This window comes from Paeniglutamicibacter sp. ORCA_105 (assembly GCF_045798545.1).
Classification (GTDB): Bacteria; Actinomycetota; Actinomycetes; order Actinomycetales; family Micrococcaceae; genus Paeniglutamicibacter; species Paeniglutamicibacter sulfureus.
This window is the reverse complement of record NZ_JBIXLM010000039.1, coordinates 1-41,667: the sequence shown is the minus strand read 5'-3', so window position 1 is coordinate 41,667 and position 41,667 is coordinate 1. Positions and strand designations below refer to the sequence as shown.

The 41,667-nt window shown below is 64.5% G+C and carries 34 protein-coding genes; 19 read left to right on the top strand and 15 right to left on the bottom strand.

Features of this window, described 5'->3' with window-relative positions; genetic code table 11:
• Positions 1 to 228 precede the first annotated feature (228 nt).
• Positions 229 to 1,257 carry an alcohol dehydrogenase AdhP gene (gene adhP, locus ACIPUB_RS16485; protein WP_407608363.1) on the top strand — a complete coding sequence of 343 codons (1,029 nt, stop codon included), beginning with the start codon at positions 229 to 231 and terminating at the stop codon, positions 1,255 to 1,257.
• Positions 1,258 to 1,409: 152 nt separating this feature from the next.
• Positions 1,410 to 1,820, top strand: a complete 411-nt coding sequence (locus ACIPUB_RS16480; RefSeq protein ID WP_407608362.1) for a DUF779 domain-containing protein — start codon at positions 1,410 to 1,412, stop codon at positions 1,818 to 1,820.
• A 102-nt stretch (positions 1,821 to 1,922) separates the two neighbouring features.
• On the opposite strand, the gene ACIPUB_RS16475 is transcribed toward ACIPUB_RS16480, so the two are convergent.
• Together ACIPUB_RS16475 and ACIPUB_RS16470 are read right to left on the bottom strand one after the other, a co-directional pair.
• Positions 1,923 to 2,564, bottom strand: a complete 642-nt coding sequence (locus ACIPUB_RS16475; protein ID WP_407608361.1) for an NAD(P)-dependent oxidoreductase — start codon at positions 2,562 to 2,564, stop codon at positions 1,923 to 1,925.
• An 88-nt stretch (positions 2,565 to 2,652) separates the two neighbouring features.
• Positions 2,653 to 3,630: an EamA family transporter gene (locus ACIPUB_RS16470; RefSeq protein ID WP_407608360.1), complete on the bottom strand. Its 978-nt coding sequence runs from the start codon at positions 3,628 to 3,630 to the stop codon at positions 2,653 to 2,655.
• 328 nt (positions 3,631 to 3,958) lie between these two features.
• Between ACIPUB_RS16470 and ACIPUB_RS16465 the strand changes: the two genes are divergently transcribed.
• The 5 genes from ACIPUB_RS16465 to thpD all read left to right on the top strand — a co-directional run bounded on the left by ACIPUB_RS16465 (position 3,959) and on the right by thpD (position 8,372).
• Positions 3,959 to 4,474 carry a MarR family winged helix-turn-helix transcriptional regulator gene (locus ACIPUB_RS16465; RefSeq protein WP_407608359.1) on the top strand — a complete coding sequence of 172 codons (516 nt, stop codon included), beginning with the start codon at positions 3,959 to 3,961 and terminating at the stop codon, positions 4,472 to 4,474.
• A 420-nt stretch (positions 4,475 to 4,894) separates the two neighbouring features.
• Positions 4,895 to 5,440 (top strand): diaminobutyrate acetyltransferase, encoded by a 546-nt coding sequence (gene ectA, locus ACIPUB_RS16460; RefSeq protein ID WP_407608358.1) that lies wholly within the window; start codon positions 4,895 to 4,897, stop codon positions 5,438 to 5,440.
• 143 nt (positions 5,441 to 5,583) lie between these two features.
• Positions 5,584 to 6,852 (top strand): diaminobutyrate--2-oxoglutarate transaminase, encoded by a 1,269-nt coding sequence (ectB, locus tag ACIPUB_RS16455; RefSeq protein WP_407608357.1) that lies wholly within the window; start codon positions 5,584 to 5,586, stop codon positions 6,850 to 6,852.
• A 68-nt stretch (positions 6,853 to 6,920) separates the two neighbouring features.
• A complete protein-coding gene (locus tag ACIPUB_RS16450) occupies positions 6,921 to 7,325 on the top strand; it encodes an ectoine synthase (RefSeq protein ID WP_264271322.1) in 405 nt (134 codons plus the stop codon).
• Positions 7,326 to 7,472: 147 nt separating this feature from the next.
• Positions 7,473 to 8,372, top strand: a complete 900-nt coding sequence (gene thpD, locus ACIPUB_RS16445) for an ectoine hydroxylase (protein ID WP_407608356.1) — start codon at positions 7,473 to 7,475, stop codon at positions 8,370 to 8,372.
• Here the strand turns inward: thpD and ACIPUB_RS16440 are convergent.
• Positions 8,369 to 8,824, bottom strand: coding sequence for a pyrimidine dimer DNA glycosylase/endonuclease V (locus ACIPUB_RS16440; RefSeq protein WP_407608355.1), 456 nt, complete (start codon positions 8,822 to 8,824; stop codon positions 8,369 to 8,371). The genes thpD and ACIPUB_RS16440 overlap by 4 nt on opposite strands.
• A 91-nt stretch (positions 8,825 to 8,915) precedes the next feature.
• Between ACIPUB_RS16440 and ACIPUB_RS16435 the strand changes: the two genes are divergently transcribed.
• Positions 8,916 to 9,362 (top strand): acyl-CoA thioesterase, encoded by a 447-nt coding sequence (locus ACIPUB_RS16435; protein ID WP_407608354.1) that lies wholly within the window; start codon positions 8,916 to 8,918, stop codon positions 9,360 to 9,362.
• Between the two features lie 317 nt (positions 9,363 to 9,679).
• Here ACIPUB_RS16435 and ACIPUB_RS16430 read toward each other — a convergent pair whose 3' ends face one another.
• Positions 9,680 to 10,684, bottom strand: coding sequence for a hypothetical protein (locus ACIPUB_RS16430; RefSeq protein WP_407608353.1), 1,005 nt, complete (start codon positions 10,682 to 10,684; stop codon positions 9,680 to 9,682).
• A gap of 473 nt (positions 10,685 to 11,157) precedes the next feature.
• On the opposite strand from ACIPUB_RS16430, the gene ACIPUB_RS16425 reads away from it, so the two are divergent.
• From ACIPUB_RS16425 to ACIPUB_RS16410, 4 genes are all read left to right on the top strand, one after another.
• Positions 11,158 to 11,373, top strand: coding sequence for a hypothetical protein (locus ACIPUB_RS16425; protein ID WP_407608352.1), 216 nt, complete (start codon positions 11,158 to 11,160; stop codon positions 11,371 to 11,373).
• Between the two features lie 634 nt (positions 11,374 to 12,007).
• Positions 12,008 to 12,313, top strand: a complete 306-nt coding sequence (locus ACIPUB_RS16420) for a transcriptional regulator (protein WP_407608351.1) — start codon at positions 12,008 to 12,010, stop codon at positions 12,311 to 12,313.
• A gap of 160 nt (positions 12,314 to 12,473) precedes the next feature.
• Complete coding sequence (locus ACIPUB_RS16415; protein WP_407608350.1) at positions 12,474 to 13,001, top strand: DUF3253 domain-containing protein; 528 nt, start codon at positions 12,474 to 12,476, stop codon at positions 12,999 to 13,001.
• 597 nt (positions 13,002 to 13,598) lie between these two features.
• Positions 13,599 to 13,916 (top strand): DUF6457 domain-containing protein, encoded by a 318-nt coding sequence (locus tag ACIPUB_RS16410; protein WP_407608349.1) that lies wholly within the window; start codon positions 13,599 to 13,601, stop codon positions 13,914 to 13,916.
• Positions 13,917 to 13,974: 58 nt separating this feature from the next.
• Here ACIPUB_RS16410 and ACIPUB_RS16405 read toward each other — a convergent pair whose 3' ends face one another.
• The 7 genes from ACIPUB_RS16405 to ACIPUB_RS16375 form a co-directional block, all read right to left on the bottom strand.
• Positions 13,975 to 16,305, bottom strand: a complete 2,331-nt coding sequence (locus tag ACIPUB_RS16405; protein WP_407608348.1) for an FdhF/YdeP family oxidoreductase — start codon at positions 16,303 to 16,305, stop codon at positions 13,975 to 13,977.
• Between the two features lie 570 nt (positions 16,306 to 16,875).
• The gene (locus tag ACIPUB_RS16400) at positions 16,876 to 17,562 is read right to left on the bottom strand and encodes a hypothetical protein (RefSeq protein WP_407608347.1); all 687 of its coding nucleotides are present in this window, start codon (positions 17,560 to 17,562) and stop codon (positions 16,876 to 16,878) included.
• A gap of 602 nt (positions 17,563 to 18,164) precedes the next feature.
• A complete protein-coding gene (locus tag ACIPUB_RS16395; protein ID WP_407608346.1) occupies positions 18,165 to 18,653 on the bottom strand; it encodes a hypothetical protein in 489 nt (162 codons plus the stop codon).
• Positions 18,654 to 19,074: 421 nt separating this feature from the next.
• Complete coding sequence (locus ACIPUB_RS16390) at positions 19,075 to 20,325, bottom strand: phospholipase D-like domain-containing protein (RefSeq protein ID WP_407608345.1); 1,251 nt, start codon at positions 20,323 to 20,325, stop codon at positions 19,075 to 19,077.
• 143 nt (positions 20,326 to 20,468) lie between these two features.
• Complete coding sequence (locus ACIPUB_RS16385; protein WP_407608344.1) at positions 20,469 to 22,088, bottom strand: aldehyde dehydrogenase; 1,620 nt, start codon at positions 22,086 to 22,088, stop codon at positions 20,469 to 20,471.
• A gap of 595 nt (positions 22,089 to 22,683) precedes the next feature.
• Positions 22,684 to 23,502, bottom strand: a complete 819-nt coding sequence (locus ACIPUB_RS16380) for a type II CAAX prenyl endopeptidase Rce1 family protein (RefSeq protein WP_407608343.1) — start codon at positions 23,500 to 23,502, stop codon at positions 22,684 to 22,686.
• Between the two features lie 213 nt (positions 23,503 to 23,715).
• Positions 23,716 to 25,224, bottom strand: coding sequence for a SulP family inorganic anion transporter (locus ACIPUB_RS16375; RefSeq protein ID WP_407608342.1), 1,509 nt, complete (start codon positions 25,222 to 25,224; stop codon positions 23,716 to 23,718).
• A 437-nt stretch (positions 25,225 to 25,661) separates the two neighbouring features.
• Between ACIPUB_RS16375 and ACIPUB_RS16370 the strand changes: the two genes are divergently transcribed.
• Complete coding sequence (locus tag ACIPUB_RS16370; RefSeq protein WP_407608341.1) at positions 25,662 to 27,980, top strand: LuxR C-terminal-related transcriptional regulator; 2,319 nt, start codon at positions 25,662 to 25,664, stop codon at positions 27,978 to 27,980.
• A 16-nt stretch (positions 27,981 to 27,996) separates the two neighbouring features.
• Here ACIPUB_RS16370 and ACIPUB_RS16365 read toward each other — a convergent pair whose 3' ends face one another.
• Complete coding sequence (locus tag ACIPUB_RS16365) at positions 27,997 to 28,653, bottom strand: IclR family transcriptional regulator (RefSeq protein ID WP_407608340.1); 657 nt, start codon at positions 28,651 to 28,653, stop codon at positions 27,997 to 27,999.
• A 256-nt stretch (positions 28,654 to 28,909) separates the two neighbouring features.
• On the opposite strand from ACIPUB_RS16365, the gene ACIPUB_RS16360 reads away from it, so the two are divergent.
• The 3 genes from ACIPUB_RS16360 (at position 28,910) to ACIPUB_RS16350 (ending at position 32,511) form a co-directional block, all read left to right on the top strand.
• Positions 28,910 to 30,145 carry a CaiB/BaiF CoA transferase family protein gene (locus ACIPUB_RS16360; protein ID WP_407608339.1) on the top strand — a complete coding sequence of 412 codons (1,236 nt, stop codon included), beginning with the start codon at positions 28,910 to 28,912 and terminating at the stop codon, positions 30,143 to 30,145.
• A 1-nt stretch (position 30,146) separates the two neighbouring features.
• Positions 30,147 to 31,025 carry a hydroxymethylglutaryl-CoA lyase gene (locus ACIPUB_RS16355; protein WP_407608338.1) on the top strand — a complete coding sequence of 293 codons (879 nt, stop codon included), beginning with the start codon at positions 30,147 to 30,149 and terminating at the stop codon, positions 31,023 to 31,025.
• A gap of 76 nt (positions 31,026 to 31,101) precedes the next feature.
• Entirely contained in the window at positions 31,102 to 32,511 is a 1,410-nt protein-coding gene (locus ACIPUB_RS16350) for a 2-hydroxycarboxylate transporter family protein (protein WP_407608337.1), read from the top strand.
• Positions 32,512 to 32,640: 129 nt separating this feature from the next.
• Here the strand turns inward: ACIPUB_RS16350 and ACIPUB_RS16345 are convergent, their stop codons facing one another.
• Together ACIPUB_RS16345 and ACIPUB_RS16340 are read right to left on the bottom strand one after the other, a co-directional pair.
• Positions 32,641 to 33,354 (bottom strand): IclR family transcriptional regulator, encoded by a 714-nt coding sequence (locus ACIPUB_RS16345; protein ID WP_407608336.1) that lies wholly within the window; start codon positions 33,352 to 33,354, stop codon positions 32,641 to 32,643.
• A gap of 53 nt (positions 33,355 to 33,407) precedes the next feature.
• Positions 33,408 to 35,321 (bottom strand): FAD-binding monooxygenase, encoded by a 1,914-nt coding sequence (locus ACIPUB_RS16340; protein ID WP_407608335.1) that lies wholly within the window; start codon positions 35,319 to 35,321, stop codon positions 33,408 to 33,410.
• A 170-nt stretch (positions 35,322 to 35,491) separates the two neighbouring features.
• Between ACIPUB_RS16340 and ACIPUB_RS16335 the strand changes: the two genes are divergently transcribed.
• Entirely contained in the window at positions 35,492 to 36,094 is a 603-nt protein-coding gene (locus tag ACIPUB_RS16335) for a TetR/AcrR family transcriptional regulator (RefSeq protein ID WP_407608334.1), read from the top strand.
• A 411-nt stretch (positions 36,095 to 36,505) separates the two neighbouring features.
• Positions 36,506 to 38,113: an MFS transporter gene (locus ACIPUB_RS16330; protein WP_407608333.1), complete on the top strand. Its 1,608-nt coding sequence runs from the start codon at positions 36,506 to 36,508 to the stop codon at positions 38,111 to 38,113.
• Positions 38,114 to 38,489: 376 nt separating this feature from the next.
• On the opposite strand, the gene ACIPUB_RS16325 is transcribed toward ACIPUB_RS16330, so the two are convergent.
• A complete protein-coding gene (locus ACIPUB_RS16325) occupies positions 38,490 to 40,229 on the bottom strand; it encodes a CocE/NonD family hydrolase (RefSeq protein ID WP_407608332.1) in 1,740 nt (579 codons plus the stop codon).
• A gap of 229 nt (positions 40,230 to 40,458) precedes the next feature.
• Here ACIPUB_RS16325 and ACIPUB_RS16320 point away from each other — a divergent pair, with 229 nt between their 5' ends.
• Positions 40,459 to 41,400, top strand: coding sequence for an MBL fold metallo-hydrolase (locus ACIPUB_RS16320; RefSeq protein WP_407608331.1), 942 nt, complete (start codon positions 40,459 to 40,461; stop codon positions 41,398 to 41,400).
• Positions 41,401 to 41,667 lie beyond the last annotated feature (267 nt).

Genomic DNA, 41,667 nt, shown 5'->3' with positions numbered 1-41,667 from the left:
CAGACCAAGAACCTGCTGGTGTCCTACTCGCAGGACAAGCCCGGCTTCTACAAAACCGCCGTGGGGGCGGCGGCCGCAACCCCGCCCACCCCTCCAACGCGCACCACCCCCGCACGTGAGCACTACCCGCTTTCCGCCCTGCTTCGGTGGTGCGTGATCAGGGGCCAGTCACCTTCCGGTGCACGAACCCCTGTCCCCGCGCCATCGACCAATGACAAGGAAATACTGATGAGCACCATGCGCGCAGCCATAGTCGAGAACTTCGGCGACGAACTCACCGTTGGAACCACCGAGATCCCCGAGCCGGGCCCTGGCCAGGCGCTGGTCAAGGTCATCGCCTCCGGTGTTTGCCACACCGACCTCCACGCCGCCCAGGGCGACTGGCCCATCAAGCCGAACCTCCCGTTGGTCCCCGGACACGAGGGCGTCGGCAACGTCGTGAAGATCGGCGAAGGCGTCACCGAGGTCATGGTCGGAGACCTGGTCGGCAACGCCTGGCTCGCCAGCGCCTGCGGGAGCTGCGAGTACTGCGGCACCGGCTGGGAAACCCTCTGCGAGTCGCAGCAGAACGGCGGATACTCGGTCAACGGATCCTTCGGCGAATACATGCTGGTGGATGCGAAGTTCGCCGCACACATCCCCGAGGGCTCGGACCCCTACGAGATCGCCCCGGTGCTCTGCGCCGGCGTGACCGTCTACAAGGGCCTGAAGCAGACGGAAGTGAAGCCCGGCCAGTGGGTCGTCATCTCCGGCATCGGCGGGCTCGGGCACATCGCGGTGCAGTACGCGGTCGCCATGGGCATGCGGGTCGCCGCGGTGGACGTCGCCGAGGAAAAGCTGGCCTTGGCCCGCAGCCACGGCGCCGAGGTCACCGTCAACGCGTTCGCGCAAGACCCGGCCGAGGCCATCCAGGCAGCCACCGGCGGCGTCCATGGGGTGCTCGTCACCGCGGTGCACCCGGCGGCATTCGGCCAGGCCATCGGCATGGCCCGGCGCGGCGGAACCATCGTGTTCAATGGACTGCCGCCGGGGGACTTCCCGGCACCGATCTTCGACATCGTGCTCAAGGGCCTGACCATCCGCGGTTCAATCGTCGGAACCCGGCAGGACATGGACGAGGCGCTGGACTTCTACGCCCGCGGCAAGATCAAGCCGACCTTCCACACCCGTCCGCTTGAGGACGTCAACGCGGTCTTCGACGAGATGAAGCACGCCAAGATCGATGGCCGCGTGGTCATCGACTACGTCAACAAATAGCACTCGCCACCGACCACCCTGCCCCGTGGAACCAGGGGCAGGGCCAGCGCACGAACCGTTCCACACCTCCCGCCCGGCACCGATCCCCCAAGACGGTGCCGGGCGGTGGTGTCTGCCATTGGAAACACCCACAAGCACAAGGGAGCACGAGCATGGAAAACGTCATCGAGTCGGCGCCGGCGATTGCCGGCGAGGAATTTTCGCGGGTGGCGCTCGGGCAGGAGGCCGCAGACCTGTTGCGCAAGCTCTGGAACCGGCACGGGCCGCTGATGTTCCACCAGTCCGGCGGCTGCTGCGACGGGTCCTCGCCCATGTGCTTCCCGGCAGGGGAGTTCAAGACCGGCGACTCGGACATCCTGCTGGGGACCTTCGCGCTGCCGGACGATGCGGGCAACCCGCTGGGGAGCCTGGACTTCTGGATGAGCCGGGAGCAGTTCGAGTACTGGAAGCACACCAAGCTGACCATCGACGTCGTTCCCGGACGAGGCTCGGGGTTCTCCGTGGAAGCGCCCGAGGGCAAGAGGTTCCTGATCCGCAGCGAGATCATCGAGTTTCCTGGCTGACGGCTGCTCCCACCACGGGAAAAGCGCCGGAGCGTACCGTCCGGCATGCCCGAACCCCCAGCCGTGGCCCAGCACGGTCCCGACCTGCCGGGACCGTACGCATCAGTAGGCGGCGGTGAGTCGCCTGGCCCCGGAAGGCCGTTCGATCTCGTCCACAACCACAACGGCAAAATCGCTCCAGGACAGCTCCGATGTTCCGTCGGGGCGGGTGACCAGCGCCTTGGTCGAGCTGCGGTAGGTGCCTCGGCGTGGCCCGTCGCCGAGCATGGCGGGGGCGGCAATGTAGGTCCAGTCGAGGTTGCCCCCGGCTTCGAGCATGCCGTTGTACTGGGCCGTGGAGGCGGTCGCGATCGCGCGCCAGGGATCCTGCACGTATTCGGTCTCGATGACCTGCGGTGCATCGGGCTCCTCGGAGACGGGCATGCTGCCGGCTCCGCCACTAACAACCAGCCGGATCCGTGCCTGCCGGCAGGCTTCCATGACGCCGAGGCTGTGTCCGACCAGCTCCTGCTCGCGACCTTCCACCGGTCGGAGGGCATTGACGACGACGTCGGCGCCGCTGATGACAGGGGCGAGGAAATCGGGTGAGCCGGCGTCGCCCTGCCGGTGGAGGGCAGCCCTGTGTCCGAGGTAGTCCGGCTTGCTGCTGCGGGTGACGCCGACAACTTCGTGCCCGCGTTCGAGTGCTTCCTGTCCCACTGCGGCGCCGACCTGGCCGTTTGCGCCGAGGATCACGATTTTCATGTTCTCTCCTTCTGGTTTTGCGGACCCGTGTTCCGGGTCCGGAATCTTGTTTGCTGCCTGCCGCCGGCGATGGGCGTCCGCCGTGTTTTCAGGTGCCCACGGACTGGTTGTGGTCCTGGTGTCCTGCTGGCTGCCGGTCCTGGATGCGTCCCGCACTACGCGGGCCCGGGCCCACGGAACGGCGAAGTGCGCGGAACGGGGCAGGAAGTTGCGCGCCGCAGATGGCGGCCAGGCACAGGCAGAATCCGACCCACTGCACCGGCAGGAGCTGCTGGCCTAGCAGGGCGATGCCCAGCAGCGTGGCAACGACCGGAGAGAGGAGCGGCAGGAACGACGCGGCCGAGGTTGGCAGGCGGCTGAGGCCCGCAAACCAGGCCCAGTACGTCAGCAGCCCGCCGACAATGGACAGCCAGGCGTACCCTGCCACGGCGCCGCCGTCCAACGCCGGCATCGGCCCCTCGGCGACGAGCGCGGCGGGGACCAATAGCAGACCAGACCAGGCCAGCAGCCAGGATGTCCATGTCAGGGCGCCGACCGGGCGCCCCCAGCGCTTGGACAGGACGATGCCCGCGCCCATGCTTCCGGTGCCGACGAGACCGGCGACGACGCCCCAGAAGTCGATGGCAGCGTCGGCGTCCAGGACCATCAGTGCGATGCCCACGACTCCCGCGAAACCGCACAACAGTCGCCAGAGGGTCGGTGACTCCCGGAGTAGCACCAGGCCCAGCGCCGCGACGAACAGTGGTTGGCTGGCCGACAACACAGCGGCCAGGCCGCCGGGGAGCCGGTATGCGGAGACGAACAGCAGCGGAAAGAACATGCCCATGTTCAGCATGCCCATGACGAGCGAACGCCACCACCACTGCCCGGAAGGGAGCCGTCGGCAAATGAGCAAGCCGATCAGGCCCGCGGGCAGGGCCCGCAGGACGCTCGACCACAGCGGATGGCCAGGCGGGAGCAACTCCGAGGTGACAACGTACGTCGTTCCCCACACTGCCGGGGCGATCGCTGTGATCAATAGCCACTTGGGAAGTGCGGTGCCCGCTGCCCACGTCCGTTGTTCCATGCCTTGCCTCCTGCGTTTCGACTGCCCCGCACACTCCTCGGGGCAAAGGGCCCTGACGGATTTGATGTTCTCATGTAAAACTGTTCGACGTCAAAATGTTTGTGTTCATAACAGAGGCCTCGCCAGGGCAAGCTACCGGGTCCTTGGCATCGCATTGGCTGATGTCGTCCTTGTCCGATGGGCAGGGGGGCCGAGGCCGTGGAATCCTGCGACCTGAATCACGTGATCGGTCGTTGGTATGCTCCTTACATGTAGTTTCAACATTAATAGTTCGACTTCGAACTGTTTCGAGACTAGGTAGGGCACGAGAAGGAAGCGTGAAGCGAAGATGACGACGGGCGAAACGATGGACCACGCACAATTGTTCATGGCGCAGTGGGCGAGGGAGCGGCCGAAAACGGACACCAGCGGCATGTTGACCGTCGCGCGGCTGACCAGGCTCAGCGTGCTTATTGGCAAAGAAATCGGCCAGGTTCATTCCGATGTTTCGCTGGGTTCCTGGGAATTCGACGTCTTGGCGACGCTGCGTCGCCAGCCGCCTCCCCATCGGTCCACGATCAAGGGCCTGCTCGGGATGGTGATGGTGTCCTCAGCCGCCATGACCCACCGAATCGACCGTCTCGTGGCGCGGGGCCTGGTACGCCGGTTCGAGAACCCGGAGAGCAGGCGTGAGACCTTCATCGAGCTCACGTCGGAGGGTCTCGACAGCGTGGAGGGCGTCATTGACGCCCACACCGACAAGTGCAACGAAGTCGTCGCCGGACTCACGCCGCGCGAACACGAGCAGCTCGATCGGCTCCTGCTCAAGGTCCTGGCGTCCAACGGCGACATTGTCGGCCCCTGACACCCACCCCGCCCCCGTCTGGTGAGACTCGCCCTCGGTCGACGCGTCCCGGCCAGCTGGCACTCGACTGCATGCCCGGTGTGGCGTCGATTTCGGGGCTCCGGCGACCGCCCGCAACCGGGGTCGTTGCTCCGGAGGGCGGATTCATTCGGCGACGTTGCAGGTTTAGCGCATGCCAGTCCGCTACTTCGACGTCGACCACTCTGCCCCCTGAACACGCCCGGGGCCATGAGGTCCTCCGTAATATAACAAAATGGTAACGGTATTTCGGGCCTGTTTTGGGTCCCGCCCGACCCCCTCGCTTCCTTAGTCGCCCATGGGATGCCTCCGAATGGGCCGGCAGCCCCGGCGTTGGTCGATTCTTGTCAAATCCCCGGCCGCGGGGTTGAGTTCTGCTGACATATGGCTACGTTGGAATGGATGGTTGAAGAACTCGAAAACACATTGTCCGAGGCAACATTCCGCCAACCAGCAGTATCCGACGGCCGCACCCTCTGGCAGATGGCCAACGACAGCCAAGTGCTGGACGTGAACACTTCTTACGCGTACCTGCTCTGGGCCCGCGACTTCGCCGAGACGTCGCTCATCGCCGAAATCGACGGTGCCCCGGCCGGCTTCGTCACCGGCTACCTGCGCCCCGAGGACCCGGGAACGCTCATGGTGTGGCAGGTCGCCGTGGGTGCCGCCTTCCAGCAGCGCGGCCTGGCCGCGGCCATGCTCGACGAACTGGCAACACGCAGCGGCGCCGAACTGCTCGAGACCACGGTCACCGATGACAACGCGCCCTCCAACCGGCTGTTCACCCGCTTCGCCGAACGGCACGGTGCCGAGCTGACCCGGACGGCGTTGTTTACCCCCGAGCTCTACCCGGATGACCACGACACCGAGTACCTGTACCGAATCGGCCCGCTGGGGCGCGGCACCAATTCACTGGTGCCCGAACTGGCTGCCGCCGGAAGCCGCTAGCGGCACCATTTCCTGACCCCGCCGTATCCATTGCGGCCAGCGGGCGGCCCGACCTGCCCGCACCACCACGATCGTCTCCGCACCGAGGCCAGGTCCTTCGAGGACCGGCCGCAGCTTTGTCATACCTATTGAAGGGAAAGACCATGAGCAATATTTTTGAAACCCTGGAATCCGAAGTCCGCAGCTACTGCCGCAGCTGGCCCGTCGTGTTCACGCACGCCAAAGGCGCCACGCAGACTTCCGAGGACGGGACCGAGTACCTGGACTTCTTCTCCGGCGCCGGCGCCCTGAACTACGGGCACAACAACCCCGCGCTGACCAAGCCGTTGCTGGACTACCTGTCCAGCGGCGCGGTCGTCCACTCGATGGACATGATGACCCCGGCCAAGCGAGAGTTCCTTGAGACGTTCCAGGAACTGATCCTCAAGCCGCGCCACCTTGACTACAAGGTCATGTTCCCCGGCCCGACCGGCACCAACACGGTGGAGGCCGCCCTGAAGCTGGCCCGCAAGGTCACCGGGCGCCAGCACATCCTCTCCTTCACCAACGCGTTCCACGGCATGACCCTGGGTTCGCTGTCGGTCACCGGCAACTCGCTCAAGCGCAAGGGCGCCGGCATCCCGCTGACCAACAGCTCCAAGATTCCGTACGACGACTACTTCGACGGCACCACCGCCGACTTCATGTGGCTCGAGCGGGTCCTGGAGGATTCGGGCTCCGGCGTGGACAAGCCGGCCGCCGTGATCGTCGAAACGGTGCAGGGCGAAGGCGGCCTGCGTGCCGCCCGCATCGAGTGGCTGCGCAGCCTCGCAGCGCTGCTCAAGCGCCACGACATCCTGCTGATCGTCGACGATGTCCAGGCCGGCTGCGGCCGCACCGGCACCTTCTTCAGCTTCGAGGAAGCCGGCCTCGAGCCGGACATCGTATGCATCTCCAAGTCGATCTCCGGCTATGGGCTGCCGATGGCGTTGACGCTGTTCCGTCCGGAACTGGATGTCTGGGAGCCGGGCGAGCACAACGGAACCTTCCGCGGCCACAACCCGGCCTTCGTCACCGCCACCGCCGCGCTGCGCACCTACTGGGCCGACGACAAGTTCCAGCAGCAGCTGGCGGGCACCATCGAGACGCTGCACCGCGGACTCGAGGAAATCGCCGGCACCGTCGAGGGCGCGGGCCTGCGCGGCCGCGGCCTGCTCGTGGGCATCATCTTCCCGGATCTGGAGACGGCCTCCAAGGTCGCCGCCGAGGCCTTTGCGAACGGACTGCTGGTCGAGACCTCTGGTCCCGAGGACGAGGTCGTCAAGCTCATGCCGCCGCTGACCGTCACCGACGAGGAACTGGGCCGCGGCCTGGCGATTCTCGCCGCGGCAGTGCGCACCGCTGCCGGCACCCCGGCGCTGGCCTCGGCCTAATCACCCCCCCCGACTTCCATGGCCGGCAACGGCCGCCGAGTACAACTATCGATCCCCTTGGAGGACACATGCTGGTTACCAACCTGAACGACCTGAACGACACCGACCGCGACGTCAAGTCGGAGACCTGGCGCAGCCGCCGCATGGTGCTTGCGGGGGAGGGCGTCGGCTTCTCCTTCCACGACACCGTGATCTACGCCGGTACCACCTCGACGTTCCACTATGCCAACCACATCGAGGCCGTGTACTGCGTGCAGGGCGAGGGGACGCTGACCAACGAGGAGACCGGCGAGGTGCACCAGTTGGGCGACGGCACCATGTACCTGCTCAACGGCAACGAGAAGCACACCGTGCGCGCCACCACCGAGCTGCGCATGGCCTGCGTGTTCAACCCGCCGGTGACGGGCCGCGAGATCCACGACGAGAACGGCGTCTACCCGCTGATCGTCGAAGAGGCGGTTTCGGCTTCCTGACCCGTATCGGGGGGGGCCGTCCGCCCCCCCGTGGACTTGCCTGCCCCACGGGGCAGGGCAGTGCGATGTGCCGGCCCCGAAGGGTCCGGCACATCGGTGTCTGTGCGGTACGGCGCAGACAAGTTAAAAAACCGAGGAGGAACGGACATGACAGAGACATTGCGTCGCCACCACGATGCGTATCCAACACGAACAGGCAGCGACTACACGGTGCTTGATCGCCCGGGCCCGGTGGCCTGGGGAACCGCGGCCGATGGACCCATTGACGCGCAAACCCTGCAGGGTTTCGAGTCCAAGGGCTATCTGGCCATCGACCAGCTGGTGGACCCCGAGGAGTTGGAGGTTCTCCGGGTCGAGCTGCGCCGGATGTCGGAAGACCCGTCGGTGAGGGCCGACGAGCGGACCATCATCGAGGCGAAGTCCCAAGAGGTGCGCTCGATCTTCGACGTGCACCGGACCAGCGAGGTCTTCAAGAAGATCGCCAACGACCCCCGCGTGGTGGACCGGGCCCGGCAGATCCTGGGCTCGGAGGTCTATATCCACCAGTCCCGGGTGAACTTCAAGCCCGGCTTCGAGGGCAAGGAATTCTCCTGGCACTCGGACTTCGAGACCTGGCACGCCGAGGACGGCATGCCGGATCCGCGCGCGGTGAGCATCTCGATCTCGCTGACGGACAACTACTCGTTCAACGGGCCGTTGATGATCATGCCCGGATCGCACAAGAAGTTCATTTCCTGCGGTGGCGAAACGCCGGAGGACAACTACAAGAAGTCCCTCATCATGCAGGGAGCAGGAACCCCTGACAAGGAGACGCTGACCCGGTTCGCCGATGAATTCGGGATCGACGTGCTCGAGGGCAAGGCCGGCGGGGCCGTGATGTTCGATTCGAACTGCATGCACGCCTCCAATGGCAACGTGAGCCCGTACCCGCGCTCGAACATCTTCATCGTGTTCAACAGCGTCGAAAACACCCTGGTCGAACCGTTCGGCGCTGACCAGCCGCGCCCGGACTACATCGGAGTCCGGGACTTCACCCCGGCCGGCTAGCTCCGGCGTCCGGCTTCGGGCCGTTCCCAGGACTCGATGTCCCCGGGGACGGCCCCGAAGGCGGGGTGCAGCAGCGGCGGGTCAGTCGCTGCCAACAGGGCCTCGCGATCCGGATCGCGCACCGCCAATTTGCCCAGCAGGTGCTCGCGCTCGTAGGCGACCTGTCCGGCGGTGACCGTCAGCAGGCGGATCGGGCCGCGGGCTGGCGGGTGCAAAACCAACTCGCGGTTGAAGTTGTAGCCGCGCGCATCTGCCTCCAGGGCGATGCCCTCGAGGTAGTTTCCGACCGCGGCGAGTGGATCGTCCGTGGCCCGGAAACGCTGTAGTTGCGGGTGGTTCCGGTAGCCGGTGGTCTTTCCGTCCAACACCTTCTGCGCCAACAGGGTTTCTCGCCAGCAGGCGAGCAGGCCCTTGGTGTCCAGGTACTGGGGGTGCAGGCTCCATAGGCGCATCCACCCATCCTAGCGATGCGCCGGAAACACCGGGCCGCCCGGTGCCGTAAACAACAGCGGACTTTCCGCGCGGCTCTGGTGCAATGGTGGGATGAATGAAGAAAGCTCACGCGAAAATGCAGGCCAGGGGACAGGTGAGCCCTTCGAACTCTCCTTGCAGCTGCGCTGGTCGGACATGGACGCGTTGGGGCACGTCAACAACGCGCGAATCGTGACGCTCATGGAAGAGGCACGGCTGCGTTGGTCACGACCCGATGCGCACACCGGACGGTTCGAATCCGGATTGGTCGTGGCATCGCTGCAGGTGGACTACCTCCGCCCGGTTCTCTATCGGCCGGAGATCCTCATTCGGGTCGGGGCGGTGCGCATCGGCACCAAGTCCTTCACCGTGCGCCACGCCGGGTACGTGGACGGTCAGCCGGTGTTTGACGGGACCACGGTGATGGTTCCATTGGCCGAGGACGGGGTGTCATCGCGAGCGCTGAGCAAGCCGGAGCGCGGCTGGCTTGAGAGTTCGCTGATCCAGGCCCGGACCTGATTTTCAGCACCGAAGGTTTACAGTATTCGGTTCAGCTTGCCGTGGAGTTCTGCTCTTCGCTGGAGTGCCCAGGTCTATCCTGTCGATCGTCGCGTGGAGGGAGGGAGCCCTTTGTTTTGAACTCCGCAGTGAGCGGAAGAACAGGCCACCACCGAACCCCACGAAGGTTCCGGATCCACGGCCGAACCAGCGGGAGCAGCACCGCAGCGGCGATGGGTCTGCCGAAGGGCTGGTCCAGTCGGTTTTTCGGTGTCACCTGCTGCCCTCTATCGGTCAGAAATCGACGGGGGCAGAAGAGTGTTTGTAGGTGCCGTCCGTTAGGGCGTGACGTTCAGCGCGGCAATCTTGTTGGCGTCGAGCATGGTGAACCAGAGGTCACCACCGGCTGTGTTTGTGATGCCGAATGGTGTGCTGTTCTTTATCGTCTTGGACTGCGTCAAGATGACACCGCTGGCATCGATCTGTGCGATGTTCCCCGCCGTGGAGCGGGTGATCCACATGGTTCCGTTTGCGCCCGGCGCGATGTCCTCTGGTCCGCCATCAACGGCGAACAGGGACACTGCAAGTGTCACCGGGTCGATGCGTCCAACCGCTTGCGGCGTGAACCTTTCGGTGAACCACACTGCGCCGTCGTTCGCGATGTTTACCTGCCGGGGAAAGCCGTCCACATCGATGGAGGTAAAGGTACCGGTCGACGGGTCCAGTCGTCCGATGCGGCCTTCTGGAGCAACGTCAGTGAACCACACCATGCCGTCCGGGGCGATGTTAACGTCGAATGGCGTGACGCCGGGATCTGCCGGGAATTCGGTCAGTTGCTCTGTGGGAATGTCGTAGCGCCACAGACTGTTGTGGTTGAAATCGGTGACCCAGATGTCATCCCCGTGCGCCGCCGCCGAACCGCCGTTGAATTGGAACGGTGAACCGATATCGGGCAGAACGTCGCCGCCGGTAGTGATGCGACCCAAAGGCGCATCGTTCTTCGTGAAATAGAGAATTTCGTCGGAGCCCTGCACAATCTCGCCGGGGAAGCAGAAGCTGCAGACCGGGAACTCTGTTATATCGCCCTCGGGAGTGATGCGGGCGACGCTCTGCGGATCCGTGTTTTGGCCGTTGATGAACGATTGGGTGAACCAGAGGTTCCCGTCGACGGTCTGGGTGATGTCGCGTGGGCTGCTATTGGCGGTGGGAATTTTGAACTGGGTGAGCTTGGCGGATGGTGCGGCTTCTGCGACAGCCCCAAGGGAAAGTGCGAGCCCCACGGCGGACAATGCCGCCAACCCATTCAAGATGGTGCGTTTCCTGGATTTTCCGGGCATGGCCATCGCTTCTCCTTACTGATCGGGACTGTGTCCCGTTGGAGCAAAGCCAGACACGCCCATCTCGGAGATAGTTGCTTTGCCAGGTGCGAGCGAGCCTAGGCGCAGGACGTTGCAAAAACCTTGGAAAGCTGATTGCCAAGGGGGGGGCTGCGTCCTCTGGCCGGAAAGGGACGCCCCGGAGAGTCGCGGCGCGGGACCCGGGTCGAGTCAGGGCAATAGGGGAGGCACAGCATTCCGCGGGCCCGGTTCGAGCAGTGAGCTGAATTCGAGCGCTGAGCAAGGCGGGGCGCGGCTGGCTTGAGAGCTCGCCGATCCGAGCCCGGACCTGATTTTCCGCGCCGAAGGTTTACAGCGGCGGACCACCTCTGCCAGAAAATCTCGGGTTCGGTGAAGACGCTTGGGCAGCATCCTCTCCACGCCCTTGGGTTTCGATCGCAACCATTTTCGTTCGGTGGTAGCCGGTGGAGAATTGACACATGTTCAAGGCATCCAACGGCTACCTCTGGGCACTCGTCGTTGCCCTGTATTTTCTGGAGTACGGGGTATGGCAACTTGCCACCGATGAATGGGGAGCCGGAATCATTTTCACGATGATGGCGCTCGTGTGGGTTGCGCTCGCCAGAATGCAGTATCGCAAAACTCGCGCGAAAAAGCCGAATATGAATCCGACGGACCGCAGTTCGGGTCGATGACGTCACGGCACGTGCCGTCCTTCGGTGCCCGGCTGAACCTGCGCGTTGTTGAGATGGCCGATTTTCGAAGTCGACTATACGGAATGATGATCCTTCGGTGGCAACTGCGCGCAAATTTTCCATCCACACTAAGTTCACTTGCCATAGTGGCAAGTGACTATTACTCTTGCCACTATGGAAAGTAACTTAAGGGGTCTGTCGCCAGATGATGCTGCAAATGCCCTGGACATGCTGGCGTCCGATCGGAAGCGCCTCGCAGCGAGCCTTCAGATACCGTGGGTACTCTTGGCCGCTTTCGGAGCCGTAGGCGCGTGGTGGGTCTCAACGGCTGCGACCACCAACCCCGGTGAGAACTATGACCCGCCCTCCAGCAGCTGGCTGGCTCTCGTGGGGGCATTGGTGGTGGCACACCTAATCCGGCGCGAGACCGGTATTCGCTTTCGCACTATGGGCGCGCATGCCAGCTGGGCTCTGGGCGGGATCGTTGCCAGCTGTCTTGCGCTCTTCAGCGTCTCACTCGGCTTGGTCTCGTTCGGTCTGCGGTGGCCGGTCGCACTGACGAGCTTGGCTGCGTTTGCAGCGACAACGTGGTTGGCCGGTGTCGCTTATCGGTCGGCAGTGGAGTTGTTGGCGCGTGAACGAGGCTAGGTTCGATGACGTCATCCACGCCCCCGTGCGGTTGCGCATCTGCGGACTCTTGCGTCGGGTCGACCGTCTCGACTTCGCAGTGCTGCGAGATGCGCTGGAGGTCGCTGACGCCACGCTTTCCAAACACGTGAAGATCCTCGCCTCAGCCGGTTACATCTCTTCTGGCAAAGCCGCATCCTCGGATCGCAGCGACGCTCGCCAGATCACTTGGTTGTCCCTCACGGGAGCGGGGAGGTCCGCCTTCGACGCACACGTGCGGGAACTTCGGAAGATCGCGGGGCCGCCCAGCTGACAGGCGAAGGCCTGGCGTGCGAATCCCGGCACACCGGACCATTTTGGCTCGTTGGTTTTTGAGCGTCAGGCCTGGGACAACGTCAGTATCATGGAGACACTCTCGATGAGTTGAGGACGCCAAGGCGAAGACACATGAGCCAGCAGGGGAGAGCCTGATCGTGACAAACGACAAAACACCGGACACCACCCCGGACGGACACCACCTCATCATCAATGGGAGAAAGTGGAGAGCGAGCGATCCCTCCATTCCTCCGAAACTTCGCCAGGAACTCGTCGATGAACTGATGGCCGCCCGACGGGCCGTCAGGGCCCATGAAGACGGCGCTCGGGCACGAGTCAATGATGCAAAGATCGCGCTGGGTGAGCGCGGCCAACCTTGGTGGGAGGCGCCCGAGTCCAAGGCCTTCGATGAAAGAATTTCTGCGACCATTCGAGCACTTCTGCGCAAGCGCATTGACTCGTCGATTTGCCCGAGCGAAGTCGCCCGAATCGTGAGTGGTGAGGGAGAAGCTTGGCGTGACCACATGAGCGATGTCCGTCGTGTCGCGTCCGAGATGGCTAGCCGCGGCGAGATCGTTGCAACCCAGAAGGGTGTCCCGGTGGAAGCTGACAACGTTCGAGGTCCTATTCGCCTCAAGCGCGGTTCCTCGGAAAGGGATGTGCCCTCTGGCAACCGATCCGAGTAGCCGAAATCCATGCCCGGATTCAGCACCTGATGGCCGTCAGCGTCGATCAAAAATTCTGTCTGCATGCGTATTGATGGATCCCTCACGGATCGGCTTGTTGGACAGCTAGAGGCTTAGTTTCAAAGAGGCGATTTGTAGAGATCGCACGGTTGTGAAATGACGAGAAGTTCACCTCCTGCACGATGCTGGCGAGCCAGTCTGGAAAATGTCGATGCAGCGTGAAGGTTGAGCAGACGAAGAATGGTGCATGGCGTATGGGACGTGAGGAAAGCCAAGTCTCATCGTTGTTATACGATCTGCGACGTATCTTTTTAGCCCCCCATCGACGGATGCAGGCTGCGTGCGGAGGATCGAGATCCGGGGTGGCCCTGCGTCGCGACTGCCGGGGGTGCCCCGCCAACGTTGTCGTTGTTGCCTAGCCTTGACAGCGGCCCCAGTCGTGGCCGCTGGAGCGTGCCGCTCCTTCTGGAAATTGAACGATGCTAGCAGGGCGAAAACGTTGCCACGGGCCGACGCAACTGCTAAGCGTTGAGGGTTGGCGGATTGCCGGTCGGTTCCCCGGCCCGGGATCCACCTCCCGTAATAAAAGGAGCAGCCATGCGCGAACATGAGGATGAAAAGCGTGCCCTGGATCGTTGGAGCCACCGGCTTTCAAATGCCTTTAATATCCTGGACCTGCAGTCAGACAATGAATTGATCCTGGAATTGGCCGCGAAGTCGGCTCGCTCGGTGAGCCCGTCCGCCGGTCCGATCAGTGCGTTCTATGTCGGCTATGCCGCGGCCCTGGCGGCCACCAGCGGACACGTTGATGCGCAATCGGCGATGCGCTCCGCCGTGGAAAAGGCCATGAAGCTGTGCGAAGACGGCAAGGAGGCAGGTCCCGGCAATGGTGGTTGGTCGGAGACCGCCCAATAGCCCCGCAGGCGATCGGCATGCATTGTGGTTGCGCCCGGCTCTCCTTGGACGACGTTGACTAGTTGGTGGCTGGGGTTCCGGCCCTCGCGCCGTCACGGGCCGGTTCGAGGCGAACTACGGCATGCTTGGACACCGGGGTGTTGCTTCCCTCCGCCACGGATTCCAGCGGGATCAGCACGTTCGCCTCCGGGTAATACGCCGCAGCGCAGCCTCGGGCACTGGGGTAGGCCACCGCCCGGTAATTGCGCAGCACGCGTTCCTTGCCATCGGCATGCTCCCCGTGGATGTCCACGTACTGGCCGTCGGCCAGCCCCAGTGCGGCCAGGTCCTCCGGGTTCACGAAGACCACTTGGCGGCCCTTCTTGATCCCGCGGTAGCGGTCGTTGTACCCGTAGATCGTGGTGTTGAACTGGTCATGGGACCGCAAGGTCTGCAGGATCAACCGCCCCGGCGGGCACTGGACGTGCTCCAGGTCGTTGACGGTGAACATGGCCTTGCCGGTGGCTGTGTGGAAGCTGCGTGAATCTCGCGGGCCGTTGGCCATCACAAAGCCGCCTTCCTGGCGTATGCGTTGGTTGTAATCCTCGCAGCCTTCCACCACGCGGGAAATGTGGTCGCGGATGGTGTCGTAGTCACTCTCGAAACCGGGCCAGTCGACGTTGACTTTCTCACGGAGGGTGGCCTGGGCCAGCCGCGACACGATGGCCACCTCGGAGAGGAGATTCGCACCCACCGGCTCGACCTTGCCCCAGGACGGATGCACGGCACAGACAGTGTCTTCCACCGAGACGAATTGGACACCGCTGGCCTGCCTGTCGATTTCCGTACGGCCCATGGTGGGCAGGATCAGGGCTTCCTCGCCCACCACGGTGTGGGATCGGTTCAGCTTGGTGGAGATCTGGACTGACATCTCCAGCTTCTCCATCGCGGCCTCGGCCGCGTGTGTGTCCGAGATCGCCGCCACCAGGTTACCGCCCATCGCCACGAACACCTTCAGTTCGCCGTCGCGCATTTTCTCGATGGTTTGCACCGCATCGGTACCGTGCTCGCGGGGCGGATTGAAGCCGAATTCCTTCTCTATCGCATCCAGGAAGGCCGGTGGCATCTGCTCCCAGATCCCCATGGTGCGATCCCCTTGGACATTGGAGTGTCCGCGAATCGGGGATGCGCCGGCACCGGGCTTGCCGATATTGCCGCGCAGCAGCAGCAGGTTGATGATCTCCTTGATGGCTGCCACGCCCTTCTTCTGCTGCGTCAGACCCATGGCCCAGGTAATGATGACCTTCTCCGCCCTGAGGTAGCGTGCCGCCAACTCGTCGATCTCGTCGATGCGCAGGCCCGTGGCCTCGAGCACTTCGTCCCAATCGAGGTGGGACAGGTGAGCCTTGAGTTCCTCCAACCCCTCGCAGTGCTCTTGGATGAACTGTGTATCCAGCACCGTTCCCGGATGCGCTTCCTCGGCGTCCAGGACTCGTTTGCTCACGGCCTGGAGCAGCGCCATGTCCCCGCCGAGTCGGATCTGCATGTATTGGTCGGCGATCTCGGTGCCGCGCCCGATGATGCCCTTGACCTCCTGAGGGTTCTTGTAGCGTCGCAGTCCGGCCTCTGGCAACGGATTGACCGCGACAATCTCGGCGCCGTTGTTCTTGGCTTCCTCAAGGGCGGTGAGCATCCGGGGGTGGTTGGTGCCCGGGTTCTGGCCCATGATGATGATCAGGTCGGATTTGCCGAAGTCGTCGTACGCGATGGTGCTCTTGCCGATGCCCAGGGTCTGTCCCATGGCCCAGCCGGTGGACTCGTGGCACATATTGGAGCAGTCCGGCAGGTTGTTGGTCCCGAACGCGCGGACAAACAGCTGGTAGATGAAGGCAGCTTCGTTGGAGGTGCGTCCGCTGGTGTAGAAGGCCGCCTCGTCCGGGGTCGCCAGGCTGTTGAGCTTCTCCGCGATGATTGAGAACGCCTTGCCCCAGCGCACGGGACGATAGTGGTCTTCTCCGGCGGCCTTGTACACCGGCTCGGTCAGCCTGCCCTGCTGGCCCAGCCAGTACTCGGATCGCTGGCGCAAATCACTGACGGAGTGTTCCGCCCAGAAACCCGATTCAACGGTGATTGGAGTGGCCTCCCAATTCACGGCCTTTGCCCCGTTCTCGCAGTACTCAAAGGCCTTGCGATGATCTGGGTCCGGCCAAGCACAGCTCATGCAATCGAAGCCGTCCTTGTGGTTCATGGCCAACAACGTCTTCCGGCTCCTGTTCACGCCCATGTCCCGAAGGGCAGGAGCCATGGAGTGCACGACGCCGGGAATCCCAGCCGCCCAGGACTTCGGTTTGCCGACCTCGATGTCTCCCTGGCCTGGCTCTTCCACGTCGGGAGGATTCTTGCGTGCCATGATGGGCTGCCCTTCGTTCGTCATTTTTGGGCACCGGCCATGAGGCGCTATCGCTCACGTCGCGGGCCTGTCTTAGGACTAACAGGTATTCTCTGCCTCCGCAAGCAAAACGTGTGGCCCAACCGATCCCTGAGTTGCATTCACGGACAGTACGCAGTGATCGGCTTACGGGTCTGGCTCGACATTCAGCACTTCAAAGGCGGCCACTCATCGGGTTCCGGTACGAATTTCGTGAACAGCGATGCATCACCGCTCGGCGGTCTCCTCTGCAGGGGCAAGTCAACGGTGTTGCAGGAGCGCCATGTAAAAGGGACTTCGCGCGCTGGTTCGGTCCCGTACGAACGGTGCATTCCCGTGCTCGGACGACAGGTGGCTGTCACGGCGGGCGGACAGCCGCTATCGAGGCCCGATCGCAGATACCGATAGCCTTCCGCGCGACCCGATTCATGACGTAACGACGCTGTCATTTCCCAGTCTGGCCGGGCCGGAGATGGTGCTCGACTGATTGACCAGGCATAGGGCCAACGGGAGTCTCCTCCTGTACGGGGACGAGCAATGGGGCGGGTTCCTCTACGCCAGGGAGCCGGCTAGCTGGGGGAGTGATTGGTCCACTGTGCCGACGGGGATGGTTCTTTGCGCGATGAGCTTCCGTAGCTTTTGCGGGGCAAGAAGCTTCCCCGGTTTCAGCAACTTGCCCAGCGGAACGCCGTCGATCCGGTCGTGTATCGACACGCGGATCAGGCCGATTCCCTCGGTCTGCAGCGCCACTGCATCCCGCACGGCATCGTAGAGTGCGCGCTGCTTCCACCTTGGTCCGCCGTTGCCCGTGAAGTCGCGCCTCGCCGCGGCAGGACCGAATTGCCTTTCGGCCGCGTCGCTGGTCCAGTATCCCCCGAAGACTCGTGCCTTGGATTCGAAATCGACGCAATACCCCTGGTAGTCATCTGTCCAGGGGAGTTGCGCTGACCAGGGAAGGGACAGCGTTTGGCCCCGGTATCGATGGAAATGTGCATCCTCGTCGAATTCAAGATACATGCCGTGGTCATCGGCCAGGTCCCAGTCTCCGGCGGTGAAGACCCCGTTGGATTCCTCCAGGCCGCCAAGGTCCCTGAACAGTTGGGAGAAGACCTCTTGCCGGGCATTGTCCAGTCCGGCGGTCGTTGCCCTTTTGAATCCCCGCTTCGAGGTGTTGCGAAGCCCAATGCCTGCGTTGAGCAGGGATAATTCAAGCAGTTTTGCCTTTGAGATTTTTCCCATGGGAACATCCTAGGACGATAGTGCGCGCCGGATCCGCACCCCATGACATCCGGCGGTGGATTGCGGTAATGAGACGTCACAGGTGCCATACTCTTTAGCCGGTTCGGCACGGGCTGCGGCGTTTTTGCAGTGGGTGTGCACCGAGGGTATCGCGGGGTATTCGTCCTGAAGCGCCGTCCCCCAAATGGCCACCGGACGGGATATGAGCCCTCCGCGTCCGTGCCTACCTCAAGGTGTACGGCCGTGGGTTTTCTCGTTTCGGTTGGGTTGGTGGGCACCGTCGCCCGGCTGGAGATTCCCATCTTCCGTGGACCGCGAGCGACTCCTCCGCGGGCCACCGGGCGACTTGGCGGAGCGCGGGTCGCTCAATGCTGGCCCGTGCCCCCAAGGCTGACCGATCGATCTTGGCGTTCAGGCTAATTTCCCGAGATTGACCGACACAGGTCCATCTAGGGTTCACAAGGTGTGCAGGCCGGCGATTGGGAAACTCGGGAGGTCATTTCCAAGGCGACATCCTGCAGCTTATGGTTCCGGTGATTCGATGCGTTGCGAAGGAACTCTAAGGCTTCGGTCGCCGTGCAACGACTCTAAACGACGCTGTTCTAGATTTCGCGAGAATCGCCGGGAGACAGACGCTTTAGGAAAACCTCGTCATACTCCATAACGGTCAACGCGGCAATCTGGACTGCTTCAACCAGTGCCAATTCCGCTGCGCGGACATACGTGCTTTGGTGATCGCTTTGCTCGTCAACGAGGCGCACATATCCATCGAGATAGGGAAGCACTTCAACGGCGTCGATCCCTGACTCGCGAAACCCATTGCAGACTATTCCCATTATTGAGGAAGCGTCTACGCTGCGCAGGGCAGAGGACCACAGAAAAGCGGCGACAGCCTCAAGCGCCGCACGCGGATGCTCGGTTTTTTCAACATCCCCTGACGGTTCACGCACCAGGACCGCCCGGTCATCGAGCAACTGGCGAATTACCCCTGGACGATAGAACTCGTTGGATGGTCCGATAAGACTGCCAAACCGGGCAGCCAGCATGTGAGCTGTAGAAAAATTTTCCGGATCTAATTGGTCAGGCAGCATTCGAATCTCCTGATTTCGCGTCGGAATTTTCGTTATGCCCCAGAACATCAGCTAACGCATCCGAACTCAAGGTCTCGGAAGTCTTTTCGTAGAAATGAAGCTCAACTGCCGCGCAATTCCGCAGGGAACGGGCGTGCCCCCGGGCTGGCCTTCAGCGCAGGGCGTGCTCCTTTCCTTTCTTCTGCTCGCGGCACCTTCCACGAGGTTGCCGAGGACGACATAGGACTGTCAGTCTCCTTTGTTCCTGCGTGGATTCTTGGTTGGGGCTGTTGCCGCACCTGCTAGACCGACGGGTGGCAGGAGCGCGTCGGTTGGCGCAAAGCAGCGGCACTCAGCCGCGTTTGTTCCCCATGTATCCAGAGGTCGGCGAGGAGGATTGGTGGAACAGGGTTTTCAGTTTCCCGTGAGCCTGGGCCGCTGGTCAGAGGAATGGGCGCAGAGGGATGAGGATGGTTTCGCTGATCGGCGCGGCAAAGTTCCGTTCCTTCCACTCAGTCAAAGTCAGTTCCCTGCAGTTTGTGCTGTCGATTTCGAAGATCTTTTCCATGTCGGCTGCGAATGCCCGGTCGTGGATCTCCAGGTTCGTTTCGTAGTTCCCGGTCAGGCTCAACCGGTCGATGTTGGCGGTGCCGATCGTGGACCAGTGGCCGTCGATGGTGGCGGTCTTGGCGTGGATCATCGCGTTGCGGTAGAGCAGGACGGTCACTCCTTCGCGTAGCAAGGATGTGTAGAACCCCCGGGAGAGCCAGTCCGCAAGGACGTGGTTTGAGTCCTCCGGCTGGATGAGCCTGACGTCGACGCCCCTCTTGCTGGCAGCGATCAGGGCGCGGAGGATTTGCTTGTCCGGGATGAAGTAAGCGGTGGTGATGTAGATGTGGCTCTGCGCGCGGTTGATCGCTTCCAAGTAGATGCCCCGGATCGGGTACACCAGGTGCGCCGGGATGTTGTTCACCGTCCGGATGTGCGGGTCCCACGAGAGCGGGGGGTGGTGCGGGATCTCCGGCTCTGCGCACACGGTATTCCAGACGCCAACAAAGGCCTGGCGCAGGTCCCACACCGAGGGACCGGTGATTCGCAGATGGGTGTCGCGCCATTCGGTGGCGTACAGGTCCCCGATGTTGTATCCGCCCACGAAGCCGGTCTCGTCGTCCACGACCAACAGCTTGCGGTGGTCCAGCCCGGTGCTGCGCAGCGGGGTGAACAACCTGGACGGGCGCAGGACCGGGAATCGGTAGACGTGGATTTTCGGGTGGAACCGGTAGAAAGACTGCGGAACGACGAGGTTGGCGAATCCGTCGTAGATGACGAAGACCTCCACGCCGCGCTCGGCGGCTTCGGCCAGCGCCTCCTTGAACCGCCTCCCGGTGTCGTCGGCCTTCCAGATGAACGTCTCCAGGAAGACCCGGGTCTTGGCACCCCGGATGGCTGCCAGCATGTCGGCGTAGAGGTCTTCGCCGTAGGTGTAGATCGTCACATCCGAATCCGCCACGCGTCCTTCGAATACCCCGGGATGCGGGAAATTCGGGCGCTTCGTCCTTTGCCGGTGCTTGAAGGCATCGTAGAGGACCAGGGCGCCGACTACGGCGGCCTGCAGGGCCAGGAATGCCAGGACGAGTCGCGTGGCCGACTTTTTCGCCGCGACGACTACGGGATCGGGTATCTCGGGAAGCATTCCCCCAGCATAGCGGCGGGAGAATGTCGTGCCACCGATATCGCAGGCAAGCAGCGGACGTTCACTTAGGCATTGGCCAGCCGCGGATTGCCAATGTGGCGTGGCCCACATCCGATGGAGGCCTTGCGCGCTGGTTGGCGGCCTTAGTGCAGGGTGATCCAGATGGTCTTGATCTGTGTGTATTGTTCGAACGCTTCCAATCCGTTGTCTCTCCCGCCGAAACCAGAGGTCTTGTACCCTCCGAAGGGCGTCGTGATGTCACCCTCGCTGTAGCCGTTCACGGCAACCGTTCCTGCCCGCACCCCTCGCGCCAGTCGCAGTGCGGTGTCGATGTTTCTGCTCCAGACCGTGGCCGCCAGACCGTAGTCTGTGTCGTTGGCCAGACGAAGTGCTTCATCCAAATCGGTGAAACCGATAACGGCGACGACCGGGCCAAAGATCTCCTCACGGGCCACGGACATATCGGCGGTGACGTCGTCCAAGACCGTGGGTCCTATGAACCAGCCACCGGTTTCTTCAAGGACGCGTTTCCCGCCCGTGACGATTCGTGCGCCGGCGGTCTTGGCTTGATCGATAAATCCTAAGACACGATCCAGGGCGTCCTCCTCGATCATCGCCCCGACGACGGTGGTGTCCAGAGTCGGGTCACCGACTTTGCGCGCCAAGGCTTCGCGGGCCAGGGCAGCGACAAAGGGGACCTTGAGGGATTCGTGCACCAGGATCCGTGACCCCGCCGAACAGTTCTGGCCTGCATTCCAGAACGCCGAATCTGCCAGGTCAGCAGCGATCTGGTCGAGGCGGTCGCCGTTGTCGGCGGTGATGATTTGCGGGTTTTTTCCTCCGCATTCGAGCACGATGTTCTTCAGGTTGCTGTTGGCGGAGTAGCGAAGGAATTCGCGGCCGATTTCCGTTGACCCGGTGAAAGTGATCATGTCGACGTCGTGGTGGAGGCCCAGTGCCTTGCCTGCCACATGGCCGAGTCCCGGTATGACATTGAAGACGCCGTCCGGCAATCCCGCTTGGGTGGCAAGCTCGGCGATGCGAAGCGTAGTGAGCGATGCCAGTTCCGGTGGCTTGACGACTACGGAGTTGCCAGCCGCCAGCGCCGGCGCCAGTTTCCACATCAGCATGGCGGCCGGAAAATTCCACGGCAGTACTGCCCCGACAACGCCGATTGGCTCGCGGACGATCATCCCGAGGTGCCCTGACCCCGTGGGTGAGGTCTTGCCGAAAACCTTGTCGATGGCTTCCGCGTACCAACGCAACGTATTGATCACGTCTGGGAGATCGAAGTCCCGGCAATCGGTGATCGGTTTACCTGCATCCAGTGTTTCCAATTCCGCCAATTCCGCCACGTTTTTTTCGATCAGATCCGCGAAGCGGAGCAGGGTATTCTTCCGGACGGTGGGGTCTGCCGTGCTCCAGGCACCTGATTCAAAAGCCGTGCGGGCGGAAGCGACGGCACGGTCCACGTCGGCGGGACCGCAGGCTGCGATGTTGGCGATGGCCTTGCCGGTTGCAGGGTTGAGTGTTTCAAAGGTGGCGGCATCGCTTGCGTCGGTGAATTGTCCGTCGATATAAGCCTGCCGGTGGATGCCATCCAGGGTCGTATTTGTCATTTTCCCGGTCCTCGCTGTCTGTGGTGAATATAGAGGGGGTGGATCGCGGCTCCGGCCGTGCGGTGTCGGTGTGTGGATGTGGAAGGGTTTTCGGGCGGTTTGCCCGGCCGGCATTTCCGAGGGTGCGGGCAAGGTCGGGAACACCGCGCCGCGCCCACTGGGTCGGGTGACGCTTTTTCCGGGGCTATCGCGACAAGTTGTCCACGCGGCGTCGGGCTGTAAACAGTCCCGCGCGCCATCGATTCCTCCGTGATCTTGATGGCAGTTGCCTAAAGCCTGACATCGTTCCTGGTCATCTACTCGGCTGGATCTCAACAGATCGAGACAGAGGCGCAAGAGCAGTCCGCCACCCTAATGTCCCATGTCGGGAACTTGGCGCGAGGCAATTGGTGAGCGCCCGTGTTTGACGTGCCGATCATGACTGCGATTTTTGCAGCCATCTCCACTTTCCACAACACCCTCTCAGGCTACCTGTGGGCGCTGGGTCGACAGAGTCTGGTCTGGAGCCGGACTTGGCGCGACCGCCCGATCGCCAAGAAACCGCATGCTGCAGCAAGGTTCAACCCATTGGCGTTTTTGGACGCCGAGCTCGGCATTGCGGTTGCCGGGCTGCATCCGTCTCAGGAGCATGGCAATCATTGCCGAACAGGCAGTTACCGTCGTACCGTCCCGATTTCAAACACGAGTAGAAGAGGGATCGTCCTCGGGGGACTCGTCCACCGCCCCGGACAGCCTGCACTCAGTACAAGAAAACCGCCAACCAATCTCGGTTGTGCGCGTGCACCAGTACGAGGAACAAAACGAAGTCGAAGATTAGGTGCACCGTGACGACATAGGTCAGCGACTTTGTCAGCTTGAAGGTGTAGCCCTGCAACAGCGCGAAGGGAAAAGTCAGCAGCGGGCCCCATGCCTGGTAGCCGATCTCCCAGAGAAAAGACGAGAAGATCACCGCCTGCAGGATGTTGGCGAGCCAGTCCGGAAAATGTCGCCGCAGCAACGTGAACGTGGTGCAGATAAAGAACAGCTCATCCCAAATGCCAACAGCATTCACTCCCAGGAAGAGCCGCCAAAAGATGATGGGATCCGATGCATCAGGCCAGTTTTGGTAGACCCCCGTGCTGATCAGGTACACCGGCAAAATGAGGTAGCCAAGTGCTACAACACCGATCAGGTAAAGCTTGGCGGCCAATGGCCATTTGCGACCGGTGTTCACCGGAAATTTGATGATCTCTTCGCGGTAGGCAAAACGCGAGACCAGCCACGGCACCAGCACGGCCAACCCGAGTGCACCACCCATCAGGATCATGTGCTGGATGCTCAAATCCGCGTTCAACGGGACCAAGCTGATGATCGCCAGTCCCACTGCAATGAGCGCAAGGTGGCGCGCGAGCGCGAGGTCGATTATCGCAGCCGTGATCAGGCCCAGGGCGAGTAGGCCGTAGCCCGCCGGGTCGTGGCCGACACCGAAAAGCAGCACTCCGGACGCCGAGAGCAACAATGCCGGCAAGAGTTTCCAGCTGAGCGCGGTACGGGGTGGTTCAGTCAGGATCGTTCTCACACCACCAGCATGCCAGCACCGTACACGTAGCAAAACCATTGACATGCATTCGGCCTGGACCGAAACGAGCACGCAATACGCAGGCCGCCTCGTGGAAGCCATCCGGGCGGGAAGGCAAGGGGCTCGCGGGATCCGTGCCAGTGTGCCAGGATCTAAACGTGCGGGGCAGGGCCGAAGCAGGGCCGTGTCGAGGTCCCTAGTGGCACCGAAGAGTTAGCCCAGGTGCCCCGCCATGCGTTCGCGCATCGCGGCGCTGGCCTCGTTCAGGCCAGCGATCTCCACCCGCTTGCCGCCGGCCTCGTACTTGGCCGTGATGGCGTCGAGCGCGGCGAGCGTGGAGACGTCCCAGAGGTGTGAGGCGTGCATGTCGATGACCACGTGTCCCGGGTCCAGCGCGTACTGGAACTGGGTGTAAAGGTCGTTGGACGAGGCAAAGAAGAGCTCGCCGTTGACCGTGTAGGTGGCGGTTTCGCCCGTCGCATCCACCGTGCGCTTGACGGTGACGAAGTGCGCCACGCGCCGGGCGAAGAGCACCATCGCGGTCAGCACGCCGGCTCCCACGCCCACGGCCAGGTTGTGGGAGGAAACCGTGGCCACGACGGTGATGAGCATGACCGAGGTTTCGCTCTTGGGCATGCGGCGAAGCGTGGAGGGGCGGATGGAATGCCAGTCAAAGGTCGCCCAGGACACGAAGATCATGACCGCCACCAGGGCGACCATGGGGATCAGTGCCACCACGTCGCCGAAGACCACCACCAGCACCAACAGGAAGACCCCGGCCAGGAACGTGGAAATCCGGGTCCGCGCGCCGGAGGCCTTCACGTTGATCATGGTCTGGCCGATCATGGCGCAGCCGCCCATGCCGCCGAAGAACCCCGTCACCAGGTTGGCCACGCCCTGGCCCCAGGCCTCGCGGGTCTTGTTGGAGCCGGTGTCGGTCACGTCGTCGACCAACTTGGCGGTCATCAGCGATTCGAGCAACCCCACGAAGGCCACGGCCAGCGCGTACGGCGCAATGACCTGGAAGGTCTCTAAGGTCAACGGGACCTGCGGGAAGAAGAGCTCCGGGAGGCTGGAGGGCAGCTCGCCCTTGTCGCCCACCGTGGGAACCGCGATGGCACTGAAGACAGTCACCAGGGTCAGCACCACGATCGCCACCAGCGGCGCCGGGACCCTGGTGGTGATCCGCGGCAGGCCGAAGACGATCAACAGGGCGAGGCCCAGCAGCGGGTAGACCAGCCACGGGACGCCCATGAGCTCGGGCATCTGTGCGATGAACACCAGGATCGCCAGCGCGTTCACGAACCCGACCATGACCTGGCGGGGGATGAAGCGCATCAACTTGGCCACGCCCAACACCGCCAGCAGCACCTGGAACACGCCTGCCAGCAGGATGGCCGCGACCAGGTAGTGTACGCCGTGGCTGGCCACCAGCGGAGCTATGACCAGGGCCACCGCACCGGTGGCGGCCGAGATCATCGCGGGGCGCCCGCCCACCACCGCGATGGTCACCGCCATGGTGAACGCGGAGAACAACCCCACCCGTGGGTCGACCCCGGCGATGATGGAGAACGCGATCGCCTCGGGGATCAGTGCGAGGGCCACCACCAGACCGCCGAGGATCTCCACGCCTAGCAGCTTCGGGGAGCGCAGGGTGCGAAGCACCGACTGGCGTTCGACCGGCGTCGGCGCGGCGATTGCGGTGGCGGGCAGGGAAGGCATGCGGGGGTCCGTTCGGAAGAATGGGCTTGCGGGGGCGCCGGCTTCGGTGGGACCCTCCGGCGCAACTAAGGGGCAGGGTGTCGCACAAGCGGCGAAAAACAGGGGATTCAGCCCAATTCTAGGGGAGTCGGGGGCACCGCGGGTGGCCAATGTGTCCGAGAGGACATTCCGAAGCCTGGGGAAACTGCCGCGCGCCGAAGGAGCCGAAAACCGCCGCAGTGAAGTGCTGCCGGCTTCCCGGCCCATCGGGGGGCGGCGTCCAGGTGCTGCCACAGAGGGTCAAAACGGGGAAATGGCGTTTAGGATGAGGTAACAGATGAGGTAACAAGAGACCCGTCGCCATGTGGCACTGGCGGGATCCCTGGGGAACAGCCGGAGGTGCCACCTCGGCGCACCGGTGAACGTGCAACGAGTGCATAGGGGGGGAAAGGGGTGGCATGGGGGCCGCATCCGGTCGACAGACGATTCATCCTGCCTTGGCGAGGTTCCTTGCCTGGGACGACGGAACGTGCAGGTTGCTGTTCATCCGCGCCGCGGCCGGAACCGGCCGCGAAAGTTTTGCGCGCTCGTGGATCGGGAACAAGGTAGGGGAAGTTCTCGACTGGTCCGGCGGGGACATCGACGAGGCAACCGAAGTGGACCTGCTGGTTCAACGGCTCCGTGCGGATGCCACATTGCACGTGGCCGTCATCCTGGCGCCGACCGCCTCCCTCTGGGACCTCTCCTCGCGGACCCCGTGCCTCGTGGCAAAACACCGCGACCTGCTGCTGGACGCCAGCGAGACGGCGCAGCTTGTCGGCCCGGGCACGGCGGCCGAGCGGGACGAGGCCCGTCTCATCCACGAATTGTCCGGAGGGTGGCTCGCGGCGACGCGGGCCCTTGCAGCGGATCCGCAGGCGCGCCCGCGCGCCCAGCAGATCATCCGCAGCGGCCTGGTCATCTGGCTGGCCAGCCGCGATCCAGACGGGGCGTTGTCGGAGGCAGCGTTCCTGCCGGCATACGACAGGCGCACCATCGAGGCCTTCTACGGTGAATTTTCCCCTGTGGTCCACACCCTGGATGAACTCGTCGAGGCGGGCCTGGTGCAAGCCGACGGGCGAGGCGGTTGGATGATGCCGGCGATGGTGCGCAAGGTGTTGGTGGAACGGGTTGGACTGCGCGGCCGCGAGTCCACTGCCGTGCTGGAACAGGCCGCCGTCAACGCGGTGGCCGCAACCCGCGGGGTGGGCGCAGCGGTGGAGTCGGCCGTGGCGCGCCGCAGCTGGCAGGCGCTGCTGAACATGCTGCTGGAGAACTGGGTGGACATCCTCATGCGCAACCCCAAGCAGTTGGGCGTGATCGCGGCCAAGATCCCGCGCTTCATTGCGAACCAGACCGAATACATGCGCATCGGCCTGCGGATGCTGGGCCAGGCGGACCGGGACGGACTTGCCCTGCAGCTGCCGGGGTTCGAACCCGACTACGCCACCAACCAAACGGCCCAGCGCCTGCATCGTGACACGGTGCGGCTCTACGCCAAGCCAAACACCCACGCCCTGACGGTAGGCATTCTGGAAATGCTCCACCTGCGGCAGTCCGGCTTCTACCCGGAAGCGGCGGCCGCAGCCCATCGCCTCCGCGAGGCGCTGCACCGTGCGCTTGACGCCCAAAGGCTCAACCCGGCCCTGGTGTCGATGGTTGATCTCCAGGCCGGGATTACCCTGCAGCTGGCCGGCCGCGATGCCGAGGCCCGCCAGGCCTATGAGCAGGGCTTCCACTGGGCGCAGGTCTCCGGCAAGGCCTTCCTGCTGGCCGACGTGGCAGGAAAGATGGCGCTGCTCGATGTGCTGGAAGGGGACAGCGGCTCTGCCATGCGCTGGCTGGCCAAGCACGATGTCTCCATCGGTGAAGTCGGGTGGGGAAAGGTGATGGTGGAGCGCACGGCCGCAATGGCCCGTGCGTTCCTGGCCCTGGCCCGGCTCGACTACGCCGGCTTCGACGTGGAGATGGGCGCCCTGCCGTCCGTCGTGGACAACGACGAATTCTGGCCCGTGCATGTCCAGCTGCTGGCGCTGCAGAAACTCAATGCCGGCATCTTCGATGCTGCGCGGGACTTGATCTCCTCCCTGCGCCAAGAGCGTCGCTACGCGGCGGCCGCGCCCCTGGCGCGGCGGTTGTTCGACGACACGCTGCTGCTGGCCGAGATCCTGGAGCGCGGCGGCGTGCGCCCTGGAACCGGGATCGAAAACAGGGACCCCCTGCTGGTGGCGCTCGGGCACCTGCTGGGCGGGAATCCCGACGCAGCCCTGGCCGCCCTTCAGGAAGTTCCGCTCACCGGGGGCATGCGCCGGCGGGGAAACCTGGTGCTGTATTTGGATATCGCCGCCAGGAACCCCCGGGGCCCGACTCCGGCGACATTGCAGCGAGTGAAGCAGCAGCATCGGGACTCGGGGGTCCTCTACGAACTCGCGATTCTGGGCATGGTCCCCGGGTGGTCCGAGGTGGGCAGGCACCTTGAGCTTGATCCCGAAGAGCTCCAGCGGCTGGGGTACGCGCTGGATCTTGCGCCCACGCCGTTGCCGAGGCGGCCGGTGCTGACAGTGCGGGAGCAGGAGGTCTTGAGGCAGTTGCGTGCGGGAATGACCCGCCGCCAGATCGCCGAGGCGGACTACCGGTCCGAAAACACGGTCAAGTCCCAGATGCGCAGCCTGTATCGGAAACTGGAGGCCTCGGACGTGGAGCAGGCATTGGCGAACGCGCGGGCCTGGGGCCTCTGAGCCCGGGGAGGCATCCCTAGAGTTGCTTGCCCATTTCCAGTTCGGTGCCGATCAGCCGCGCCGCCCGGACGACCTTCTCCCCGAAGTCCAGGCCGGGGGAAGTCTCAACCCGGACCAGCGGCATGGCCAGGCAGAGCGTGGCGATCATCTGGTCGCGCAGCATCACCGGTGCGCTGACCGAGCCCAGGCCCGGGGTTCGCCGGCCCACCGATTCAACCCATCCGTGTTGCTCCACGGAATCGAGGGCCTCGGGATCGCGGGAGAGCAGTCGCCCGCTCGACCCGTTGGGCAGTTCCAGCACGGAGCCCGCCGGGAGCGTGGCCTTGAGCTCGTGTTGGCTGTCCACCGTCACCCGGCAGATGCGCCGTTCTCCCCGGCGAATCCACAATTGTGCGGTCTCTCCGGTGGCATTGCGCAGCTCGGTGAGGACCGGGGCGGCAATCGATTCCAACGCGGTGCGCACGAAGCGGTGGCCCAGCTTGAAGTCGCCGTCATCGATCCGGCGCAGGAACCCGTACTCCACCATCGACAGCGCCAGGCGGTGGACCGTCGACACCGACAGGCCGGTGCGCCGTGCCAGTTCGCTGGCCGAGGCCGACGAACCATCCACCGCATCAAGGACCATGGCGACTCGTTCGAGCATGCGGTTGCTGGTTGCTGCCGACTCGGCCATGACTGTCTCCTCATGGTGTGGGCGAGCGTGCCTGCCGCCCGTGGGTTGTGACGCAATTTTTCCTGAATCAAGAAAACAGTCCGTGATGTCGGGTTTCGCGCCCAAGGACCGGGGTCGGGTCGCTGGATGCGAAGCTTTTGCCGCAACGCCTCTTGCTGTGTCCTGAATCACTTGCTACTGTCTTCCTGCCTGCAGGGAATCATATCCCATTGTGTGGGAAATTTCGATGTAGTCACCGAGGAAAAGGGCGAAGACCATGACTGAAAATCTCCACCTCCCGGGCAGCACCTTGCCGCTGGACGGGATCCGCGTGCTGGAACTGGGAAGCTTCATTGCCGCCCCGTTCGCCGCGCGGCTCTTCGGTGACTTCGGGGCCGAAGTCATCAAGATCGAGAAGCCCGAGGGCGGCGACGAGCTGCGTGACTGGCGCAAGACCCGCGGAACCACGTCGATGCTTTTCCGGACCATGGGCCGAAACAAGAAGTCCGTCGCCCTGGACCTGCGCAGCGAACTGGGCCGCGAGGCCATCCTGAGGATCGTGGCCAAGACCGACGTGGTCATCGAGAACTTCCGCCCGGGCACCCTGGAAAAGTGGGGCCTGGGCCCGGAGGAGCTGCACGCCGCGAACCCCAACCTGGTCATGGTCCGCATCTCCGGTTATGGGCAGACCGGCCCCTACAAGAACCGTGCAGGCTTCGGCAGCTCGGCCGAATCCTTCGCCGGCCTGCGCTACATCACCGGCGAACCGGACCGTCCGGCCGGCCGCGCCGCAGCCAGCGTCGGGGACACCGTCTCCGGTCTGTACGGGGTGATCGGCGCGCTGATGCTGATGTTCCAGAAGGCCAAGGGAGTGCAAAGCGAGGGCCCGCAGATCGTCGACGTGGCGCTCTACGAGGGCGTTTTCTCCCTGCTCGAGTCCCTGGTCCCGGACTACGACGCCTACGGCATGGTCCGAAAGCGCACCGGCGGCGCGTTGCCGGGCGTGGTGCCCACCGGTTCCTACCCGTGCGGGGACGACCTGGAGGTTGTGATCGGCGGCAACTCCAACTCCGTGTTCATCCGCCTTATGAAGGCCATCGGACGCGAAGACCTCGCCGCCGATGCGACCCTGCTGACCACCGAGGGCCGGGGGGCGCGCGAGGAGGAACTCAACGGAGCCATTGCCGTCTGGACGTCCTCGATGCCGCTGGCCGAGGTGCTCAACGAGCTGGACACCGCCGGGGTGCCGGCCGGTCCGGTCTACGACGCCCCCTCTATCGCCAAGGACGAGCACTACCTGGCCCGCGACATGATCCAAACCCACGAGGTGATCATCGAGGACGAACCCGAGCTGATCCGCTTCCCCGGCGTGGTTCCCAAGATCCCCGGGCACGAGGGCCGCGTGGCCTGGGTCGGTCCGGAACTCGGCGAACACACCCACGAGGTCCTGCGCGACCTGGCCGGCCTGAGCATCCAGGAAATCGACTCGCTCGGCGTTAAGGAGAAGAACTGACATGCAGATCCACATCACCGACGTCTTCCTGCGCGACGGCCTGCAGGACGAAAACGTCATCGTCTCCACGGGCGACAAGCTCGCGATTGCCGAAGCGCTGATGGCTTCGGGCGTGAAGCGGCTCGAGGTCGCCTCCTTCGTGAACCCGGCCCGTGTGCCGCAGATGGGCGACGCCGTCGCGGTACTCACCGGACTGCCGACCGGCACCGGGGCGACGTTCACCTCCCTGGCCCTGAACGGCAAGGGGATCGTGCGGGCGGTTGCCGCCGGCGCCACCGACATCCAGGTGGTGACCTCCGCCAGCCAGGCCCACAGCAGCGCGAACGCCGGGTCCAGCATCGAGCGGGCACTCGAATCCCTCGCCGCCGACGTCGCGGCCCACCCCGGCATCAACTTCTTCGCCGGGATCTCCACGGCCTTCACCTGCCCCTTCGAGGGTGAGATCGATCCCGGCCACCTGCTGCGCGTGGTGCGCGGGTTCAAGGCCATGGGCATCACCCAGATCGGACTTGCCGACACCCTGGGCACCACCCCAACGGACCGTGTCATGGATTCCGTGCGCCACATCCAGGACAGCGAGCCGGAGCTGACCTACTACCTGCACCTGCACAACGCCCACGAACAGGCGTTGGCCACCGTGGACGCGGCCATTGCGGCCGGCATCACGCGCTATGACAGTGCGCTGGGCGGCTACGGCGGCTGCCCGTTCGCGCCGGGCGCGGCGGGGAACCTCGCCACCGAGGAACTCGTGGCCCACCTGCACGCCGCCGGGCACGAGACCGGCATCGACGAAGCCGCTCTGCACCGGGCAGTACAGCTGGGCCGCGACGCGGTGTCCAACTCCCCGGCACTGCCGGCGAACGCCCTGACCGGGCACTAGAAACACCTCCCATCCACCGCACGCCGGGATGTCTCCGCCAGGAGCCGGTGCGCCCCATCATTCTGCGAGGACGACGATGTCTCAGATTGAAAACCCCGTTTCCACCCTTGAGAACCAGCACCCCGACGAACCCGGCGTCCAACGCCGCGTGGAACCCCATGTCGGCAAGCTGCGCGGCACGCACTTCCCCGGCCCGCGCGGCACCCGGATCGCCAGCTTGCCGGTGGCGCTCTTCATCGTGCTTGCCGCCATGGTGTTCATTGCCGCGGCCACCGGCAAACTGCCCGACTCCATGCTCTCGGGCTTCACGGTCACGATCCTGCTCGGCGGGCTGCTGATCTGGATCGGCAACCTGTTCCCGGTGGTGCGCGACTTCGGCCTGCCCACGGTGCTGTGCACGTTCATTCCAGCCACACTCATGTCCTTCGACCTGCTGCCGGCGAACCTGGTGGAGGTCGTGGAGAACTTCGTCAAAGGACACGGGTTCCTGGACTTCTTCGTCATCACCATCATCGCCGGCTCCATCCTGGGCATGCCTCGCGCGCTGCTGCTGAAGGCCGGACCCCGCTTCGCGGTGCCGCTGATCGGCTGCCTCGTGGCAACGTTCGTGTTGGTCGGTCTGCTGGGTGCTGCCACCGGCTTCGGGTTCATGGAGGGCATCCTGTTCATTGCCGCCCCCATCATGGCCGGAGGACTGGGCGTGGGCGCGCTGCCGATGAGCGAGATGTACGCGGCCCGCACCGGTGAGGATTCGGCGACCTTCATGGGCGATCTGATGTCGGCCGTCGTGGTCGCCAACATCGTGTGCATCATCATCGCCGGCATCTACAACGGGCTGGGCAAGACCCGCAAGCAGTTCTTCGTCGGCTTCAACGGCCACGGCGAGCTGATGCGCATCAAGGGCAAGAAGTCCGAGCTCTCCCTGCCGCCCAAGAACGAGGCCTCCTCGTTCATTGCCCTGGGCAAGGGGCTGCTCTTCGCCGGCGCACTGTTCATCTTCGGGCAGCTGGTCGGCTCCTACCTCGAGGTCCTGCACCCCTACGCGTGGACCATCATTGCCGCCGCCTTGGTGAAGATCTTCGGCTGGCTGCCCAAGGACATCGAGGAATCCACGGCCGACTGGGGCGACATGGTGGGTGCCACCATGGTCCCGGCGCTGCTGGTGGGCGTGAGCATCAGCTACATCAACATGGACGAGGTCGTAGCCTCGCTGAGCAACCCGAAGTTCATCCTGCTGACCGTCGTGACGGTGCTGATCGCAACGTTGACCTCCGGCATCCTGGGCTGGCTCATGAAGTTCAACTTCGTGGAAGCCTCCATCACCCCGGGCCTGGTCATGGCGGATACCGGCGGCAGCGGAGATGTCGCGGTGCTCAGCGCCGCGAACCGCATGCACCTGATGCCCTTCGCCGCGTTGACCAACCGGATCGGCGGCGCCTTGGTCCTGTTCGTGACCTCGCTGCTGGTCCCGTTCCTGGTGCTTTAGCCGTTCCGGCCCGTGGACGGATGGCCCCTGGCACTCGGTGTCGGGGGCCATCCGTCATTCGGGTTGCGTGTCCAGGGAGCCGCGGATAGCGGTGCAGGCCGCGAGCAGCAGCGAAACGTTCCTGGCACCCTACAGGTCCCCGGCGCGGGAGATCGGTGCGCTGAGGGACAGCGCAAAGGACTTCCCGTTGGCCAGCGGACCCACGGGAGCGCCGATGGCCGCCAGCTCGGGTTCGGTGCGGCCGATGTTGATCGCGTAGTTCCTGGCCCGGACCTGTGCGAGTTCGGAGAGCAAGTGCGCCAGGCCCTCGGCGTCCAGCTCGTTCCCGTCGCTGCGGGTTGCCCGGCGGCGGTAGAGCTGGGCGACGGCCGCATCGGAGAGGACCGAGAGTGCGGCCAACCCGGCGGAGGACGTGCTGGCCGGCAGCACGGTTCCGGAGCGGTCACCGATCCGCACCAGCTGCGGACCTTCGACGCTGTGGCGGAACCGGGCGCTCGCCCCGACGCGCTCCACCAAGTTCACCGTCTCGCCCGTCGCCGCGGCCAGCGCCTCGAGCTGCGGGCGCACAGCGGCGACCAATCTCCTGGCCGGATTCCGGGCCGCATCGAGGTGCAGGTTGGGGCCGGCGGCGTAGTGCTTCTGCGGATCCTGCACCGCGAAGCCCCGGTAGACGAGGGTCGCCAGGAGCCGGTGGGCGGTGGAGGGTGCCACTCCCAGCTCCCTGGCCGCATCGACGATGCGCAGCGCATCGCGTTCCTGCAACAGCACCAGGATGCGCAAGGCGTTTTCCACCGATTCGATGGCGTGGACGGGCCGTTTGACGATCCGATTAATCTTCTGCACGACAGAATCCTACGGGCGGTCGCGGGTTGGGCTGATCCGCGACCGCAGCAAGGTCAGACGAGCGCCGGGGAGCGCATGATGCCTGCGAAGAAGCCGGCCAGCTCCGCGTGGGCATCCAGCGGCAGTACGTGGGCCACGTACTGGTCGGGGCGGACCACCACGATGGCGCCGAGCTCGCGGTCGATCCCGCGCGCGACGAAGATGTCGTTCGCCGCATCCGCGGTGAAGACCTTCTCATAGTCGATGAGTCCCAGCGGCGCCTTGCGCGGAAGCAGGAACGCGGGCACATCCCCGGGTTCCACCTCGCGGTGGCCCTGCTGGAGCACTGCGCGCACGTCGAAGACCGCGTCGTCGTCGGCGCCGGCGGGGGTGAAGGAGCACACCGGGGAATCGGGGTCTTCGGCCAGGAAGGTGCAGAGCGCGGCAAGGCGCGAATCGGCTGCGTCGGGGCGTGCGGCGTCCGCGAACACGTAGATCCGCCAGCGGCCGTCGGCCAGGGCCTGGTGCCCGAGCTGAAGCGGCTTGGCATCGGCGAGCCGGATGACCGGTGAGGAGTGGAAGCGCTCGCCGACCGGGAAACCGGAGGCCAGGTGCTCGTGGGTCCCTTCCCCGGTGATCATGCCCGGGCGGTAGTCGGTGGCGAATCCCGCGGTGAATCGGCCGCCCTGGGTGAAGATGCCCTGGCGTTCGGCGGCATCCATCCCGCCGGCTTCCGGGTTGGCCGGGTCCTTGGGCTTGGCTGCCATCGCGGTGGACCACTTGAGGTCGAAGTCGATCAGTTCCTGCGCGATGACCTGGCGCTCTTCGGAATAGGTGTCCAGCAGGGCCTCGGGGCTGCGGCCCTGCAGAACCGCCGCAAGTTTCCAGCCCAGGTTGAAGCCGTCCTGCATGGACACGTTCATGCCCTGGCCGGCCTTGGCGCTGTGCGTGTGGCAGGCATCCCCTGCGATGAAGACGCGCGGGGTGCGGGTGCCGCGGTCTTCCGGCAGCACGTCGTCGAACCGCTCGGCAATGCGCTGGCCCACCTCGTAGACGCTCCACCAGGCGATTTCCTTCACGTCCAGCGTGTAGGGGTGCAGGATCTTCTGCGCTGCCTCAATGACCGAGTCGGCGGTGAAGCGGCTCCGGGCCTCGCGGTCGCCCGGGTCGATGTCGCCGAGGTCCACGTAAAGGCGCACCAGGTAGCCGCCCTCGCGCGGGATCAGCAGGATGGAGCCGCCGGAGGCCGACTGGATGGCGGACTTCAGGCGGATGTCGGGGAAGTCGGTGACAGCCAGCATGTCCATGACGCCCCAGGCGTGGTTGCGGGCATCGCCCTGCATCTTGATGCCCAGCGCACGGCGGGTGTTCGAGCGGGCGCCCTCGCAGCCCACGGCGTACTTGGCGCGGACGGTGATGTCCGCCCCTGGCTCGGCCCCGGTGCGGCGCAGCGTCGCGGTGACGGGGTAGTCGCCGGTTGGGGCGACGGTTACGTCGATGAGTTCCAGTCCGTAGTCGGGGACCAGCCGGGAAGGGGAGTTGGCCATGTGCTCGAGCAGCAGGTCCTGCATGCGGGCCTGGTTCACGATCACGTGGGGGTATTCGGATAGGCCGTCGGCGACGTCCTGGATCCGGCCGGTGCGTGCGATCCCGTCGGCGGAGTCAGGGCCCCAGAAGCTGGTCTCGTTGACCCAGTAGGCCTCGCGCATCAGGCGCTCGGCCAGCCCGAAGCCGTTGAACATTTCCACGGTGCGGCAGGCGACGCCGTCGGCGTGCCCAAGTTCGAGGGCCGCTTCGCGGCGCTCAACCACGAGTGTGGAGATGTCGGGGAACTCGGCCAGCTGGGCGGCCAGGACCGACCCGGCGGGGCCGGTGCCGGCAATGAGTACGTCCACCTGCTCGGGGAAGGTTCCCGGTGCGCGGCGTCCGGGGGCGGCGGGACGGATGTCCGGGTCTCCCGGGCGGTAGCCATCCTGGTAGAACTGCATGCTGCTCCTCGCTATGCCGGCGCCCAAAGGCGGCGTTGTGATCTGTTTCATCAACCGTAGGGCCGGTTTCCTTCCCGGTGCCAGGACATTCTGCACACCAGAATCTCGAGTGACTGCCCTGTGCCCGCCCCAGGTCCGGGAGAAGCACGGAATCGTCTAGGCTGAAGACCATGGCCACATTGAGGGAAGCGCAGAAACAGATGACCCGCCGGCGCTTGCTGGAGGAAGGGTTGGCGGCATTTGCCGAGCAGGGGTACTCCGCGACCACCATCGATGACATTGCCACGCGGGTTGGTGCCACCCGGGCGACTTTCTACCTGCACTTCGGCTCCAAGGCCGAGCTGGTGCGTGCGCTTGTGGAGCGCACCGATGAAATGCTGACGGGCATCGACAACCCCTCGCTGACTGAGGTCGTGGCCTCGGGGGACCGCGCGGCGCTGAAGACCTGGCTGGAGCGGAAGTTCGACCAGTGGCCGGACATCAAGGACTACGTCACCGTCTCGCACCAGGCCGCGGCGGTGGAGCCGGATATCCAGGACTCCATCGATGCGTGGTTCGACGATGCCATTGGGAACATGCAGGCGGGACTGGATGAGGCCGGTCGCTTCGAGGCACCAAGCCGCCGCATCCGGTGCACGCTCGCCTTCGGCGAGCTGGAGTTCCTCTCCGTTCGCTGGTTCCGCCGCGGGTGGGTCGTTGACCGTGACACGGCCCTGGAAATCATGACCGAGTCCTGGTACCGCCTTCTCTGTGACGAGGGCTTCGGCTCGTAGCCCGGTGCCATTCCCACCGAATCTTTGCCGCCCGGCCATTGGCCGGGCGGTTTTTTGCTGTCCGCGGCAGGTGCCGTCCCCGTGCCCCGCATCAGGGGTCCCAGGGCACGGGCCCTGGCGAAATTGCGAAATTGTGGAACGTCCCGCTAAATTCACTTGACACTCCGTCTTGCCAGATGCCATGCTGTTAGCAATTCCACGTGAGCCAGGCCATAGTCGCTCCGGCTTCGCGTCAGAAGCGCAAAAACTTCCCCGTCCAGCAGGCAGGAACGCCGAAACTGGACGTACGGGACCCCCCTTGCAGGCCGCCTTTGGGTGCGGCCTTGTGCCGGAGATTGGACCACCGCCATCCGGCAGCCGGGTCCCCCCTCCCCAGTCTTCATCACACCGCAAACCAAGGAGTCATCCCCCATGAGCCACGATTCGGAAGCCAGCCTGCCGGCGGCCACCCAGTCCCAACCGCCACAACAGGCCTCCCTGGCCAAGCGATCGATTCGCGGCACGATGGTCGCGGCCTCGCTGACCGTGATGGTCGCCCAGATCGCCAACGCCCTGCCCGGCGCGTTGAACGGCGAGTTCCAGAGCACCTTCAACACCGTTGGATCCCAGCTGACCTGGATCACCGCGTCCTTCATGGTGCTGGTTGTCGTCTTCGAGCTGACCTTCGGATTGCTGGGCGACAAGTTCGGCCACCGCAAGCTGGTGATCGGCGGCGCCGCATTCGTGGCAGTCGGCTCCGTGGTCTGCGCCATGGCGCCCACCGTTCAAATGATGTGGGTGGGTTCGGCCATCAACGGCCTGGGAGCCGGCGCGATCTTCCCCGCCTCCCTGGCGCTTGTTGCAGCGGTGAGCCGCAACATGGGTGAACGCATCCGGGGCATCGCCATCTGGGCCGGCTTCCTGTCCGCCGGCTCGGCGCTCTCCCCGCTGCTCGGTGGGGTCATGGCCGGTCTCGGCTCCTGGCGCAACGCCTACGCCGTGGTCGCCGTCGTGTCCGTGGTCGCTCTGGTGCTCACTGCGCTGCTGGCCCGCGAGGCATTTTCCGCCCACCCCCGATCCGTGGACATCTGGGGCCAACTCACCTTTGCCGCAGGTCTGATCCTGGTGCTTTTCGGCCTGGTGCAGGGCCCCGAGGCCGGTTGGGGCACCGGCTACGTGCTCGGCTCCCTCATCGTCGGCGCGGTGCTGCTTGCGGTGTTCGTGGCCATCGAGCTGAAGGTCCAGGATCCGCTGCTTGACCTGCGGCTCTTCCGCATCCGGCAGTTCACCGTCTCCTCGCTGGTTGCGGTTGTGGGAATGTTCGCCTTCCTGGGCGCCTGCTTCACCACCAGCATGTGGCTTGGTCCGGTGCAGCACCAGAACCCGTTGTTCCTCGGGCTGCTCTTCCTGCTGTTGCAGGGCCCGGCCTTCGTGCTGATCCCGATCATCTCACGCCTGCAGGCGCGCTTCGGCTCCCGCTGGCTGATGACCCTCGGCTTCACTGCCATGGGTGCCGGCGCGCTGATCGCCTCGGGCTTCGACGTGCTGGACCGCAACGTCACCGCCTTCATCCTGCCTTGCCTGTTGGTGGGCCTGGGCTTCGCCTTCACGTTGAGCCCGATGACCGCCATCGCGGTGAACTCGGTGCCGCGCCAGCTGACCGGAATGGCCTCGGCCACCACCAACCTCCTGCGCGACCTCGGCTTCGCGCTGGGGCCGGTGCTGGTCGGCGCCGTGGCCCTCAGTGCGGCAGGAAGCCGCCTGGCTGTCTCCCTGCAAACCTCCAACCTGACTCCGGACCAGCTCGGACCCGCCATGGGGATCGCCGAGGCCGGCGGCCCGATCGCGCTGAATTCCCTGCCCGAGGGCGTCCCCGGAGCCGCTGGGAGCGAATTCGCACTTGCGGCCCTGGGCGCCGGATTCACCCAGGCCTATCTGGTGGTGGCGATCGCCGCCCTGGCGGCGGCGGCCCTGAGCTACTTCGGGCTGCGGGGCGCCGAGGAACCGGACATGGATGCCGCTCTTCCCGAGCGCGCATAGCCGCAGCAATTACTGGTTTCACGCCAAGGGCCGGGCACCGTTTTCGACGGTGCCCGGCCTTTGGCGTCCGTAATTGCGGTGGGGCACCAAACCAAGGGGGCGAAGTTTCCGGCTGGGCGAAATGCGTGGCTCGCCTGTCGGATTCATGACATCGGCGAAGTGCTCGAATGACTTGGACGCGACCGGATGGGTTTCCCCCTGGGGCGGCGCACTGTCGTTCAGGGGACCATCCTGCATTGCGCTTTGCCCCGGTGGCCATTGCCGGCCACTGTGGAAGGGCATTCCTTCCACCTTCTTTAACGGCTGAGGCCGCGACCTCCAGGAGAATCCTGGAGGTCGCGGCCTCAGCCCATTCGAGAGCGCTTTGCCCGGGGGTTTAATTCTCCTGGGCGCCGGCCGCCTTGCCCGTGGTGAACGGCAGTACCAGCCGGGACCGGTGTGCGGCGTCGCGGTAGATCTTGTGCGTGACGGGCCGGCCCACCGGCAGGTGGAAGGCGTCGGGGGGAAGCAACGAGTTGTGCTCGTCGCTCAGCGGCTCGGCGTTGGAGAGCTCCGCCACCAGCTTGTGACCGGGCATGAAGGTATTCGCAAACGGGTAGAGGCGCAGCACGTACTCCTCGATCTTCCCGGGCTCGACCGGCACCGCGCGGGTATGCGGGTGGTACGGGTTGCCCTCGGTGGTGCGCTCGTCGAGCTCATTGTGCGAGGCCTTGAGGTAGCCGGTGGTGATCAGCTGGCGCTTGCTCGTGGGCGCGTAGTCCCACAGGCGCAGGATGAAGTTGGTGTCCACGGCATCGATCTCGGCAAAGATGTGTGCGGCTCCGGTGCCCATCATTTCGCAGGCTTCCTCGAAGACCGGGGTCTCCCACTTGATGATCTCCACCTTGTCCGTCACTGTCAGCGGGGCCTGGTAGAAGCCGTCCGGGGCGACATATTCAACACCCATGGTTTCGGGCTCGGTGGAGAGCTTGTGGCGCGGGCGCAGGTAGAGGTTCGTGTACTCGATCTCCTTCGGCGGCCAGGAATCGGCTGTGACGGTTTCGCGCGAGCCCTCGACGAAGACGCTCACGGCAGGTTCGTCCATCACGCCGTTCTCGATGCCCTTGATCCAGTAGTCGTACCACCTGAACATCTTGTCGTGCTCCTCGATGAACGGGCGCGACTGCATCGGCGGGTAGGGTCCGATGTCCAGCTTCTTGGGTCCCTTGAGCGTATCGAAGAGCTCAATGGTTCCATCCAGCGTCCAGCCGCGGCCCTGGTCCAATTGCAGCCAGACCGGGATATCGATGTTCTTGGCCAGGTTGATCGGGTTGCGTTCCTCGTACCAGTCGCCGTCCAACTCGTTCATGACGATGTCGAACCATGCCTCATGGTTCTTGGGGTAGTTCAGCACGTGGACCAGATTCGGCCAGGCGGCGACGTCGGGATCCTCAAGGCGCTTTGTGACGAGCTCGCTGAGCTCTTCCTTGGAGTACTTCTCAACCATGCGGGATTTCACCCCGTCGGTGAAGGCCCAGCCGGAGTCGCCTCCGCGGCCCTCGCGCGCGGCACGCGGCATGAACCACATGACCCCGCCGTGGTAGGTGGTCTCGTAGAAGTCGTAGTGGCCGCCGGAGACGAAGATTGCCTTGAGGCTCGGCGGACGCTCCGCGGCGGCGAGCACCTGCATGGAGCCGAAGTAGGAGATGCCGACCATGCCGACGTTGCCGTCGCACCACGGCTGGGCCGCCACCCACTCGATGAAGTCGTAGGCGTCCTGGCCCAGGGAGACCCCGCCGGCGTTGTAGTTGCCGATGTGCTCGCCCTCGGAGTCACCCGAGCCGCGCAGGTCGCCGATGACGTGGACGTAGTCCTCAGCCACGATGCGGGCGATGTCGCCGGCCTCGATGCAGCCGTCCCACATGGGCGAGGGCCGGCGCTGCGGGGGAGTGGTCAGGGCCAGGGCCTGGAGTTCCTTGCCGTAGGGGCTCAACGCAACGAGGGCAGGGCGCGGCTTGTCATCGGTGCCCTGGTAGGCGTCGGCGGCAAGGATGACGCCGTCTCGCATCGGCACGCGCAGGTCCTTGCGGATGGCAATCGGCTGGCCGCCGGCATTGAACATCGTGAAATCGGTCATGGGTGTGCAACTTCCTTGTCAACGTCTTTGGTGCCAGGCTTCCCTCTGGCGGGCACGCTTTGCGGAGCATGACATTTACATATTATTATAATAAAGTTGAAGTGTCCAAGTCCTCAGGTCGCAATGCGTCGCGTGGACTGCGCAGCGGGCCGAAAGGCGCGGCACGCCACTGGCGTGGCCGATGATGGTGGTGGACCCCTCGCCAGGTTCCGATACAAGGAGAAAATCGATGAGCAAAGAAGTGAACGTCCACCCGCTGGTGTCGCCCTGGGGCCGGTTCGGTCTCTACAGCTTCTACATCGACGCTCCCGAGCCCGCCATCGTGGACACCGGGATTGCCTCCTCACCTTCCGAGGGCATGGTGGAGGAGCTGAGGAAGCTGGGGCGGAACATCGAGGATGTGCGCTGGATCCTGCTGACCCACGGGCATATCGACCACATGGGCGGCGCATTCGCCTTGTGGGAGCTGACCGGCCGCCGCGCCAAGGTGGTCATCCACGAGAAGGACGCACCGCTAATGCGCTCGCGGGCCGCGCACCTGGAACAGTACGTGGACGTGCGGGCACAGTACCTGAACGATCCCGCCGGAATCGACAACCAGACCAAGGCGGCGGGCCAGGTGATCTCCGGGGAAATGGAGCCCGACGTCCTGGTCTCCGGCGGCGAGATCCTGTCCCTGGGCGGGGACGTGACCGTCTCGGTCCACCACATCCCGGGCCACACCGAAGGCTCGGTGGCCTACGTTGTGGACGGGCAGAACTCGGTCTTAGTGGGCGACGCGGTGCAGATCCACGGTGCCGCGAACGGGTTCCCCGGGTACGAGGATCCGGAGGCCTACCGCAAATCCCTGATCTACCTGCGCGACGAGGTGCGACCGAACCATCTGTACCTCGGACACCCCTACCGTGGCGCCGACGGGGTGGCCTACGATGTGGAGTTGGATGCCTTCGGTGCCCGGAAAGCGCTCCAAGAGGCGATCGACATCGAGGCCCGCGTGGCCGCCGTTGCGGCCAGTGCGATGGATGAAGGCCTGGCGGACACCGATTCGCCCTATTCCCCGTTCGAGTCGGTTGCCCGGGATCTTGGCTACACGGGCGACCCGACGCTGGAGCCCTCCCCGTTCTTCACCACGCTGGATGGCTATCGCCGGGCGTCCCCGGCGGTTGATTAACCCCGGGCCGAATTTCAAGAACCAGATCATGGCAGCCTTCGCCAAGGGCCGGAAGGAGCGCCCCGCCACGGCCTTTCGCAACGCCAAGGCCGACGTGCTGGCCGACTTCGTGGAGATCATCCGGAGATCGCCCTGGACCAAATAGCTCGAAACCGGACCTCGTCCCTGCAGGGGGAGAAGCGGGGGGGGGGGGGGGGGGGGGGGGGGGGGGGGGGGGGGGGGGGGGGGGGGGGGGGGGGGGGGGGGGGGGGGGGGGGGGGGGGGGGG

What these genes read in the sequence shown, in the direction of transcription:
- adhP (WP_407608363.1), top strand. Translation starts at nt 229, where the DNA reads ATGAGCACCATGCGCGCAGCCATAGTCGAGAACTTCGGCGACGAACTC.
- ACIPUB_RS16480 (WP_407608362.1), top strand. Translation starts at nt 1,410, where the DNA reads ATGGAAAACGTCATCGAGTCGGCGCCGGCGATTGCCGGCGAGGAATTT.
- ACIPUB_RS16475 (WP_407608361.1), bottom strand. Translation starts at nt 2,564, where the DNA reads ATGAAAATCGTGATCCTCGGCGCAAACGGCCAGGTCGGCGCCGCAGTG.
- ACIPUB_RS16470 (WP_407608360.1), bottom strand. Translation starts at nt 3,630, where the DNA reads ATGGAACAACGGACGTGGGCAGCGGGCACCGCACTTCCCAAGTGGCTA.
- ACIPUB_RS16465 (WP_407608359.1), top strand. Translation starts at nt 3,959, where the DNA reads ATGACGACGGGCGAAACGATGGACCACGCACAATTGTTCATGGCGCAG.
- ectA (WP_407608358.1), top strand. Translation starts at nt 4,895, where the DNA reads ATGGTTGAAGAACTCGAAAACACATTGTCCGAGGCAACATTCCGCCAA.
- ectB (WP_407608357.1), top strand. Translation starts at nt 5,584, where the DNA reads ATGAGCAATATTTTTGAAACCCTGGAATCCGAAGTCCGCAGCTACTGC.
- ACIPUB_RS16450 (WP_264271322.1), top strand. Translation starts at nt 6,921, where the DNA reads ATGCTGGTTACCAACCTGAACGACCTGAACGACACCGACCGCGACGTC.
- thpD (WP_407608356.1), top strand. Translation starts at nt 7,473, where the DNA reads ATGACAGAGACATTGCGTCGCCACCACGATGCGTATCCAACACGAACA.
- ACIPUB_RS16440 (WP_407608355.1), bottom strand. Translation starts at nt 8,824, where the DNA reads ATGCGCCTATGGAGCCTGCACCCCCAGTACCTGGACACCAAGGGCCTG.
- ACIPUB_RS16435 (WP_407608354.1), top strand. Translation starts at nt 8,916, where the DNA reads ATGAATGAAGAAAGCTCACGCGAAAATGCAGGCCAGGGGACAGGTGAG.
- ACIPUB_RS16430 (WP_407608353.1), bottom strand. Translation starts at nt 10,684, where the DNA reads ATGGCCATGCCCGGAAAATCCAGGAAACGCACCATCTTGAATGGGTTG.
- ACIPUB_RS16425 (WP_407608352.1), top strand. Translation starts at nt 11,158, where the DNA reads ATGTTCAAGGCATCCAACGGCTACCTCTGGGCACTCGTCGTTGCCCTG.
- ACIPUB_RS16410 (WP_407608349.1), top strand. Translation starts at nt 13,599, where the DNA reads ATGCGCGAACATGAGGATGAAAAGCGTGCCCTGGATCGTTGGAGCCAC.
- ACIPUB_RS16405 (WP_407608348.1), bottom strand. Translation starts at nt 16,305, where the DNA reads ATGGCACGCAAGAATCCTCCCGACGTGGAAGAGCCAGGCCAGGGAGAC.
- ACIPUB_RS16400 (WP_407608347.1), bottom strand. Translation starts at nt 17,562, where the DNA reads ATGGGAAAAATCTCAAAGGCAAAACTGCTTGAATTATCCCTGCTCAAC.
- ACIPUB_RS16395 (WP_407608346.1), bottom strand. Translation starts at nt 18,653, where the DNA reads ATGCTGCCTGACCAATTAGATCCGGAAAATTTTTCTACAGCTCACATG.
- ACIPUB_RS16390 (WP_407608345.1), bottom strand. Translation starts at nt 20,325, where the DNA reads ATGCTTCCCGAGATACCCGATCCCGTAGTCGTCGCGGCGAAAAAGTCG.
- ACIPUB_RS16375 (WP_407608342.1), bottom strand. Translation starts at nt 25,224, where the DNA reads ATGCCTTCCCTGCCCGCCACCGCAATCGCCGCGCCGACGCCGGTCGAA.
- ACIPUB_RS16370 (WP_407608341.1), top strand. Translation starts at nt 25,662, where the DNA reads ATGGGGGCCGCATCCGGTCGACAGACGATTCATCCTGCCTTGGCGAGG.
- ACIPUB_RS16365 (WP_407608340.1), bottom strand. Translation starts at nt 28,653, where the DNA reads ATGGCCGAGTCGGCAGCAACCAGCAACCGCATGCTCGAACGAGTCGCC.
- ACIPUB_RS16360 (WP_407608339.1), top strand. Translation starts at nt 28,910, where the DNA reads ATGACTGAAAATCTCCACCTCCCGGGCAGCACCTTGCCGCTGGACGGG.
- ACIPUB_RS16355 (WP_407608338.1), top strand. Translation starts at nt 30,147, where the DNA reads ATGCAGATCCACATCACCGACGTCTTCCTGCGCGACGGCCTGCAGGAC.
- ACIPUB_RS16350 (WP_407608337.1), top strand. Translation starts at nt 31,102, where the DNA reads ATGTCTCAGATTGAAAACCCCGTTTCCACCCTTGAGAACCAGCACCCC.
- ACIPUB_RS16340 (WP_407608335.1), bottom strand. Translation starts at nt 35,321, where the DNA reads ATGCAGTTCTACCAGGATGGCTACCGCCCGGGAGACCCGGACATCCGT.
- ACIPUB_RS16335 (WP_407608334.1), top strand. Translation starts at nt 35,492, where the DNA reads ATGGCCACATTGAGGGAAGCGCAGAAACAGATGACCCGCCGGCGCTTG.
- ACIPUB_RS16330 (WP_407608333.1), top strand. Translation starts at nt 36,506, where the DNA reads ATGAGCCACGATTCGGAAGCCAGCCTGCCGGCGGCCACCCAGTCCCAA.
- ACIPUB_RS16325 (WP_407608332.1), bottom strand. Translation starts at nt 40,229, where the DNA reads ATGACCGATTTCACGATGTTCAATGCCGGCGGCCAGCCGATTGCCATC.
- ACIPUB_RS16320 (WP_407608331.1), top strand. Translation starts at nt 40,459, where the DNA reads ATGAGCAAAGAAGTGAACGTCCACCCGCTGGTGTCGCCCTGGGGCCGG.